This is a genomic window from Microbispora sp. H10949, assembly GCF_014161435.1.
Classification (GTDB): Bacteria; Actinomycetota; Actinomycetes; order Streptosporangiales; family Streptosporangiaceae; genus Microbispora; species Microbispora triticiradicis.
The window spans coordinates 225,493-283,163 of sequence record NZ_JABBWZ010000009.1; the positions used below are offsets into that span (position 1 = coordinate 225,493).

Below are 57,671 nucleotides of genomic sequence, written 5' to 3' on the forward strand. Positions count from 1 at the left end.
GACGGCGCGCACAGCAGCCACACCGTCCGCGGCGGCGGCTCCTCGATCGCCTTGAGCAGCGCGTTGGCCGCCTGCTCGGTGACCCGGTCGGCGTCCTCGAACAATACGACCCGCCAGCGGCCGAGCGTGGGCGCCCCCGCCGCCTTGAGCACGAGCTCACGCGTCTGCCGCACGCCGTACGACAGGCCCTCCGGCCGTACGAACGTGACGTCGGGGTGCGAGCCGACCTCGACCTGGTGACAGGCGTCGCAGTGGCCGCAGCCCTGCTCGGGGCAGAGCAGCGCGGCGGCGAACGCCTTGGCGGCGGTGGACCGCCCGGAGCCGGGCGGGCCGGTGAACAGCCACGCGTGGGTCATGCCCGCGCCACGGCCCCCGGCGACGGCCTCGGCGGCGGCGGAGGCCGCCCGCCGCAGCACGCCGATCGCCCGATCCTGCCCGATCAGATCCCCGTAGACGGTCATTCGCTATCCGAAGTCACGGATGGCGGGCATCGTGCCGGTGGCCTCCTCGGCCTCGTACGGCACCGGATCGGGCAGGATGTCCCGCACCCGGTCCTGGATCAGGAGCGTCACCTCCCGCTGCTCCAGCGTGCCGTCCACCAGGAGATACCGGTCGGGGTCGGCGGCGGCCAGCGCGCGGAACTCCCGGCGCACCCGCTCGTGGAACTCCAGCGGCTCGGCCTCGATGCGGTCGGCCGGCGAGGCCATCCGCCGCAGCCCGACCGACGGCGGCACGTCGATGAGCACGGTGAGATCGGGGACGAGCCCGCCCGTCGCCCACTTGTTGATCTTCGCGACGTCCTCGGGGTCGAGCGACCGCCCCGCGCCCTGGTAGGCCAGGGAGGAGTCCACGTACCTGTCGGTGATCACCGTCGAGCCCCGCCGGAGCGCGGGCACGATCACCTTCTCCACGTGCTCGGCCCGGTCGGCGGCGTACAGCATCGCCTCGGCACGGGCGGAGAGCCCCTGGTGGGCGGCGTCGAGCAGGATCGCCCGCAGCCGCATGCCGACCTTGGTCGAACCCGGCTCGCGGGTCTGCACGACGTCGAAACCCTGGTCGCGCAGCCAGATGGCGAGCAGCCGCGACTGGGTCGTCTTGCCCGAGCCCTCGCCGCCCTCGAACGCGATGAACAGCCCGCGTGCGGGCTCCGCCTCGTCGGGGACGAACCGCCGTCCCCGGAGGGCGGCCAGCAGGTCGGCCCCGATCGGCACGCCCGGCCGGTCGTCCATGTGGCGCAGCGCCAGCACGCCGACGGCCACGGCCAGCAGCGCGCCGAGGAGCAGCACGAGGTTGGCCCCGTCGAAGCGGTAGGTCAGCTCGGAGATCCGCAGGTAGTGCCGGCCGAAGAGCGCGGCCAGCGCCGAGGCCACCGCGACGACCAGCAGCAGCACGACCCGGCCCAGCGACTGCAGGAAGGCGAACGTACGGCCGCGCAGCCCGTCCTCGACCTCCAGGCCGATCGTGGTGTAACCGATGATCCAGGCGATGCCGGCGCAGGCGCCCAGCACCACCGTCAGCACCACGACGACGACCAGGTTCTGGATGAGCGCGACGGCGGCCAGCGTGACGCCCGCGCACAGGATCGACAGCCCGAACATCCGCCGCCGCGACAGGCCGCCCAGCAGGCGGGGGCCGAAGAACATGCCGAACGCCATGCCGAGGAAGACGGCGCAGAACACCGTGCCGTACCCCGCGTCGCCGCCACCCATCACCTGCACGTACGCCTTGGCGACGCCGATGACCGCGCCCCCGGCGGCGAACGCCCCGAGCATGCCGATGATCAGCCCCCGCACCACCCGGTTGCCGCCGACGTACCGCCAGCCCTCGGTGATCTGCCTGAGCACCGACGGCGCGGCCACGTGGCGGACGTGGTCCTTGGGGATGGCCCGCAATGTGAAGATCATCACGGCGGAGGCGAGGTAGGCGAGCGCGTTGAGATAGAGCGCCACGCTGGTCGCCGCGACCGTGAACGCCGGTACGGCCGCCGAGATCGTGGTGATGACCCCCGACAGGACCGCGAACAGGGCCGCGGCCACAGGAGCGGTGCCATACGTCACGAGGAGGTTGAGCTGGTTGGCCTCCTCCAGCCGCTCCTTGGGCACCAGGTTGGGCACGGTCGCGTCCTTGGCCGGCACCCAGAACAGGTTCACGCACTCGACCAGGAGCGTCGCGACGAGCAGCCACTGGTAGCCGCCGATCAGCGGGATCGACAGCACCACCGCGAACCTGAGGACGTCGGCGACGACCATCGTCAGCCTGCGGTCGAACCGGTCGGCCACCGCTCCCGCGAGCGGGCCGAGCAGGATGGCGGGCAGCATCTTGGCGACGAAGACGCCGCCGATGGCGAGGCTCTGCGTCTGGAAGCCGGACGGCGCGGTGAGGTTACCGGCGAGGGCGGTCAGCGCGATGATGTTGAGCCAGTCGCCGAGGCTGCACGTCGCCATGGCGGTCCAGAGCCTGCGGAACGGCGCGTTCGCCAGCACGTGCGGCTGCTTGCGTCGCGCGGCGGCCCGGGCAGGAGTGCTCATGATGTCAGCGTATCCAGGGTGTTCGCTGGGCTGGGAGACGGACGAGCGGGCCGCTCGGGCCTGCTCGTCGCCTGAGGGTATTACGTCCGCCTCGTCCTCGCTCTCATGATGACGGCAATGCTCTACGCCGATTCCCGCCGCCCGCCCGGCGAGACGGCTCAGGCGCGCAGCTCGATGAGAGTGATCTCGGGTGGGGCGCCCACCCGGACGGGCGGGCCCCAGAAGCCCGCGCCCCGGGTGACGTAGATCTGGGTGTCGCCGCCGCCCTGGCGCGGCACGCTCGCGAGCCCCGCCACCACGGGCTGCTGCAACGGCACGAGCAGGTTGAACGGCGCCATCTGGCCGCCGTGGGTGTGCCCCGAAAGCTGGAGGTCGACGCCGTGCGCGGCGGCCTGCGCCACCTGGACGGCCTGGTGGGCGAGGAGCACGACGGGCCGGTCCGCGTCGCGGCCCCCGAGCGCCCTGCCCATGTCCGGGCCGTCGCCCGAGAGCGCGCCGTTGAGGTCGTTGACGCCCGCGAGGTCGAGCACGGCTCCCCCGTGCGTGATCTCGACCCGCTCGTTGCGCAGCGGCCGGACGCCGAGGGAGCGCAGCTCCTCGATCCACTCCTGGGGGCCCTCGGCCGTGTAGTACTCGTGGTTGCCGGTCACGAAGTACGCGCCGTACCGGGATTCGAGGGACTTGAGCGGGGCGGCGAGGCGGCCGAGCTCGGCCACCGTGCCGTCGACCAGGTCGCCCACGATCGTCACCACGTCGGCCCCCAGGCCGTTGATCATGCGGACGATCCGCTCCGTGTGGCCCCGGCCGGTGAGCGGCCCGAGGTGGATGTCGCTGACGGCCGCGATGCGCAGCCCGCTCATCCGCGGATCGAGCCGCGGCAGGCGGACCGGCACCCGTTCGATCACCGGATCGCCGAGAGCCCGGGTCACGCCGTAGCCCACGGTCGCGAGCGCTCCCGCCGCCACGACGGCGGAGGCCGTACGCGAGATGAACAGCCGCCGGTCGATCGCCGGCGCGTCCGCTCCGGGTTCTCCCCCGGCCGGTCGGCCCCCGGAGGCGGAGCCGCCGGAAGCGGCCACCGGAGTCGTGGAGTCCGGCGCGGCCGGCCCCGGGACCGCGGCGGACTCCCCGGCCGCCGTACGGGCGAGGACCGACGCGTCCTCGGCGTCGTCCACCGCACCGTCCACCGCACCGTCCACCGGGGCCGTGCCCGGGGTGGTGCGGCGGCCTCTCGCCAGGGCGAACGCCGCGATCGCCCGGGGCACCTCCGCGACCAGGCCGAACACGAACAGGTAGAACATGAGGGCCAGCCACAGGTAGCCGGGCCAGGCGACGACGCGCACGACCTCCACGCCGGAGAGCCGGCTCCCCGCCATGGTCACCACCATCAGGGCGGCCAGGACCACGAGCGTCCACGTCAGCACCCGGCGGAGGCGCGAACCCGGCGTCGTCGACGCCCGGACCAGCCGCCGCCACAGATAGACGTGCACGACGGCCACCGCCGTCAGGATCATGACCAGGAACCCCACGAGATCTCTCCTCGACCGGCTGACGATCAGGGGCCGGCTGACGACGATGCTACGAGGAGCCACCGGCGGCCGCGTTCCCGGGAGCCGTGGCGAGAACGATCACCGGCAGGCCCGCCCGGTGAAAGTTTCACCTCCGAGTCGGCCCGATGCCGCGCCACCATCGGCGATCTTTGCCCCTGACCAGGAGCAAGCGGACGATCGCGGCAGAAACGTCCCTCAGACGTGGCCCCGGTGACTCCCCCGGGTGCCGACACCGACCGAACGACAACGAGGTGACACATGAGAAGTCCCCGCTACCTGGCCTGGCTGGCCGCAGGGGCGGCGGTCGCCGCGGCGATCGCGCTCTCCGGCGTGCCCGCCGGAGCGGTGGCCGCCACGCCCACCCCCAGCCCGAGGCCGTCCGCGGCCCCGTCGCCGAGCGCCGAACCCGGCGCGCCGACGACACCGTCCAACGTGCAGCTGTGCCCGCCGCCGGTGCCGACCGGCACCACCCAGGGGTACGTCGGCCTGTGCTGGAGCGCGTCCACCGACGACGTCGGCGTCACCGGCTACGAGGTCTACCGGCTCACGGCCGACGGCTTCGTCAAGGCGGCGTCGACCACCAGCACCCTCACCGTGTTGAGCGGGCTGGTCTACGGCAAGGTCTACACCTTCTACATCGTGGCCAAGGACGCCGACGGCCACACGAGCCCGCCGACGGCGCTGATCAACACGCGGGCCGTGTCCGGCATGGTGGTCAGCCCGAGCCCGATCCCCGGAGACAGCACCCCGCCCAGCAAGCCGACCGGGCTGCGCGACAACTGCGTGGCCGACTTCCCCGGCACGGCGTTCTGCTGGACGGCCTCGACCGACGACGTCGGCGTCACCGGCTACGCCGTCTACCGGCTCACCTCGACCGGCTGGCTGCTGGTCGGAACCCGGACCTCGCCCTACTTCATGGAGGGCAACCTCACGACGTACGCCAGGTACACCTACATCGTGGTCGCCAGGGACGCGGCCGGCAACGTCAGCGTGCCGTCCGACCCGATCACCACCACCGCCCTGCCGGGGTTCCCCACACCGAGCCCCTCCATAAGCCCCACGCCGACGCCGAAGTCCACACCCACTCCCAACTGCAAGGTCGCCTACACCCAGTCGACCTGGTGGACGGGCTTCTCCGCCAGCGTGTCGATCACGAACACGGGCAGCACGCCGATCTCGGGCTGGACGCTGCGGTTCGCCTTCCCGTCGGCGGGCGAGCGGATCACGCAGGGATGGTCGGCCGACTGGAACCAGGGACCGGATAACACCGTCACCGCTTCCAACATGGCCTGGAACGCCAACATCGCTCCCGGCGCGTCCGTGAGCATCGGTTTCAACGCCTCGCACACCGGCGTCTCCGACGCGCCGAGCACTTTCTCGCTCAACGGCGCGCCCTGCGCCGTGGCCTGACCGCTCCCCGGGCGCAATCCGCGCCCGGATCCGACGCTGCACCCCGGTGGCGGCCGTGCCGCCACCGGGGTCATGCGGTCAGGACTTGGCGGCGGGCTTCTTCGTGGTGGTCCTGGCCCGGGTGGTGGTCCGCTTGGGGGCGGGCGCCCGCTCCCGCCGGTCGGCCAGCAGCTCCGCCGCCCGCTCCAGCGTGATCTCCTCGACCGTGTCGCCCTTGCGCAGCGACGCGTTGGTCTCGCCGTCGGTGACATACGGGCCGAAGCGGCCCTCCTTCACCACCACCGGCTTCTTGGAGTTCGGGTCCTCGCCCAGCTCCCGCAGCGGCGGAGCGGCGGCGGCACGGCCGCGTCCCCGCGGCTTCGGCTGGGCGAACAACTCCTTGGCCTGCTCGATCGTGACCGTGAGCAGGTCCTCCTCCGACGCGAGCGACCGCGAGTCGGTGCCCTTCTTGATGTACGGCCCGAACTTGCCGTTCTGCGCCGTCACCTCCTCGCCGTCGATCGCGCCCACCACACGCGGCAACTGGAGCAGCTTCAGCGCCTGCTCCAGCGTGATCGTGTCCAGGTCCATCGTCTTGAACAGCGAGCTGGTGCGCGGCTTGGGGGCGTCCGCCTTCTTCGTCCGCTTCCTGCCGTCCGCCGGGGCCGGCTCCTCGGGCAGGATCTCCGTGACGTACGGGCCGAACCGGCCGTCCTTGGCGACGATCCTCCGGCCGGTGGCCGGGTCGACGCCGAGATCGCGGTCGCCGCTCGGGCGCGAGAACAGCTCCTCGGCCTTCTCCGCGGTGAGGTCGTCGGGCGCCATGTCCTCGGGGATGTTCACCCGGGCGCCGTCGCGGTCGAGGTACGGCCCGTAGCGGCCCACCCTGATCACGATGTCCGTCCCCTTGATCGGGAACGAGCTGATCTCCTTGGCGTCGATCTCCCCGAGGTCGGTGACCATCTCCTTCAGGCCCTCGTCGCCGTCCCCGGCGCCGAAGTAGAACCTGCGCAGTTCCGGCACCCGCTCGGCGCGGTCGTTGGCGATGTCGTCGAGGACCTTCTCCATCTCGGCCGTGAAGTCGTAGTCGACCAGGTTGCCGAAGTGCTGCTCCAGCAGGTTGACCACGGCGAACGCGAGGAACGACGGCACCAGGGCGGTGCCCTTCTTGAACACGTAGCCCCGGTCCAGGATCGTTCCGATGATCGACGCGTACGTCGACGGCCGGCCGATCTCGCGGTCCTCCAGCTCCTTGACCAGCGACGCCTCGGTGTACCGCGCGGGCGGCTTGGTCGAGTGCCCGAGCGCGGTCAGTTCGGCCGCGGTGAGCCGGTCGCCCTCGGTCAGCGTGGGCAGGCGCTTCTCCGAGTCGTCCCGGTCGGTCGCGGGGTCGTCGGCGCCCTCGACGTACGCCCGCAGGAAACCGTGGAACGTGATCGTCCGGCCGGTGGCGCTGAACTCGACCTCCACCGGGTCCGCGGCCGTCCCGGCGGAGCCGTCGCCGCCCGCGCCGGACGTGCCGGCGACCTTGACCGACACCGACTCGCCGACGGCGTCCTTCATCTGGGAGGCGACCGTACGCTGCCAGATCAGCTCGTAGAGCCGGAACATGTCTCCGGCGAGCCCGGTCTCGCCCGGCGTGCGGAACTCCTCCCCGGACGGCCGGATCGCCTCGTGCGCCTCCTGGGCGTTCTTGACCTTGCTGGTGTAGGCGCGCGGCTTGTCTGGCACGTACGCCGCGCCGTACAGCTTGATCGCCTGGCTGCGGGCCGCGGCGACGGCGGTCTCCGACAGCGTGATGCTGTCGGTACGCATGTAGGTGATGAAGCCGTTCTCGTACAGCCGCTGGGCCACCTGCATCGTGTACTTGGCGGAGAAGCCCAGCTTGCGGCTCGCCTCCTGCTGCAGGGTGGTCGTCCGGAACGGCGCGTACGGCTTCCGCGTGTACGGCTTGCGCTCCACCGAACGCACCGCGTACGAGGCGCCGGCGAGCCGTCCGGCGAGGGCGGTCGCGGCGGCCTCGTCGAGGTGCAGGATGTCCGGGCTCTTGAGCCGGCCGGTGGAGGCGAAGTCGCGGCCCTGGGCCACGCGCCTGCCGTTCACCCCGGTCAGGGTGGCGGAGAAGGTCCGGGGGTCGTCCCCGGCCCGGCCGGTGTCGAACAGCGCCTGGAGGTCCCAGTAGGCGGCCGCGGTGAACGCCATCCGCTCCCGCTCGCGCTCCACGACCAGGCGGGTGGCGACCGACTGCACGCGCCCGGCCGACAGCCGCGGCTTGACCTTCTTCCACAGGACGGGACTGACCTCGTAACCGTACAGGCGGTCGAGGATGCGCCGGGTCTCCTGGGCGTCGACCAGGCGGAGGTTGAGGTCGCGGGGGTTGGACACCGCATCCCTGATCGCGTGCGGGGTGATCTCGTGGAACACCATGCGATGCACCGGGATCTTGGGCTTCAGCACCTCGCGCAGGTGCCAGGCGATGGCCTCGCCCTCCCGGTCCTCGTCGGTGGCGAGGTAGAGCTCGTCGGCCTCCTTGAGAAGCTGCTTGAGCTTGGAGACCTGTGCCTTCTTGTCGGGGTTGACGACATAGAGCGGCTCGAACTCGTGGTCGACGTTCACCCCGAGGCGGGCCCAGGCCTCGCTCTTGTACTTCTCCGGGATGTCGTCGGCCTTCTCCGGGAGATCACGGATGTGGCCGATGCTCGACTCGACGATGTAGCCGCGCCCGAGGTACCCGGCGATCGTCTTCGCCTTCGCGGGCGATTCCACGATCACCAGGCGGGTTCCGCCGGCGTTGCCGTTGTTGGCTGGCACGCTGCTTCCTACCTCGCTGTCCGCTGTCGTTCCCCGTGTATCCGGGAGTTTCCGGGTGTTTCACGTGTTTCCGGGTTTCGTGCGCTCCGGCTCACTGACACCCTCGTCGCCCGGGGCGGGGGTGCCTACCCCCACCGGGCGCCGTGGAGGCACCGCTTTGAAGGTACCTGCCGCCGCACGTTCCTCCCCCTCGGGCTACCCGGTTCTGTCCGGGAATGTAACTCGCCTGGCGCTGTTATCCACGAGGACGCAGAATAGAGCCCATCGAGTTCCCTAGCACGCCCCGGAGACCAATGGCTGTGCTCGACTACTCCTACCTGGACCTGTATCTGCCGCGTGGCACCCCTCGGGAGGTGGCGCGACAGATGCTGACGGAGCATGCCGAGCACGGAGACTGGGAATTGGAGCGGCTGCGCCTGTATCCCGACGGCAGCAGGCGCGTCCGGCTGCGTCGGAAGATCATACGGGCCGCTCGGACGATGTGAGCCGCGGGAGCGGCGACGCCACGGTCAAAAAGAGCTTTGCCCGCCCCGGGCCGCGCCCCCGGAACGGGCAAAGCGTCGATGCCCTCCTCCACTGGCCGGGAGGCGGCGTCCTGGTGGCCCGCGCCGGGCCCGTACGACGAGCGGCTGGTTCGCCGCCGTCAAGCCCGGCGCGAGCGTGATATCCCTCGCGTCCTCAGCCGGGCGCGTGGTTCTTCACGCGCCCGGCCGTCCGGCTACCTGCGGCCGAAGCGGAAGCGGCGGGTGACGGCGAACAGGCTCGCCGAGACGGCGAACATGGCACCGAGGACCAGTGCGGCGAACGAGCCGGCGTTCATGCCGGTCAGCCCGACGGGCTGCTCGGCGCTCATGAGACCGAGCTTGCCCAGCGGGAGCACCTCGGTGGTCTTGCCGAGGTCGCCGGTCGGCAGGTTCCGCGTGGCGTCGGCCACGGGCAGCGAGGCGGTGGCGTCGTCCAGCGTCCGCTGGGCGGGCAGCGTGCGGGCCGTGTCGTCGAGCGAGCCCGCGGCCGGCAGCGCGCCGGTGGCCTTGGACACGACGGCGGCGGGGTTGCCGGCGGGGACCACGCCCTTCACGCCCTTGCCCGCCGGGACGGGCGGGGCGGCCGGCAGACCCGGCGCCTCCGGCAGGCCGAGCATGTTCGGCAGGTTGCCGATCACCGGCCCCGAGGGCGCTGCGGGGGCGCTCATCGGCTGCATGGTGTGGGCGCCCGACAGCACCGGCATGGCGGGCGTGGCGGGCACCATGGCGCCGCGCGCGGCCCTGTGCTGGGGGTGCGGCCGGTAGCCGTGGGGACCCCAGCCGCCCACCTTCGCCCCACCCAGGCAGCCCGCGGCAGCGTCGCCCAGCACGGCGACAGCGTTGCCGCAGACGTTGACCGGCGCCGTGATCGGCGCGACCACCTGGTTGCCCGCGACGATCCCGTGGCGACCGGAGGTCACGTTGCCGCCCGCACCGGCGCCGCCGCCGACCACCGCGGCCCCGCCCCGGCAGCCCGCGTGGGCCTTGCCGAGCGCGGCGACGGCGTTGCCGCAGACGTCGACCGGCGCCGTGATCGGCGCGACCACCTGGTTGCCGCCCAGGATCGAGGAACGGCCGGAGGTGACGTTGCCGCCGGCGCCCCCGCCGCCGTGCCCGCCTCCGATCACGCTCGCGCCGCCGCGGCAGCCCGCGAAGGCGTCGCCGACGACCGCGATGGCGTTGCCGCAGACGTTGACCGGCACGGTGATCGGCGCGACCACCTGGTTGCCGCCGCCGACGCTGTGCGTGCCGCTGGTGACGTTGCCGCCCGAACCGCCGGACCAGCCGCCGTGACCCCCGTGACCCCCGTGACCGCCGTGGCCCGGCCTGGACCCGCCGTGGCAGCTGCCCGAGCCGTTGCCGCACACCTCGACCGGTGCGGTGATCGGCGCGACCACCTGGGTGCCACCACCCACGGAGTAGCGCCCGTCGGTGTCGTGACCACCCGAACCGGGACGGGGCCGGTGGTGACCGCCGTGGCCGTACCCGCCGTGCCCGCCGTGCCCGCCGTGCCCACCGTGACCGCCGGGGCCGCCCACGGACGAGCCGCCGCGGCAGCCCGAGAACGCGTCACCCAGGACGGCGACGGAGTTGCCGCAGACGTTGACCGGGGCGGCGATCGGCGCGACCACCTGGTTGCCGCCGAGGACCGAGGAGCGGCCGCTGGTGCGGTTGCCGCCGGCGCGGGCGGCCGGACCGGCGCCACCGACGTAGGCGCCGCCGCGGCACCCCGCCGTGGCGTCGCCGAAGACGGCGATGGCGTTGCCGCACAGGTTGATCGGCGCGGTGATCGGCGCGACCACCTGGTTGCCGCCGCCGACGCTGTGCGTGCCGCTGGTGACGTTGCCGCCCGCGCCGCCGCGGCGACCTGGGCCCTTGGCGACCGCGCCACCGCGGCAGCCCGCTCCGGCCTTCCCGAGGACGGCGACCGCGTTGCCGCAGACGTCGATCGGGGCGCTGATCGGCGCGATCACCTGGTTGCCGCCCAGGACGCTCCCCGCACCGGAGGTGCGGTTTCGCCCGGCGCCCTGGCCCGCGCCCTGTACGGCCGCGCCGCCCAGGGACGAGCCATGGGACTCTCCCGCGACCGCCACCGCGTTGCCGCTGATGTCGATCGGCAGGGTCACCGGGATGTCGACCTGGTTGCCGCCGAGGACCGAGTTGCTGCCGTCGGTGTCGGCGAAAGCCGTACCGCTGCCAAGGGCCATGACGCCGACGGCGAGAAACGCCGCGGAGGCCGAGCCCTTCGCCCACGTTCGCATGATGAATGCTCCTAGTGGTTCTTCTTAGGGGGTTACCTGACAGCTCGCGACTTCTGTCCACGCCGAATGAGCACAGCGGAGCGGTGGACGGTCACGAGGATGGGAGATTCCGCGTCACCCGCGCGGGAGCCTGCCGCCTGGGCACCACAGGTCAGGGCAGACGGTGGCACCGGTCGCCGTACCGAGGCGGACCGGCGCGAAGGCGGGATCAGTCAGGAGAGAAAGACGGGTCGTCCGCCGCTGTGCGGACCACCGGGGGAACAACCGCCGCCAGTGGGGCGGGCAGGGTGGTGAGACGCGGCTCGAACACAGGCCGCGCGACATCCCCGAACAGGATGCTTCCACCGCTTGTCTGCGGGACCAGGCCCTGGTCTGCGGGCGCGTGGTCCGCGGTGGACGGCGGAGGGAGCATGGGCTTCGACTGGCTGGTCAGCCCGTCGACCGTGCGCCCCGCCATCGCCTCGGCGTTCACCGAGGTGTCGTCAGCCGCCGTGGGGAAACCGTCGGCACTCTTCCCGTGAGACCTCGCCATGCCTGCGGCGCCCGGCGAGGGCGGCAGGCCGAGGTCCGGACCGGAGACACGGTCGGGAAGTACCGACCCGGCGGCGTCAGGTGAGGGTGCGGCCCCGGCGGCGGAGGTCGCCGTGCCGAAGACGCCGAGAAGCACACCGAGCAGCCATGCGGCGGCGATCAGCCCGCCGACGACCAGCAGGCGGCCCGATCGGGAGCCGGCCGCGAACCGCGCCATCCGGCTCCGCTCGTGGCGGCCGGGAGACGTGACGGGCACGCCGGGAACGGCGACGGGCGAAGACGCCCCCCGCTGCTCCTGCGACGTGCTCGTCACGCGACCTCCCCATACCGCTGAGCCGACATCCGGCCGACTCGACCCGGAGCGGATCAACCCTCAACGGAGAGTTACTGTAGCGGCACGGCACGTGATCGCAACAGCTTTCTCAGCAGTATTCGAGGAAACGGTCAAGGACCCGGACGCCAAACTGGAGCGAATCCACCGGAACCCGCTCGTCGATGCCATGGAACATCCCGGAGAAGTCCAAGTCCTCGGGAAGCCGCAGCGGCGCGAAGCCGTACCCGCTGATGCCGAGGCGGCTGAACGCCTTGAGGTCGGTGCCGCCGCTCAGCGTGTACGGCACGACCCGCGAACCCGGGTCCTCCTCATGCAGCGCGTCGGCCATGGCCTTGACGAGCGGGCCCTTGAAGGGCGTCTCGACCGCGACGTCGTGGTAGACGAACTCCCGTGTCACGTTGGGCCCGAGCAGCTCGTCCAAGGTCTGGAAGAACTCGTCCTCGTACCCGGGCAGGAACCTGCCGTCCACGTGCGCGGTCGCGGCCTGGGGGATGACGTTCGCCTTGTAGCCGGCCTGGAGCATGGTCGGGTTGGTCGTGTTCTTGAGCGTCGCGCCGATCATGCGGGCGAGCGGGCCGAGCGTGGCCACCGCCGCCTCCGCGTCCTCGGCCTTGACCTCCGTGCCGAAGACCTCCTCGAAGAACGCCTGCACGGTCGGCGTGAGCCGCACCGGCCACTTGTGGCGGCCGATCCGGCCGACCGCCTCGGCGAGCTCGGTCACGGCGTTGTCGTCGTTGAGCATCGAGCCGTGGCCGGCCCTGCCCTTGGCGGTCAGGCGCATCCAGGCGATGCCCTTCTCCGCCGCCTCGATCAGGTACAGCCGCCCCTTTTCCGTGGTCACGCTGAAGCCGCCGACCTCGCCGACGGCCTCGGTGCAGCCCTCGAACAGCTCCGGGTGCCTGCCCGCCAGCCACTGGGCGCCGTAGTGGCCGCCGGCCTCCTCGTCCGCGGTGAAGACGAGGACGACGTCCCTCGGCGGCCTGCGTCCCTCGCTCAGCCGCCGCCGTACGACGGCCAGGATCATCGCGTCCATGTCCTTCATGTCCACGGCCCCGCGGCCCCAGACACAGCCGTCGGCGACCTCGCCGCTGAGCGGGTGGTGCGTCCAGTCGGCGGCGTCGAAGGGCACGACGTCCAGATGGCCGTGCAGGAGGAGGGCGTCCCGGCTCGGGTCGGCGCCCTCCACCCGGGCGACCACGTTCGCCCGGCCCTTGTCGGACTCCAGGATCCGCGGTTCCAGGCCGACCTCCGCCAGCTTTCCGGCCACGTACTCCGCGGCCTCGCGTTCCCCGGGGCCCGTGTTGTCCCCCGCGTTCACCGAGTCGATCCGGATCAGGTCGCGGCACAGCTCGACGACCTCGTCCTCCCCGAAGCGTGGGGTCATTGCGCCTCCTCCTACCGGACGGGTCGCCCAGGGGCCGACCCGCCCGTGTCTGTCACGTCGTACGGCTCGCGCCTCCATCCTGCCGCCGTACAGGCGTGTCCTTCACCCCCGGGCCGCCGCACGCCGTACGGAGGGGGCTGAATCCCGGTATGAAGCAGGGCGGAGACAGTGCTAACCTGTATCAGCCGACGCGGGATGACGATCCTGCGTGAGGCACCACGTCCGGGTGGCGGAATAGGCAGACGCGCTAGCTTGAGGTGCTAGTGCCCAGTGATGGGCATGGGGGTTCAAGTCCCCCCTCGGACACAAACCACATGTGGAGGCTGGGGACAACCCAGGCCTCCACAAGTCATTTGGCGGCCACTAGGTTCCCACGAGGTGGAAGGCCGCCCAGTAATAGGGGCTCTGGAAGGGCCGGCCCGTGGGACGGCCGGAACGGGACCGTCCGCGGGACTGACGGCGGGCCCCGGAGTCGAGGCCGGTGAGCTCGGCCACTGTGACGTCGCGCAGCCAGAGCTGGGCCTCGCGCATCGCTTGCACGGGAGATCTGCCCTGGCCGATCATGAGTGCGTAGAAACGCCGCATGAACAGCGCCGTCGACTCGTCCTCCACGCTCCACAAGGTGGCGACCACGCCCGGCGCGCCCGCGCTCAGCAGCCCGGCGGCCAGGCCGATGTGCTCGGCCGAGCGGCGGCCGATCGTCCCCGGCACCCCGGTCTGGCAGGCCGACAGCACGGCCAGGCGCGTGCCGCCGAGGTCCAGGCCGCGCAGGTGGGCGGCGGTCAGGAGGAAGCCGTCCCCCAGCGTGATGTGCGAGAAGTCCGGCTGAATCCAGTTGACCCCCGCGTGGCAGGCGAAGTGCAGATAGGTGGCGCCCGGGGAGAGAGCGGCGACCGCCTCCCAGGTGACCGCCGGGCCGCGTACGACCCGCGCCATGCCCGGGGAGAACTGCTCGACGATGCCATCGGCCTCCGAGGAGGCCCAGGGCAGGTCGCCGAGGGGGTCGCAGAAGACCGTGAGGCGTTGCTCTGCGGGGTCCATGCGGGCGGCCCGGCGGGTCGCTCCGCTCAGCACTCCGGCGCACGGTATGTAGGCGATCGGATGGTCGTCGAGCAAGGTGCGCCCACGGCCTTCGTCATGACACCTCGCGGCGTGGACCGGCAGGTGCCGGCTCAGCTCCGAACCGGCCAGCCACAGCGTCGTCCCTTCGGGGACGCCGAGGTCGCGCAGCGCCTGTGTCAGCGGGCCGGCGACGGCCTCCCACAACCACGCGGTGATCGCGCCGATCTCCGCCGCCCACATGGCGAAGGGAACGTTCCCGAGCTCCCACTGACTGCTCGTCTTGAGCCATCGCGACTCGGCATCCCTGAGCTTCGCCAGGTTGACGCCCGGGAGCCGGACGACGTTCGCTTCGGCCGGCTCGGGTGTCCCGGCTGGTATGACGAACATGGCCGCTTCCTCGTCACCGACGATCGGCATCACCAGCACGCCGCCCTGGGGAACGGCGGCGCAGACGGAGGCTCCGGTCGGCTCGGCGGCCGTGCGCGACGCCGCCGGCGTCGTACCGGCCTGGCACAGTGCCGCGGCCAGTTCGGCGCGCGCCACGGCGAGCCGGCGGGTGATCTGCGGACCTTCGCCGTTCTCGGCGGCCTCCGGCGTCCGGAGTGCCGCCTCCAGCCCGCGCACCTCCTTCCGAGCGCGGACCACACGTGATCGGACGGATTCGGGAAGCCCGGTGAGGTCCGGGTCAGGGTCCGGCGCGTCGGCGACGGTCCAGGATTTGCTGCGTTCGAGCAGGGCGAGCGCCCGCGACCAGGCGCCGTCCGCCAGCGCCCAGAGTGCCAGCATCTGATGGAGACCGCTCACAGAGTCGATCAAGTGGTGTTCGCCGTACCCGGACCCCGCGGAAGCCAGCAGCTCCTCCCCCAACCGGGCGCCGGTCAGACAGAGCCTCACGGCCTCGGCGCGCTCGCCACGGCGCCGGCGCAGCAGCGCCAGATGACGATAGACGTCCAGCAGGCCCGCGTCGGGCGGGCGCACGACCTCAAGGGCCTTGGTCAGGTGCTTCGCAGCCCGCGCGTGGGCTCCGGCGTCGAAGTCCAGCAGCCCGAGGGCACGGTGCACCCCGTATCGCTGTTCGGCGCTCGGGAACCCCCGGAGGATCCTGGCGCTGTGCCTGCGAATCTTGCCGGCGAGGTCGGGGGTGGCGACCCCCCGGATGAGCGCGACGGCGCCGATGCTCACGAGGTTGCGCCGCACCAGCGCGACCGCGTCCGGCCTGTGCTGACGCTGGAACGCGGCGAGCGCGCATTCCAGGTGATCGATGGCCTGCGGCAGGTGACCCGGTTCGTGGTCCACCATCGCGGGCGAGGCGTGCGTGAAGCCAATCCTCTCCTGCATGTCGGCCCAGGACCGCTCGTCTCCGGCCTCATGGTAGAAGCCGGCCAGCTCCGTGTAGTCCGCGAGCGCGTCCCGCGTGTTGATGAGAGGGTGGCCGCGCAGTGACCGGCGCAGCCCGTCCGCGCGCAGGCTGAGCGCGCGGGCCCACTCACGCGGGAAGTCCTCGCGGGTGAACACGCTCAGCGCCTTCTCCGCGTGCTCCACCACAAGTGCGAGATCGGCTTGTTCCTCCCCCGACCGTCGCCATCGATAGGCCTCCCCTAGGGCCGCGTGCACGGCCGCCCAGGCGGCCGGGCGGCGCACCGGATCCACGCGGGTCAGAGCCTCGTTCAGGATCGTGATGGCGGTGACGACGTCTTCCTGCGGGCGTGTGTGGTCCCGCTCGAGATGGAGACGGGCCAGGTCGACGCTGACCGCCACCCAGATGTCCGGCTCGTCGCTGGCGAGAGCCGTGCCGCGGGCGCGTTCCAGATGGCCGATGGCCCGGATGTTGCCGTAGTCGCGGCCGGTGGCCTCCGCGATCAGTCCCAGTGTCCGGTGTATCTCGGCCAGTGTGCTGCGGGCCGTTCCCGCGCCCGCGTGCCGCAGGGCGGCCTCGGCGTGCCGGCGAGCGCGGCGCAGGTCACCGGAGGCGGCGCGGCCCAAATAGGCCGTCGCGGCGGCGGCGTGCGCATCGACCCTGACGCGGGCGCCGGCTCGCGGGTCCGCGTGGCGCTCCCGGTCGAGGATGTCCACCGCGGTGTCCGCCTCCGCCACGGCTCGATCCAGGTTGTCCGTACGGCTCCCGCGGATCCGCTCGCAGAAGGCGGTGGCGAGCAGTGCCCGCATGGTGGCCTCCGTGAGGGTGTCACCGTTCTCCACGGCGTACCTCGCCACCTCGGCCGCGTGCCCGACGGCGTCCTCGATCGCGGCCGCGCGGTCGCGGGACTGGGAGAGGAGCAGAGTCCTGGCCAGCCTGCCCTTCAGCGCGGCCCACGCGAGGGTGCCCGGCTCGGCCTGGGCCAGCCCCTCCCCGCACAGCGCCACCGCGCGCTCCGGCGACACCGAGGACTCGGGTTGCAGGAGCTCGGCCAGCAGCACGCGAAGCTCCGCCGGAACCTGATCGGCATAGTGGTCCGGCGCCGGTCCGAACATGTGGGTCAGCGCCGCCTCCACGCCTTCGGTCCGGGCCCGGGCGAGGAAGTCGACGTGCTCCTCGGGGAGACCGCACATCCGCGCCCAGTATTCGGCGAGCGGGGTGAGCAACAGGGCCCGGTCACGCTCCAGGATCGCCTGTTTCCCCGCCCGGTCGGTCGCGTTGCGCAGCGCGGCGACGGCCCGGGTCGTCAAGTGCCGTACGCCGGGACGGAAGAGGAGGAACCTCAGCAGGTCCGCCTCCTGCGACAACGTCGCCATGCGGTCCAGCACCCCGGGAGTGAGCTCGGCCCGCTCGTCGGGGCGCATCCGTCTCGCGAAAGCCTCCGCCACGCCCACCGACCGGCAGTCCGTGAGCAGCGCCCGATGCCACTCCAATCCGGACGTGACGTCCGGGCCTGTATCCCCTCCGTCCTCCTCGGCCTCGGCCAGCGCGTTCCGCAGGACGATGTCCGCGTACTCCCCCAGGAGTTCGGCGGAGTGGCGCTCGACCATCAGCCGTTTCTCCTCGAGGTCCCACTCGTTGACCAGGTCCTCTACGATTCTCACCACGTCAGCCGGGACGAATGCCCCTTGCTCGTCAGGGGGTGCCATGAGCCGACGGCTCCTGATGCCGGTAGACGGTCGGGACGACGACCCCCTGCCGCCACTGCGCGGAGAGGTCGGCCGCCTGCCGCACCTCGGCGTCGAGGTCGGCGGGCAGCGGCAGGCGCAGGGCGGCGATGAGGTCCAGGCGGTGCAAGTCGAAGGCGACCTCCACCGACTCGCAGTACGCGAGGGCCGCCTCGATCACGGCCCGGTGAGCCAGCAGCCCGACGCCCGCCGGGACGAGCGTCAGCCAGAACCACCAGCCGGAGCCGGCCAGCAGCGCCCCGGCGGCGACGGCGCTGAGCAGGGACATCACCTCAAGGCGCACCGTGGCGTCCAGCGTGTTGCGGCGGTCGTCGACGATCTGCCGCATCCGGTCGCCGATCACCGGGTACAGCCGGGGCCAGGCCACCACGGCGTCCCAGCCGGACGCCGCCCCCGCCCGGGCCTCGCCCGCCGCCAGCACGTTCCCCAGCGCCGTCGGCCGCACCCGGTCCTCGGCGGGATAGCGCAGGAGGAGCTCCGTACCCGCCTCGCCGAGCCGGTTGAGCCGCTCCGCCGGGACGTCCTCCACATGCGCGGGGAGCTCGGCCGCCCGGGCGAGCGCACGGCGCCGGCGGCGATGCCGGCGGCGGAGCGGGGCCGCGAGCCGGTCTAGGCGCGCGGGCCAGTAACCCTCCAGCAGCCGGACCAGCCGCAGTTGAAGCGGCTGGGCGACCAGCGCGGCAAGGGTGATGGCCAGGATCAGCAGCAGCACCTGCCCGACGTCGAGATCCGCCGCGGTCTTCCAGGCCCGGCTGAAGCGGAGCTCTCCGGGGGCTCCGGACCACAGCAGCACCAGCAGGAACAGCGCGGCGGCGTAGAACGGGAGGTAGCCGACGAGGAAGAAGCGCCCGCCGAAGACGTCACCCACCGGCTTGGCCGCTTCGCCGATCCTCATCGCGGACGGTCCAGCGGTCCGTGACCGTTCACGCAGGTCGGGGGGTCCCGTGGGTCCACATGAATGCGGTAGGTGATCTGCGAGCACTCCCGGCAGACGTACCGCAACAACTCATAGGCGGCGGAACGGCCCGGGAGCGAAGCGCCGTCTCCGTCCCCCACGCCGCGGAGTCGCCCGGGAGGTTCGACGGCATCACGGCTTGCCACCCCTACGGCGAACGTACCGGCCACCACCGCGATCTGGTCGATGCCGTCATTCGCCGCGAACAGCGCCTCCAGCACCTCGGCCGCATCCACAAGGGGAAAACCGGGGGGCAGCTCCAGCCTCGGCGCGTCAGCCGACGGCGGTCCGGGTCCGAGCAGGACCGAGTAATCACCCGGCTTGAGCGTCACTGAACCTCCCGGCCCGACGCCGATTTCTTTCTGAGGCGGTCTCATCGTCGCCCAGCCCCGACGGCACCGCAACCAGATCGCGCCTCCCCGAAACGCTAGGCACGGTGCGGACTGGATCACAGCTTTTATCATTCGCTGGAAGACACCGGATACCGCCCAGTACCGGAACCGATCGTGACCGTGAACCACGACCAGTACTGGGCGGGCGCGTCCCACCACCGTCGACGGCGAGCGGGATGAGCACCGCCGCCAGATGGTCCTCACCGTGTCGCAGGCAGAGTTCGTGCATATGACGGAACGGAACGACCGCCGCGATCAGCGCCAGTAGCGCGACGCCGCAGCGTGGCCGGCGCGGTGAAGGCCGAGACTCCGGAGCCGACCACCACGGTGCGCCGGCCGGCGCAGCAGGCGCGTACGGCCGGGTCGCGCAGGTCGGGGACGCGGCAGGAGATGAGGCTGGTCATGCTGTGAGTCGGCCCGGTCTCGCCCCTGCTTCGCGGCTCATCTCGATGCAGTTCGCCGGCCAGTCCTGCCTTCGTGACCGGTGCTTCTTGTCGTCTTCTCAGCGCTCCCAACACATCCGCTGACGTACCGCGCGAACTGTCGCTTCATCGTGGACAACACGTGATCGGGGTCGGCGGCCCAGATGTCGGCGTTGAAGATTTCGACCTCGATGTCGCCGCGGTAGCCCGCGGCCTCGACAGCGGCGGTGAGTGGGTGGAAGTCGATCACACCGTCGCCCATCATGCCGCGACCGAGCAGCGTGTCGGCGGGGAGCGGCACGAGAAAGTCGCTCACCTGGTAGCTCGCGATCCGGTCACCGGCCCGCTCGATCTGCGTCAGCACCTCGGGATCCCACCAGAGGTGGAAGGTGTCGACCACCACGCCCACCTGTGCGGCCGGGTGGGGCTCCGCCAGGTCGAGCGCCTGCCCGAGGGTGGACAGCACCGCGCGGTCGGCACAGTACATGGGGTGCAGCGGCTCGAGCGCGAGCCGTACGCCACGCTCGGCGGCGTACGGGACCAGGGCGGTGAGTGCATCGGCCACGCGAGCCCGGGCCTCGGCGAGATCCCGGCTGAACCCGGGTCCGCGCGCGCCACCGGGTGCCATTCCGGGCAGGCCGCCGACCACGAGCACCAGGCAGGCGGCGCCGAGGGCGGCTGCCTCGTCGATCGCCGCGCGGTTGTCGTCGAGTCCGCGGTCGGGGCCGGTCAGGAAGCCGCCCCGGCACAGGGAGGAGACGCGCAGCCCCGCGTCTGTAACCAGCGTCGCGGTCTCCGCCAGGCCGTGCTCGGCCACGGCTTCCCGCCACAGCCCGATGGCAGGAATCTCATGACGTACGCAGCCGTCGACGGCCTCGCGCAGAGACCAGCGGCGGGTGGTCCACTGGTTGAGGGAAAGGCGGGCGGGGGTCATGCGGCGACTCCGGCGGTGTTGAGCAGGTGGCGCATGCGTGCGGCGGCCAGGTCGGGGTCGGGCAGGAGCCCGGCCTGGTCGGCGAGGCGGAACACCTCGGCCAGGTGGAGGATCGAACGGGCGCTGTGCGCGCCGTTCACCATCACGAAGGCGTCCTGGTGCCCGGCGAGCCAGGCCAGCAGGACGATACCGGTCTTGTAGTGATAGGTCGGGGTTTCGAAGATCTTGCGGGCGAGTGGCACGGTCGGGGCGAGAACGGTCTCGAACCGTTCGCGGTCTCCGGCGTCGAGCGCCTGGAGGGCGGCCGCCGCGGCGGGGGCGATCGGGTCGAAGATCCCGAGCAGTGCGTGGCTGCCGCCCGCGATCAGCTCCGGGTAGTTGAAGTCGTCGCCGGTGTAGAGCCGCACGCCGTCAGGGAGCCGTTCGCGCAGGCGCACCTCGTGTTCGGCGTCGAGCAGTGACACCTTCACCCCGTCCACGCGGGAGGCATGGTCGTGGACGAGCGCGAGGAACGCCTCGGTGGCGGCCGGAAGATCGCGCGACCCCCAGTATCCGGCCAGCGCGGGGTCGAACATCTCGCCGAGCCAGTGGAGGATCACCGGCCGGTCGGCCTGGCCGAGCAGCCTGCCGTAGATCTTGTGGTAGTCCTCGGGGCCGCGGGCGAGACGGGCGAGTTGCCTGCTGGCCATGACGATGACCCGGGCACCCGCGTCCTGGACCGTCTCCATCTGCTCCAGGTAGCCGGACACGACCTCCTCCAGAGTGGCCGCTTGGGGCAGGTGGTCGGTGCCGGCGCCGCAGGCGAGCAGGTCGGCCGGGTCGCCGAAACCCCGGGCCTCTGCGGCGCTGCGCCGGATCAGTTCGGTTGTGGCCGTCCAATCCAGGCCCATGTTGCGCTGGGCGGTGTCCATCGCGTCGGCCACCCGCAGCCCGTACGACCACAGGTGGCGGCGGAAGCCCAAGGTCGCGTCCCAGTCGAGGGCCGTGCGCGAGCCGGGGGCGTGATCGGCGAGCGGGTCGGCCACCACGTGCGCGGCGGCGTACACCACTCGACTGGTGGGCGGTGACGGCGGCGGGGCCCAGGCGACCGGCTCACGCATCCGGTAGGTGTCCAGCCGGCGATCCGGTCCGGGCAGGGTGACGGCGGTCATGCCCCCGCTCCGGGCACCTCGACGCGCACGCCCTCCGCCGAGGAGCGCAGGCCCAGCTCCGCGAGCTGCACCCCCCGGGCGCCGGAGGCGAGGTCATACGGGAACGGCGCGTCCTCCACGACATGGCGCACGAACATCTCCCACTGCGTCTTGAAACCGTTGCCGAACTCCGCGTTGTCCGGCACCTCCTGCCACTGCTCCCGGAACGGCTCGGTCACCGGCAGGTCGGGGTTCCACACCGGCATCGGAGTGGCCGACCGGTGCTGTACGCGGCACCGGCGCAGCCCGGCCACGGCGCTGCCGTGGGTGCCGTCCACCTGGAACTCCACCAGCTCGTCGCGGTTCACCCGCACCGCCCAGGAGGAGTTGATCTGGGCGACCACACCGCCGGCCAGCTCGAAGATCGCATAGGCGGCGTCATCGGCGGTCACCTTGTAGGGTCGGCCGTGTTCGTCCATCCGCTCCTCGACGTGCGTCACCGCCCGCGCGGTCACCGCCTCGACGCGGCCGAACAGGTTCTCCAGCACGTACGCCCAGTGCGGGAACATGTCGAGTACGATGCCGCCGCCGTCCTCGGCCCGGTAGTTCCAGGAGGGCCGCTGGGCCGGCTGCCAGTCGCCCTCGAACACCCAGTAACCGAACTCCCCGCGCACCGACAGGATCCGGCCGAAGAAGCCGCCGTCGATCAGCCGCCGCAGCTTCAACAGCCCCGGCAGGAACAGCTTGTCGGCGACCACGCCGTTCTTCACCCCCGCCTCGCGCGCCGCCCGCGCCAGGGCGACCGCGTCGGCGAGGTTCTCCGCGACCGGTTTCTCGACGTAGACGTGCTTGCCCGCCTCGATCGCCTGCGTGACGGCTCCGATCCTGGCGTTCGTGATCTGGGCGTCGAAGTACACCGCGTTGCGGTCGTCGGCGAGAGCCGCGCCCAGGTCGGTCGTCCGGTCAGGGATGCCGTGCCGGGCCGCGATGGCCTCCAGCTTGGCCGCGCTACGCCCCACGAGCACCGGCCTGAGCGCCACCCGTCGTCCGTCCGACAGCTCGACTCCGCCCTGATCGTTGATCGCGAGGACCGACCTGACCAGATGCTGGCGGTAGCCCATCCGCCCGGTCACCCCGTTCATGACCACGCCAAGGGTCTCCATCCGTCCTCCTCCACCTACGGACTCTGACGCGGAAAACGCTTTCCGCTGATACGGAAAGCGCTTTCCATTACTTTGGACCGTACGGCGAGGGCCGCGGGGACGTCAACCGGAGTTCGCCGTTCGGAACAGGACGGTAGGCAGGCGAAGATGAGGACATGGGTGCGAAGCGCGGCGCGGTGACACTGGAGGACGTGGCCAGGCGGGCCGGGGTGTCGCTCGCCACGGCGTCGCGGGCCATCAACGGCAGCACTCGGAAGGTCCGTCCGGAGATCCGTGAGCGTGTGGAGCAGGCGGCGCGGGACCTCGACTACGCGGCCAACGCGCAGGCCCAGGCAGTGGCCCGCGGACGCACCGACGTGGTCGGGCTCGTCGTGCAGGACATCGAGGACCCCTACTTCTCCTCGATAGCCGCCGGGGCGATGCGAGTGGCCGAGGCCAACGGCCTGATGGTCAGCATCGCCGGCACCGGGAGACGGCCGGACAAGGAGATCGAGTACGTCGCCGCGCTGCGGCGCATGCGGGCGGCCGCGATCGTCATCGCCGGGTCGCGTACGGACGACCGCGACGCGCTCGCCCGGCTCGGCGCCGAAGTCGACGCCTTCGAACGCTCGGGCGGCAGGACCGTTCTGATCGGCCAGCGACGCCTGCCCGTCGACACGCTGGTCGTCGCCAACCGCTCCGGCGCGCGCGACCTCGCGATCCGCCTCACGGGCCTCGGCTACCGCTCGTTCGGTGTGCTCGCCGGCCCCCGCGGCCTGCTCACCGCGGTGGACCGGCTCGCCGGCTTCACGGAGGGCCTGAGGAAGGCGAGGGTCGCCCTGCCGCGTGATGCCGTGGTGCACGGGGAGTTCACCAGGGACGGCGGGCACGCGGCCATGCTGGAACTGCTCGCACGAGGGCGCGACGTGGAGTGCGTGTTCGCGGTCAACGACGTGATGGCGGTGGGCGCCATCGCCGCCCTGCGGCCGCTCGGGCTCGAGCGGACCGTGGCCGTCGCCGGGTTCGACGACATCACCACGCTGCGGGACGTCATCCCGGCGCTGACAACCGTGCGCCTTCCCCTTATCGAGATCGGCGAGACGGCGCTGGAGATGGTTCTGCGGGAGCCTTCCGGGCGCCCGCGGTACCGGCGCATCGCGGGCGAGGTGGTCCTGCGGGAGAGCACACCGGGTGTCCGGCCCGCTCATCCGGCCCCTGAGGGGGGCCCGGAACCGCTCCCCACGGGACAGACCTCGTCCACGTAGCGGCGCAGGGTGGCCGCCTCGCCGGTCAGCATGCCCGGGTCGTCGCCGGGGACGAACTCGAGGGAAGCGTCGATCCTCCTGCCGGTCGACGCCAGCACGCCCATGACCGTCCGCCACAGAGCCGCGCGGTGGTCGAGTGGGAGGCGATCCTCGGAGGTGGGCCACCAGCTGAAGACGTGCACCGCGTCCACGTGGTCCAGTACGGCCCGCAGTCCCGCCAGCGCCTCGTCGTCGGGCATGCCGTTCGGCGGCTGCCAGTAGGTCCGCAACCCGGGAACCTCGTCCAGCATCGACAGCGCGGATTCGATCTCGTCGGTGAGCGTGCCGGCGTGGAACTCGGTGGCGACCACGATGTCTCCCGCGCTGTCCACGCACCGCTTCAGTCGGTCGAGCGTTCTGCGGCGATCCGCCGGGCCGGCGGACGCGGAGGCCAGGTCGCCCGCCCAGACCCGGACGCGGGGCGTGCCCAGCGCGCGGGCGGCGGCGAGCACCTGCCGCCACAGGTGCTCGGCCTCCTCCGGATCGGCGGGAACGCCCGCCTGGTAGTACGAGCCCAGGGCCGAGACCGACAGGCCCGCCGCTCTCGTCGCCTCGCCCAGGCGGCCGACCCCTGCTTCGTCGCCCAGCCGCACATGGGCGTCCTGACCCCATTCGATGTGCTCCAGCCCGGCCTGCCGGGCAAGCGCGATGATCCGCTCAGGGGGAAGCGGCCGATAGGTGACGCTGCACATCCCCGCGGTCAAAAGCCGTGGCGGCGTTTTCATCGTGTCCAACCGGATCCCCTGACGGGTGCGTCCGGATGTGCGGTGCAAGAGGGATCGAGGGCTCCGCCCGGGAGGATCGGGGCGATGACGAACCGCATGGTGGCCCAGGCGACGTACAGAAGAGGAGAGCACGCGAGGAAAAGGCCTGCCATCGGCTTCAGCAGGACGACGGCCACGGCCAGGCCAAGCACGGCGATGCTGAGAGCGGACAGATACCAGCGCCGCGCCACGAGGTAGAGGCAGGGCAGCACGAGAGGGCGCAGCCGGACCGCCCCCGGCTCGGCCAGCAGCACCACCAGCGTGAAGACCACCGTCATCACCAGTGCCGACATCGTGACGAAGAACGGGACCAGCGCCGGTCCCCACGTCGTGGGCGCGACGGCGGCCACGTCGACGATCAGCACGCTCACGGCGACGGCGCCGCCCGCCCAGACGAGGAGCGCCCGGGGCGCCGCCCGCCGGTACGAGCGCCAGAATGCGCGCAGCACGTCCGTCGATCCCTCTCCCAGCCCGGCGAAGCATCCGAACGCACCGGTCAGTGCCGGTCCGCACGGCACCGACAGCACGACGTAGAAGGGCCACGACGTGAGTGGATTCCGCGCGGTCGCGAGCGCGGCGAGGAGCGGCGCGCACGTCACGGCGAGCAGGACGTTGGTCATGAGCCCGACGTAGACGGTGGAGAACAATTTCTCGTAGGTCTCCTGCCGGGCGGGCCTGAGCAGGCGCGGCGCCCGCGCGTGGCCGTGGGCGCTCATCACTTGAGTCCGCTCGTCGCGATGCCGCGGATGAAGTACCGCTGCCCGAACAGGAAGAGGACCAGGATCGGCAGCACCGACAGCACGGCGCCCGTCATGATCATCGCGTACTCGGCGTCGTACTGGCCGACGAACGAGCGCAGGCCCAGCTGGACGGTCCACAGCTCGTTGCTCGTCAGGTAGATGAACGGCCCCATGTAGTCGTTCCACGTGTTCACGAACGTGAGCAGGGCGAGGCTCGCGAGCGCCGGTTTCGACAGCGGCAGCATCAGGCGCAGGTAGATGCCGTACTCGGTCAGGCCGTCGATCCGTGCGGCCTCGCACAGCTCGTCCGGGATCGACATGTAGTACTGCCGCATGAGAAAGACGCCGAACGCGCCGAAGGCCTGCAGCAGGATGATCGACCAGTAGGTGTTCGTCAGTTCCGCGCGCTGCATCATGATGTACTGCGGCACCATGTACGCCTGCCACGGCACCGCGATGGTGGCGATGTAGGCCAGGAACAGAGTGTCCCTGCCGGGAAAGCGCACCTTGGAGAACCCGTAGGCGGCGAAGCTGCCTGTCAGAAGCTGCAGGAGGGTGATGGCGACCGACAGGAAGACCGAGTTGCCCAGGTAGGTCGCCATCGGGATCCGGTCCCAGATCTCGACGAAGTTCGACCAGCGGAACTCCCGCGGGACCCACTCGACGGGAACGGTGAGAACCTCGTTGTTTCGCTTGAGCGAGGACGACACCATCCACGCGAACGGCACCAGCACGAGCAGGGCCACCGCGAGGAGGCACACGTACGCGAGCGCCGTCCGGACCAGACGCGGTCCCCGGGAACGGGGGCGCGCGGATGGGGCGGGTGGCCGGGGCGGGGCGATGGCCGGGGGAGCATCGGGCAGCGCGGTCATCGGGTGCTGCTCCGTTCGTTGAGGCGGAACTGGACAACGGTCACGGTGAGCACGATGACGAAGAGCACCAGGGCGATGGCCGAGGAGTAGCCGAACCGACCCTCGGTGATCCCCTCCCGGTAGATGAGCTGGGCCAGGACCAGCGTGCTGCGTCCGGGCCCGCCGTCGGTCATGACCACGATGAGGTCGAGCACCTTGAAGCTTTGGATCGTCAGCATGACGACGACGAAGAACGTCGTGGGGCGCAGGCACGGCAGGGTGATTCTCCAGAAGCGCTCCCATGCGTTGGCGCCGTCCACCCGGGCGGCCTCGTAGTACTCCTTGGGGATCGTCTGCAGACCGGCGAGGAAGAGCACCATGTAGTAGCCCATGTCCCGCCACACGCTCGTGACGATCACAGCGGGCATCGCCCAGTCGGTACTGGCCATCCACCGGGGCGGGTCGTCGATGCCGAGCGCGTGGAGGAGCTGGTTGACCGGTCCGGCCGTCGGGTTGAACAACATGCTCCACACGACGGCCACCGCGACCAGAGAGGTGATGTACGGGAAGAACGCCGCGGTGCGGAAGAACTGCACTCCGCGGAGCTTGCGGTCGAGCGCGACCGCCAGGCCGAGCGCCGCAGCCAGTGTGAGCGGGATGTGGCCGACGGCGTAGTAGAGGGTGTTGCGGAGCGCGACGTAGAAGTTCTCGTCACGCAGCAGCCGCCGGAAGTTCTCCAGCCCCACCCATTCGGGCGTGTTGTAGGAGTCCCATTTCAGGAACGCCAGTGCGAACGCCGCGAGCATCGGGATCAGGGTGAACAGCGCGAAGCCGAGGAAGTTCGGGAGGATGAAGCTCCATCCGATGAGGATGCGGTGCCAGGCGGGTCGCCTCCGCGGCGGACTGTGGGGCGCCGATTGGGTTATTGCATGAGCCATAGCCGTCCTTCATGACCTCCAGCTCTTTCACGGAGATGTGGCGGGCTCTCAGTGCCTCCGGAACCCGCCACCGGTCCCTAGTTGAGCACTTCGCGCTTCACGCGGTCACCCATCGAGCGGATGCCCTCGTCGATCGACTTGTCGCCGACCATGATGAGCTCGTGTTCCTCGTTGAGGATCGTGTCGACGTCGGAGGTGTGCTCACTGACGGGCATCTCCAGCACGACCTTGTCGGGCTGGAAGGCCTTCTTGGACAACTCGTCGGTGGGCATTCCCGCATTCGAGAAGTACGCCTGGGTGATTTCGGTGGTCTGCAACGCCGGCACCACGCCCACCTTGCTGATCGCCTCGGCGCCGGCCTGGCCCGCCGCGAACTGCACGAACTTCTTGGCCGCGTCCGCATGCGCAGCCCGCTTGTTCACCGCGAAGGCGGTGGGCGAGCCGAACGTTGTCATGCCGGTGGCACCCGGCCGCTGCGGCATCGGCGCCAGGGCCCAGTCGACGTCCGTGGCGCCCTTCTGCTTCTGCCCAAGGATGCCGGAGATGTACCAGGTGCCCATCGGCAACATCGCCGTGGCACCGGTCTCGAAGATCGTGCGGTAGTCGGACTTCTGCGCCTTCGCCGTGCCGAAGTCGAGGGTCGCGCCGTCCTTCTGCAGCCCGAGCGCCATCTCGTACTGGTCCTTGAAGAAGGAGTAGTCACCGCTGAGCTGGTCGCCGCCGGTCTGCGCGGCGGAGATGGCCTGCACCACCGACCGCCAGGTGTGATGGTAGGTGCCGTAGACCTTCTTGCCCCCCTCGTCGTGCGTGAGGCTCCGGGCGAGCTTGGCGTACTCGTCCCAGGTCAGCTGGGGGGGCATCGTGACGCCCGCCTTCTCGAAGTACTTCTTGTTGTAGTACAGCAGCCAGAAATCCTGCCGGAACGGCAGCGCGTAGTACTTGTCCTTCACGTTGAACGCAGGGAGACCGGCCAGCTTCGAGGTGCCGGTCGACCTGACCACGTCGGTGATGTCCAGGAGCTGCCCGCGGCTGGAGTAACGCGAGTAGTCCGTGACGTTTTTCATCGTGATGACGTCGGTCTGGTCGCCGCCCGCCAGCATGGTCGTGACCTTGTCTGCGTAGTCGTCGGCGAGGATGTCCACCGGTTTGATCTTGACGCCGGGGTTCGCCCGCTGGAAGGCGTCGAACAGCGCCGTGAACTCGGGGGTCTTGCCGAGGTTCCACACGGAGACGGTCAGAGTGACGTTTCCGTCGCTCGCCTTCTCGCCGGAAGCGCCTCCGCACGCGGTCACCGCCAGCGCGAGTACGACCGCGACTCCTGTGTATCCGATGAAGCGGGGTCGGCCTTGCGCCCTCGCCGCTGAGTTTGAAGCGATCATCTATCCGGTTTCCTTCCTGCGCCGGGTCAGGCACTGACCTTGAATTCGTCTGCGGTCACGATCGCGCGGGGCGGTTGACCGGACAGGTAGCGCTCGAGCTCGCTGAGGGCGCTCTCGCTCATGCGCCGGGTCTCTGATCCGAGGGATCCGGCGATGTGGGGGGTGATCATGACGTTGGGCAGGTCGTACAGAGGTGAGGTCGCCGGGAGCGGCTCCGGGTCGGTCACGTCGAGGATCGCGTCGAGGCGCCCCCGGGCGCACTCGCGCTCCAGAGCCGTGGTGTCCAGGACCGCTCCGCGCGCGGTGTTGATCACGGTGGCCCCGTCCGGCAGCTGAGCCAGCTCGGCGGCCCCGATGAGGTGGCGGGTGGACGGAAGCGCGGGCACGTGGAGCGTGAGCACGTCGGAGCGGGGCAGCAGCTCGGGCAGCCGCACCAGGCGGGCGCCGGCAGCGCTCACCCGCGCCGCATCCGCGTAGGGGTCCGCGACGAGCACGTCGACCTCCAGACTGCGCAGCCGCTCGACCACCCGGCGCCCCACTCGGGAGAAGCCGACAATGCCGATCGTCCGCCCACGGTTGGACAGCTCTCCGCGACGCTCGGCATACGACCAGTCCTGCCGATGTGTGCGCGCGTCCTGTGCGAGGAACGGCACCTTCTTGCCGGCGAAAATGATCGCCGCGAGGGTGAACTCGGCGACCGGGATGGCGTTCTCGTCGGCGGCATTGGTGACCAGGATCTCGCGGCGCCAGACCTCGTCGGTGACGAAGCTGCGCACCGTGCCCGCACAGTGGAAGATCGCCCGCAGCCGGGGCGCATCGGACAGCCGCTCGGTCGTCAGCGACGGACAACCCCACGAGGTCACGAGCACCTCGACCTCACGCAGCCGGCGCCGTACGCGCGTCGTGTCGAGGTCACCGGTCGCCACCGGATCACCGAGCTCGACCAGGGTGCGCAACCGGCGCAGCTGTGGCTCCTGGAACTGCACGGTGAAGTGCGCGGGGTCCATGACCAGCAGGGCCTGCGGCCGTCGTCCGTCCGTCACTCACGATCCTTCCGGAAAGCGCTTACCGGTAGGCCGATCATGTCCACTCGGTTCAATCACGTCAATGCCTTGCAATCACCATCGATCAGAATGTTCGATCGTTATTGATCAGATTGACCTCGCCAGAAGCAACACGGCCGGAGCGATCGGCAAGCGTCTTGACCCTGCCAGGCCCGGATGCCACCATCGCGTCGGGTTCGGGTTACGCGGACATCACACAGGTGTGGATGGCGTCGCATTCGACAGCCGGGGAAGGACATGCGGATGTTGCGCGAGCTCGATGACCTGAAGCTCTCCCCCTTCACCGGGTGGACCCGGGCGCACTGGGCGGCACTCGCCGACCGCGTCCTGCTGTCGGCCCGCCGCTACGCCTCGGCCTCTCATGCCCGGATCAACTTCCCCGGCGCACCTGGAGGGTACGGACCGGACGTCGACGCGCTGGAGGGCTTCGCCCGCACATTCCTGGCCGCCGGATTCAGGGTGGCCGGAGAAGGCGGGCGCGACCCGCTGAACCTCATGGAGTGGTACGCCGAGGGCCTGGCCGCGGGCACCGACCCTGATTCGCCCGACCGCTGGGTGCGCCTGGACGAACACGACCAGGCCAAGGTCGAGGCCGCCTCGATCGCCTTGGTCCTCCACCTGACGCGGCCGTGGTTGTGGGCCCGCCTGACACCGAGGGTGCAGGAGCGGGTGGTGGACTACCTCGCGCCGGCGATCGGCGCGCACTATCCGCCGATCAACTGGATCTGGTTCCAGATCGTCGTCGAGCAGTTCCTCGCCTCCATCGGCGGCCCCTTCGAACGCGGGGACATCGAGGCGGGCCTCGCGCTGACGGACGGCTTCGCGCGGGAGCATGGCTGGTACGCCGACGGCGCGGAGCGCGCCTACGACCACTACGTCGGATGGGCGTTGCACTTCTACCCGCTCGTCTGGACCGAGATGGCCGCCGGAGACCCCGAGGCGGACGCGCGACGGCCGGTCTACCTGAACCGGCTCGATCGCTACCTACAGGACGCCGTCCACCTCGTCGGCGCCGACGGCTCGCCCCTCATCCAGGGCCGCAGTCTCACCTACCGGTTCGCCGCGGCGGCCCAGTTCTGGCTGGGCGCGCGCGCGGGCGTCGCAACGCCCGCGCCGGGTGTCCTGCGCCGCGCCGCCTCTGGTATCGCCCGGCATTTCGCCGACCACGGGGCCCCCGACGAGGAGGGCCTGCTGACGTTGGGCTGGCACGGGCCGTGGCAGCCGATCGCCCAGTCCTATTCCGGACCGGGGTCACCGTACTGGGCGGCCAAGGGTTTCCTCGGGCTGTCCCTCCCCGCCGATCACCCGGTCTGGACGGCGGTCGAGGAGCCCCTGCCGGTCGAGTCCCACGACTACCACCTCATCGTCTCCTCGCCCGGATGGCTCGTCAGCGGAACGCGCGCGGACGGCGTCGTACGGGTGACCAACCACGGCACCGACCACTCCCACCCCGGATCCACCCTGACCGACTCCCCGCTGTACGCACGCCTCGGGTATTCGACGGCCACCTCGCCCGTACTCGCCGGTGAGCACGCCGGCCACCCGCTGGACCAGTCGGTGGTGATCCTCACAGGCAGCGGTGAACCCAGCCACCGTACGGGATTCGAGACCCTTGCCATCGATCGGCTGCCCACCGGGACGCTGGTCGGCGCGTCCCAGTGGCAGGCGCACTGGATCGAGCCCGATCGAACAAGCCCCGACCACGGATACGGACGGGCCGGACGGGTGCGCCTCGGCCCATGGATTCACACGATCTCAGTCGTGCGTGGTCCTTGGGAGATACGCCTGATCCAGGTGTCCGCAGCGGGGGGCGAGCAGGGCGCGCTCCGCGTCGGCGGATGGCCGCTGCCAGGGGCGGGAACGGCCCTGGCGGCCACGGCCACCGTGTCGAACGGCACCGCACATTCGCGGATCGTAGGTGGGGAAGGGCTGAACGCGTCCGGCGTGGTATCCGCCGAGGACGCCTCGCCACTCGCGGCCCGGATACTCATCCCGTGGAGCGCCACGACTGGACCGGCTCGACCTCACACCTGGTACGACGCGGCGATCTTCCTCGGCGGGCGGGAACCGGGGGAGCCGCCGGCCGTGTGCTGGGAAAGCTCTGCGGCGGTCGTCACCTGGCCGGATGGCATTGTCGACAGGCTGGAAGCCCACCTCACGATGAGGACGAGCGGACGACCAGGCGGGGTTCTATGACGACACGGTGCCTGGGACGGTGCGCATCGTCATCCGCCAAGCGCGCCGAGAGGAGCCCGAAAGCCGCATGCCCGACGGCCGACTTGGGCGGACGGACCGCGGTCAGCGGAGGTTCGCAGAGTTCAGCCACCTCGTCGTCGTACGCGACGACGGCAAGATCCTCCGGTATCCGTATGCCGCGTTCCTGACAGGCTTCCACCAGGGAGATGGCCTCCGGGTCGGAATGGACGAGCAGCGCGGTCGTCCTGGAAGCGCTGCACCGGTCGAGCAGGTCGTTCAGCGCATGCGGCCACTCGGGGTCTCTGCGGTCGACCGTGTTGGCATCCACTGCGTCGTCAGGCCCGAGGCCGAGCTCCTCGCAGGCCTGTCGCCAACCGCGCCGCACATGCGGACTCGTCGGGCTGTCCATTGTGGTGACCACGCCGATACGCCGGTGCCCCAGCCCGGCCAGGTGCCGTACGGCCATGGCGGCCCCGAACGCGTGGTCGCTGACGACGGACTCCATGGCCTCCCGGTAGGGCCCCACTGCGGCGGCGCGCTCGACGAGGACCACGGGCACGTCGGCGGACTGCAGCCAGCGCACCAGTTCCTCCCCGTCCTCCCCGGTGGTGGTCGGCGCCACCAGGAGGCCGTCCACTCCTACCGAGTCGACGAGCCAGGAGAGCTGGCGCCGCTCGTCGGCGGCCTGGTAGGTCGCGCCCCGCAGGACGACGCGCGTCCCGGAGGCGGCCGCGGCCTCGCGCACCCCGCGGATGACGTCGGGCCAGTAGTAGTCCAGCGACGGCACCACCATCCCGACCGTGGCCCGGATTCCGGCCTCGCCGACGGCCTCCGGCATCGACTCGGGAGAGGGTGAGACCTCGGGTATCTGACTGATCAGCGCGTCGGCTGCCATGGTCGCGCCTGGAAGGGCAGCCCCGCCACGGACGCGCCGGATCAGCCCCTGAGACGCAAGGCGGGCGATGTCACGGCGAACGGTGATGGCCGAGACATCGAGCTCCGACGCCAACTCCGTGACCCGCAGGACACCGCGTCTCCGAAGCAGCGCGATCACTTGTGCCCGCCGCTCATCCGGAAGCGGTGCGGCTGCGCCGGACACCGTCATTCGCCAACCTCCACCCGCACTTGGACAACTCCCTGTGCCGTCTTCGGCAGGATCGGCGCCGGCCGGGTCAGGCTTCCGCTCCACACAGCCGGGAGCATCGGATCATCGAGCAGCGGGCCACGCGTGTGGTCCGCCACCTGCTCGCGCGAGCTGTTCGCGGTGCCTGCCATCGTCCTCGTTGTCGTTTGGTGAGCAGTATATCGATCGAATGTGATCAAAGATGATGCGAGTGCCGTGAAACTTTCAGTGCCGTCCAACGGCGACGCGGCGGAGACACCCGGCAGACGCCCCCCACCCGTCAGTGTCCAATCCCGGGATTGACAGATCATCACGGCCTCATGTTTGCTCCCACCCACCACCACCCAGACCCGGGGGAGGAGCCGTCTGACCACTCTGTGTTAACGCTAACACCTTCCTCCACAGACCCTTGTGATCGACTCGCGGCGGTGGGTCTCGCCGCTGACCGAGAACTGCCGGCCGCCCGCTTCCGGGCCGATCACCGGCTGTCCAACCATCAGCCGCGTCACCAACCATCTCCGAGCAGTACATCTAGTGATGGGACATTTCATGGCGTCTGATCGTTACTTATCAGCACCATCGCGCAGCATCCGGTCGTCGCGCCGATTGCTGATCGCCCTTGTGGTGACCACGCTCACCGCAGCGGCGGCCCTCGTCTCCGCACCGTCGGCCGATGCCGCCACGAGCCAGTTCCGAGGCATGAACTGGGCCGTGCTGGGTGACAACTTCAGCACCGGCACGCTCGTCGTGCAGGGCCTGAGCCAGTCCGACAGCAATGCGACGGTACGGGCCAAGGCCAACTCGCTCTACGACAGCATGGAATACCTCATGGGGGTCAACACCGTCCGGCTGCCCATCAACACGCACACCGTGGCCAACACGACCTGGTGGAACGCCTACCGCGGCGCCATCGACGCCGCCGCCGAACGCGGATTCAAGGTCATCCTGGCCTATTGGGAGGACGGCGCCGCCTCCGGCGGCAGGATCACGAACCTCGCCGCATGGAACGCGATGTGGTCCAGCGTGATCAACACGTACGGCTCGAACGGCAACGTCTACTTCGAGCCGATGAACGAGCCGCACGGCTATTCGTCGTCGGAGTGGCGCAACGTCGCGGCGAACTGGCTCAGCGCTCACCCCTCGGCGGTGCCCGGCCGGGTACTCATCGGCGGCACCGGCTTCAGCCAGGACCTGCGGGACATCTGCAACGACAGCCGCTTCAACTCGACGCTGCTTTCCTTCCACTACTACGCCTTCTTCTACAGCGCGATGACCTACGACGGTTTCCGAAGCCACATGCAGTCGCTTCTGGGCAACTGCGCCTCCCGCGCGGTCGTGACGGAGTACGGCGCGCCGATGTCCACCGGCCTGAACTACGGCGACCCGAACAGCACCGACAACTTCGTGCGTTACCTCCGCGCCGTGACGCAGGTCATGCGGGACAACCAGATGGGCGGCACCTACTGGCCCGCGCTCGGCGGCAAACCGGGCACCATCGGCTACGACTGGTACTCGATGTTCGCTCTCGGCGGCAGCGGCACGACCCTCAACCTGTCCACCCGCAACGGCTACGGCGCCAACCGGGTCCGCTACGGCTGGGGCGACACCGTCGGCGACTCCAGCCCTTCGCCTTCGCCCTCGTCTTCGCCCTCGTCTTCACCGCAGCCGGACACGTTCTACCGGATCGACGCGCGCCACAGCGGCAAGGCCATGGACGTCCAGCAGGCGAGCACCAACAACAGCGCGCGCATCGACCAGTACACCTACAACGGCAACGCGTGGCAGCAGTGGCGCTTCCAGGACGCCGGCAGCGGCTACTGGCGCATCATCAGCCGCCACAGCGGAAAGTGCCTCGACGTGACCAGCGCCTCGACCGCCGACGGCGCCGAGCTGATCCAGTACACCTGCGGCACCGGCAACAACCAGCAGTTTCAGATGGTCGCCAACGGTGGCTACTTCCAGCTCCGGGCACGACACAGCGGCAAATGCGTGGACGTACCGTCCGCGTCCACCGCGGACGGCGTGATCCTCAAGCAGTACTCGTGCAACGGCGGCACCAACCAGCAGTGGTCGCGCACGGCCGTCTGACGAGCGTCTCGACGTGACCGCGGATCCGCGGTCCATCCCTCCCCGGTGCCGATCTCGTGCTGTGTGCTCGGTGCCGGGGATCCGATACATGTCGGGCCTGGCCTCGACTGCGACCTTCTCCAGGAGGTCGTAGGCGAGGTGCAGGCCCATCCGCATGTGGAGGTCGTTCCGGGCGGCGGGATCCGCCTCCTTCAGGGCCTTGGCCATCTCGGCCGCCGATGTCCCGGCGGTGGTCGCCGAGGCTGCCTGCCCACGATCCGAAGACGGCTCAGGTGACGCCGTCCGAGGTCGTTTCGGGTTTCGTGTGGAGGATCTCGCGGGCTTGGTCCGCAGCGCGGGCGATGCTCTCGGAGACGAAGTCGATGAAGCGGGCGATGTTCTCCAGGCGGGCGGCGGCCGGGGTGCCGGGGCCGAGGATGCCGACGCCCTGCCGGGCGACCTCGCCGAGGTGTGCGGTGGCGCGGGCGCTGGCCATCGTGGATTGGTACATGACGTCGTCGTCGACCACGTAGCGTTCGCGGCGGCGTTCGTCGCGTTCCCGGCGGATGAGCCCCTGGCTTTCGAGGAACGTGATCGCTTTGGAGACGGACGCCGGGCTGACCTGGAGGCGCCCGGCGAGTTCGGCTGCGGTGAGACTGCCGGTGTCGGCGGTGTAAAGGCCGGCCAGCACCCGGGCCGTCATCTTGGGCAGGCCCGACTGCATGAAGACGGTGGCGAACGTCTCCTCGTACTCGCGCACGGCCTCGGCATCGCGCCCGTGGGCCTGCGGGGGCGTGTTGGGGTCCCGGGGAGCGGCGCGCCTGCGGCGGTGGGCGCGGTGTTCGGTGGCGCGGTGGGCGAGGTCGGCGCGGTAGGCGGTGGGGCCGCCGTTGCGCGTCACCTCACGTGTGATCGTCGAGGTCGGACGGTCGAGGCCTCTGGCGATCTCCGCGTAGGCGAGGCCGTCGGCCAGTCCCAGCGCGATCTGCTGGCGTTCCTGCTGGGTGAGTCGGCCTCCCGGCATCGCGGTCTCCTTCGTTGTCTGCGGTGCCTCCAGAATAGCGTTCACTCTCGGTTCATTGCAACGAGCGGAGTGAGTGTTGTTGCATTAGATTCAAAACCATTGCAACAAAATACCACCTTTCACCTGCAGTGATGGCCGTTGAGCACAACGAGCTGATTGCCGTATCGCGAAATGCAACGTAGTGTTTCCGCTATCGGAAAGAACGAGCCGCAGGAGAGCACGATGCAGAAGTTCGACACCCCCATCCCGGTGACCGCCGTCCTCGACGTCCCCGCCGGCCGCATCCGGTTCATCGCCGCCGACCGGGCCGACACCGCGGTCGAGGTCCTTCCCGCGAACGCCTCCAAGAGCCGCGATGTGACGGCGGCGGAGCAGACCGAGGTCGTGTACGGCGACGGCGTCCTGCGGATCAAGGCCCCGGAGGCGAAGAACCGGATCCTCGGCCCTTCCGGATCCGTCGAGGTGACCGTCCAGCTGCCCGCAGGCTCCCGCATCGAAGCGAAGGCGGCCCTCGCCGACTTCCGGGGAGTCGGCAGGCTCGGCGACGTCGTCGTCGAGAGCGCGCAGGGCTCGGTCAAGCTCGATGAGGCCGCGAGCGCTCGCCTCACCCTTCAGTCCGGCGACGTCTCGGTCGGTCGCCTGGGCGGCCCCGCGGAGATCAGCACCCTGAAGGGCGACCTCCGCATCACCGAGGCCGTGAGCGGCACCGTCACGCTGCGCACCGAGGCCGGTGAGATCTCCGTCGGCGCCGCCCGCGGAGTCTCCGCCGCCCTGGACGCCGGCACCACCTACGGCCGGATCCACAACGCGCTCAGGAACACCGACGGCGCCGACGCCGCCCTGACCATCCACGCGACCACCGCCCACGGCGACATCACCGCCCGCAGCCTGTGAGAGGGGCACCTCTCAGGCGCGACGATCCTGTCCGTTCAGATGTCCGTTCAAATGAAATCCGTAACAGTTCTCAAGGAGCACGCCACCATGTCCCTCACCCTCACCGACCAGGACCGCCCGGAGCTGCAGAAGGTCATCGAGGAAATGATCGATGCCGGCTTCACCGGGGTGACGATGCGCGTGCACGATGAGCGTGGCGAGTGGGTCGGCAGCGCAGGGGTGGCCAAGCTGGGCGAGAACGCCAAGCCGCCGGTCGACGGACATGTCCGGATCGGCAGCAACACCAAGACGTTCACGGCGACCGTGGTGCTGCAACTGGTGGCCGAGGGCAAGGTCGAGCTGGACAGCCCGGTTGCCGACTACCTGCCGGAGTTCGGGCTGGACCGGCGGATCACGGTGCGGATGCTGCTGCAGCACACCAGTGGGGTGTTCAACTTCACCGGCGAATACTTCGAGGACGGCACGTTCGTGCCGGGGATCCCCGCCACCCCCTCCGGCAAGGAGTGGATCGACAACCGCTTCACCACCTACCGGCCCGAGGAGCTGGTCCGGCTGGCACTGTCCAAGCCGTCACGGTTCGAGCCCGGCACCGACTGGAGCTACTCCAACACCAACTACGTGCTGGCCCGGCTGCTGATCGAGAGGGTCACCGGCCGCCCGGTCGCCGAGGAGATGCAGCGCCTCATCCTGGGCCCGCTCGGCCTGACCGGCACCGTTCAGCCGAGCACCGAGACCGAGATCCCCGAGCCGCACGCCCACGCCTACTACCGCTACGAGGAGGACGGCCAGACCCATACGGTCGACGTCACCCGCCACAACCCCTCCTGGATCTCCAGCGGCGGTGACATGATCTCCACCACGCGGGACTTGCACACGTTCATCTCCGCGCTGGTGGGCGGCAAGCTCCTGCCGGCCCCTCTGCTGGCCGAGATGTGCACGCCGGAGCCCAAGGTCGGCTACGGCCTGGGGGTGTTCGTGCAGGACGCGGGCGAAAACAGCGGCACCGTCATCACCCACAACGGCGGAGCCGCGGGTCACGCCGCGCTGATGTACAGCACGCCTGACGGCAGCAAGACCCTGACCGCCGCGCTCAACTATGTCGACGACGCCGCACTTTCCCTCGGTGAGGCGTTCCAGAAGGCGACGCAAAGGCTCGTCAGAGAGGTTTTCGGCGGCGGACAGGCCGGGCCGGCTCAGTAAGGGAATGGCGAGCCGTGGGACGTCGATGACGGCTCTGGCCATGTCTCGCCGATCTCGTCGGCAAGGGTGGCGATCTCTTCCCGTGGATCACTCGCCGTACCAGAAGGCGCCCTGGACGAGAATGGCGCACTATGCGAATATACGTTCGATTGATGAAGATCGTCAGAGGAAGAGGGCCCTCCAGTCACGTCAGGGTGCTCGCTTCCCCCCCTTCTCATCAGAACGGAGTGCATGTGCGCCCATCGACCTCTGGCCGTGCTCCCCTATCCCGCCGATTAGTCGCCTTGGCCGGATCCCTGCTCGTGATGGCGGGCCTGCTCGCCGCTCAGTCGCCCGCCGCCGCGGCGGCGGACACCGGGGTCGTCGCCGACCTCGGCGTCGTCGCCGGGAGAGGCGGAGACGTGGTGGCCGGCGGCGGCAAGGTCTTCGTCGCAGCCGACGACCGGATCGTGGTCGCGTCCTACGACGGCCGTCCCATCGACACGATCAGCGGCCTGTCCGGCGCCGTCGCCCTGTCCGCACCGGACGGCGCCAGGAAGGTGTACGCGGCGCTGCGCGGTTCGAACGAAGTGATCGAGATCGACCCCGTAGCGGTCGTCATAACCCGGCGTATCGACCTCAGTGCGTACCCGTGCCCGTCGACTCTGACGCAGTCACACGACCGGCTGTGGATCGGATACGGGTGCGGCGAAGCGGGAGAGGGAGGTGTCGTCGGCCTCATCGTGTCGGCGGCGACGCCCACCCCCGTCCGGGTGGGGCCGGGCACGACCCAGCCTCCGCTGGTCGCCGTCGCCGGGGCCACGCTGGTGGCCGGGGAGCCGGGAGTCAGTCCCGCCGTAGTCAGGGTGTACGACGTCAACACCACCCCGGGCATCCCGCGCGGCGAGATCCGCGGCGACGCGGACGGGCTGCCGCCCCTGCGGGATCTCGCCCTCACCGAGGACGGGTCGGCGCTGTCGGCGTTGGACGACACCGGCCGGTTCGACGCCTGGGACACGACGACCCTGACTCACGCCCGTGCCTACGGCGGCAGCGGGTCGAGCGAGTACGGTCTCCCCGCTGCTGTCGCGGCCAGTCCGGACGGCGCGTACGTCGTGGGCGGCTGGAACTCCCCCGCGGGTGACTCGGCGAAGCTCGTGGTGTACGACCCGGCCACGGCGGAGGTGATCTACGAGGCCGACCACCAGGGGAAGGCGTTGGTGGCGGGCAGCATCGCCTTCCACGGCATATACACCTGGGCGGTGCTGAAGGACACCGGCACCGGGCGGATGCACCTCTGGCGGCTGCCGCCTTCGCCCTACCACTCCTCCGCGCTGACCTTGACGGCTCCCTCCGCGGCGACCGCGCTCACGCAGTCGACCTTCAGCGGACGGCTCACGCTGAGCACCGGGTCGCTGCCCGGCGTACAGACGCTCGAGCTGTACCGCCGGCTCCCCGACGGCACCTACAGGCCCTACCAGGAGATCACCACGGCGGCGGACGGAACCTATGAGTTCACCGACACTCCACCCTCCAGCGGGACGTTCCGCTATCAGGTGTACTGGCCCGGCAACTCATGGTTCGACGGTAGCGGCGCCTCGGCGACCGTCACGGTGGCCTTGTACCAGCCGGTGCTCACCGTGACCGGACCTGCGACGGGCGCCGTCGGCGAGCGCCTTGAATTCAACGGAACCTTCGGCGCCGACGGCGTCTCCTTCCCGCGAACGACGATCGTCGTCTCACGCAAGGTCGTCAGCCCGGATGGCACCGTCACCTCGAAAGCCCTGGCAAAGGTGGCTCCCGCCGCCGACGGGTCGTTCGGCTTCGCGGATACGCCGACCACGGCCGGCGAACACGAGTACACCGTCAGGCTGGTTGGGAACTCGGTCATCGAGCCGGCGAACACCAGCCATGTGGTCACCGTCCTCCAACCGGCCACGTAGCATCCCGGCGACCCGGTGACGGCGATCCGAATCGCCGTCACCGACGGTCAAAGCGGTGCCGGCTGCGACGGGGTTCCGGGGGTTCGCAGCGTCGGGGTGAACCAGGTTCTCGCCGGAGGAAACAGGAGCAGCGTCACGATGAGCGCGGTCCAGGGCGCGGTCAGAACCCACTCGAAAGTGCCTTCGACCAAGAAGTGGACGAAGTCGAGCAGGGGGATGGCGACCTGGACCGCGATGGTGGCGTGACGGATCCGTGGGCGACGGGTGCGCCACTGGTTCGCCAACCAGCCGGCGAGGATCGGCGGAAGGTAGAAGGGGGCGTAGAGCAGGTTCTCCAGGACGTCGTTGGAATCGAGAACCAGCTCCAGGATGAGCAGGACGATGCCGAGCAGGGCGAGTGTCGCCTGGAGCCAGATCAGGTTCCGGGCGACCCTTACAGACAGAGGCATGCGGGGGGATCCACTTTCAGCTCTCGGGAACGCGGCGAAGGCGTCCGCGCAGACGGCTCGCCGGACAAATAGTCCCATTTCTATGCGGCAGTTGATCTCGTCCATCTGGGGCCACCTGGTTGTCCACGTGAGCGGGACGGCCGGTCGGATGAGGCGGGTGAGGGCGTGCCACATAGCGGAAGCGGGGGATGAAAGTTTCACGACATCTCATCGCAACGGTGCGAACCTGTCGTGGTAAGAGCCCAGGCGGCGCGCCGATGGCACCCGGGCGCCCGAGCGAGGCGATCCACGTGCTTGACGCCGGGACCTTCATTGATTTGACTCCGCACTACCCAGTTAACCATCGAATCGATTCGGACGCTTATTGATGTTAGCGCTAACACGCGCCTGGCTAGGCCTGCCGCATCGGTGCCGTCCGGTCATGATTCCTGATTGAGAGAAGAAGGCATGATGCTTTTCGGGAGCCTGAGAAGGGTGCTCACGGCCGGGGCGAGCGCGTTGATCGCCACCGCCTGCCTGACCGGCGTCTCCACGCCGTCGCAGGCCGCGACGCAGGGTCCGTGTGACATCTACGCGGCCGGTGGCACGCCGTGTGTGGCGGCGCACAGCACCACGCGTGCCCTGTACGCGGCCTACAACGGCCCGCTCTACCAAGTCAGGCGCGCCTCGGACAACACCACTCGCGACATCGGCGTGCTGAGCGCGGGCGGAGTCGTCAACGCCGCCACGCAGGACTCGTTCTGCGCCGGCACGAACTGTGTGATCACCATCCTCTACGACCAGTCCGGGCGGAACAACCGCCTCACCCAGGCGCCGCCCGGCTACTGGAAGGGTCCGGCCGCGGGCGGATACGACAACCTCGCCGACGCGAAGGCTGCCCCGATCACCATCGGCGGCCAGAAGGCCTACGGCGTCCGCGTGGAGCCCGGCACCGGCTACCGCAACAACAACACCAACGGTGTGGCGACCGGCGACCAGCCCGAGGGCATCTATGCCGTCGTCGACGGCACGCACTACAACCAGTGGTGTTGCTTCGACTACGGCAACGCCCAGACGGACGGCCAGGCCGACTCCCCCGCCATCATGGAGACCGTCTACTTCGGCGCCAACAAGCAGTGGGGCTACGGGGCCGGGGCCGGTCCCTGGATCATGGCCGACCTGGAGTGGGGACTGTTCTCCGGGGTGAACGCGGGCTACAACAACCTCGCGTCGATCAACCACCGTTTCGTCACGGCCATGGTCAAGGGCGAGCCGAATCACTGGGCCATCCGGGGCGGGAACGCGCAGTCGGGCGGCCTGACGAACTACTTCGACGGACGGCGCCCCAACGGCTACAACCCGATGAAGAAGGAAGGCGCCATCCTGCTCGGCATCGGCGGTGACAACAGCGTCTCCGGCCGCGGCACCTTCTTCGAGGGCGTGTTGACCTCCGGTTATCCGAGCGCCGCCACCGAGGACGCCGTACAGGCGAACATCGCCGCCGCGGGCTACGCGCCGGCTGGCGGCGGAAACCCGCAGCAGGGCGTCCAGATCGTGGGCGGCCAGTCCGGCCGGTGCGTCGATGTGCCGAACTCCAGCACCACCAACGGCACCCAGGTGCAGCTGTGGGACTGCGGGAGCGGCACCAACCAGCGGTGGACGTACACCTCGGGCAAGCAGTTGCAGGTGTTCGGCAACAAGTGCCTGGACGCCTACGGCCAGGGCACCGCCAACGGCACCCAGGTGATCATCTGGGACTGCAACGGACAGACCAACCAGCAGTGGAACGTCAACTCCAACGGCACGATCACCGGCGTGCAGTCCGGGCTGTGCCTGGACGCCAACGCGGCCGGTACCGCCAACGGCACGAAGCTCATCCTCTGGGCCTGCAACGGCGGAAACAACCAGAAGTGGACCCTGCGCAGCTGATTCCGACCTTCGGCGCATGAGGGCGATCGGGTGAAGCCACGGGCAGAGGTCCGGACACCTGGGTGGGGCCACGGCTCCCCCGGAAACGGTCCTCTGCCCGCACAGGCGACGCTCGGCCGCGGTCATCACCCCAACTCGTCACCAGGAGCTTCGATGAACATGCCGCTGAACCGTCGACGCTTCATCGCCACCACGGCGGCGACCGTCGGCGCCGCCGCGCTTCCTTCGGCGATCTTCTCCAACCGAGCCGCTGCCGCCGTGCCGCCACAGGTGACGCTGCCGCAACGCGGCATCTACGACACGGCCGCGGCCGCGAGTTGGACCGATGCCTTCCTTACCGGCAACGGGGAGTACGGGGCCATGCTCTACGGCGCGCCCACTCTGGAGAAGGTGGTCTTCACGCATCATCGGTTCGTGCTGCCCAACGGCACCCGTAACCTGACTCCGCCGGTTCTGTCGGGCCGGTTGGCGGGGGTCAGGGACAAGGCGCTTGCCGGCGACTTCAACGGTGCCACCGGCGACTTCACGTCCGGATGGTCGCTGCGCTGGACCCAGACCTTCCATCCGGGCTACGAGCTGCGAATCAGCACCCCGGGGATGACGACGGTCGGCAACTACGCCCGGGTCACCGATTTCAGGACCGGTGAGGTCACCTCGACGTGGACCGACAGCTACGGTGCGTGGACGCGCCGGGCTTTCGCCTCCCGAGCCGACCGGGTGATCGTCCACGAACTCACTCCCGCGCCGGGCCGGACGATCGACACCACGCTGAGCGTCAACACGGCCCTGAGCGGCGTACCGGGGTCCGTCGGCTTCACCACGCTCGCCACGACCGGAAACGGTGAGGGCTACCTGAACCTGCGGGGCACATACCCGGCCGGGCAGGGGGCGTTCGGCTATGAGGGCGTCACCCGGGTGGTCGCGACCGGCGGCTCGGTACGGGTGAGCGGGTCGACCATCGTCGTGGCCGGGGCGGCCAAGCTCGTGCTGCTGACGAAACTCGACCGCTACGAGTTGTCCACCGCGTGGGACGCGAAACCCCTGCACACGGCGCTGGCCGCGCTGACCGCCGACTACACGGCGTTGCTCGCGCGGCACACCGCCCTGCACACCCCGCTGTACGACCGTTCACGCCTCGACCTGAACGTCAGCGCGGCCGATCGGCAACTGCCGACCACTGAGCTGATCGGCCGGCAGAACTCCAACCGCAACGTCATCGACCTCGCGTTGCTGGAGCGGATGTACGACTCCGGGCGTTATCTGTTCCTCAGTTCCAGCGGCGTCCTGCCACCACGGCTGACCGGCCTGTGGACGGGCGCCTGGGACGCGGCGTGGGCCGGGGACTTCACCACCGACGCCAACGTCAACTTCCAGGTCGCCGGGGGCAACATCCTGTCCCTCACCGAAGCCATGGACGGCTACTTCACCCTGATCCTCGGCCAGATCGACGACTGGCGCACCAACGCGAGAAACCTCTACGGCGCTCGCGGCCTGCTCGCTCCCTCCCGGACCGACGGCGAGTACGGCAAGATGCTGCACTTCGACAGCGGGTTCCCCGGCCACACCTGGATCGGCGGCGCCGACTGGCTGCTCTATCCGCTGCTCGAGTACTACCAGGTCAGCGGTGACGCCACCTTCTACCGCACCAAGCTCGCCCCGGTCCTGATCGAGCTCGCACTGTTCTACGAGGACTTCCTCACCCGCACCGACGCCAACGGCAGGGTCGTCTTCGTGCCGTGCTTCTCCATGGAGAACAGCCCGGGCAACACGGGCAGGCAACTGTCGATCAATGCGACCGGCGAGATCGCCGCGGGCAAGCACGCGCTGCAGGCCGCCATCGACGCCGCCAACTTCCTCGGCACCGAGCAGGGCCCGGGCCAGGGCGTGCAACGCTGGACCGCCCTGCTGGCCAAGATGCCCGATTACCGGATCAACGGAGACGGGGCGCTCGCGGAATGGTCGTGGCCCAGCCTGACCGACCGGTACAACCACCGTCACGTACAGCACATGTACCCGGTCTGGCCGCTGCACGAGATCAACCCCGAGGACAAGCCCGACCTGATCCGCTATGCGAGCCGCGCCCTGGATCTTCGGGGCGACGAGGGAGGGGAGGCCCACGGTGCCATCCACCGCAGCCTCGCCCGAGCCCGGCTCAAGGACGGCGCCGGCGTGTACGGCAACCTGCGGAAGATCCTGGGCAACAACATGGTCTTCCGATCGTTGATGACCTCGCACAACCCGAACCTGTCGATCTACAACGCCGACGCCGCCAATTCGCTGCCCGCGATTCTCGCCGAGGCGTTGATCTACAGCAGGCCCGGCGTCCTGGAGTTGCTGCCCGCGCTGCCCGACCAGTTCGCCAAGGGCACGATCACCGGCGTACGCGGCCGCAACCGCATCCGGATCGAGTCGCTCACCTGGGACATCAGCGCCCGGACCGTCACCGCCTCCGTCGTCTCCGACATCACCCAGACCATAACGCTCATCTGCCGGCGCGGGATCGCCTCCTTGACCACCGGTGCGAGCGTCACCGCTTCGCCGTTGGGCAGCCACGCCCGGCAGGTGTCGCTCACCGCGGGTACGACGACCCAGATCACCGTCGAGCTGAGCGCCGGCGGCCCGTCCACGAGCGTCGTCCGCCTGGTCAACCGCAACAGCGGCAAGGTGCTGGACGTCTACGGCGGCTCCACCGCCGACGGCGCCGCCATCGTCCAGTGGCCCTGGACCGGCGGGACCAACCAGCAGTGGCGGATGTCGCAGAACTCCGACGGCTCGTTCCGGCTGATCGGTCTCGGCAGCGGCAAGGCTCTCACCAGCCCGAACGCCAACCAGGGCACCGCGCTCGTCCAGATGACCGACACCAACGGCGCGAACCAGCGGTGGAAACTCGTCCCCGCTGCCACGAGCGGCTACTACCGGCTCGTCAACGCCGGCACCGGACTGTGCGCGGACGTCGAAGCCGGCTCCACAGCCGACGGCGCCCGAGTCATCCAATGGGCCGCCAACAGCGGTACCAACCAGGAATGGCAGCTCGTCACCGTGTGACGGCGTGACCGCGCCGGCGTGGGCCGGGAGCCCGGCGTCAGGTCAAGTGGCAGGCGGAACCGGTGGCCAGGCGTGCGGACTCGCCGCGATCGAGCTGTGGCGGGTGTCTGTTCTGTGGATCGGGCTGGTCACCGGCCGTTCATTAGCGGTTGCAGTGGCGATCGGGAGGTAACGTGGGTCTTATCGATGACTCGTCGCCGCCTGACTTGGGCGCGTCGACGATTTCTCTCGCATCGGGATCGGATACTGCTATGACTGCGCTGTCAGTCACCATCACGCACGAATCCGCCCGCACGATCCTCACCCTCGACGGCGAGCTCGACTTCCTCTCAAGCGTCCGCCTGACCGACGCGGTCGACGCCGCCCTGTACGGCGGTCGGCAGCACCTCCTGGTCGACGTCGCCAGTCTGACGTTCTGCGATTCGTCCGGGCTCTGGGCGTTGCTCAGTGCCAAGCGGACCGTCACCGCCATGGGCGGAAGTCTGGAACTCGTCAACGTTCACGGCATCCTGCGGCGCGTTCTCGACATCACCGGAGCCGCGAAAGCCTTCCCTACCGCCTCCGGCGGATGACCCAAGGCGTCCCCGCTCGCCGTGTCGGACCGTTTTCCCGTAGGGCGCTCGATCTCGGAACCGCTGAGACATCCCATGTACGAGGCGTCCGACGCGGTCTGAAAGTTGCACCACGTAGGGATTTGCCAGAGTGAATCGGCCGTGGTGGAACCGTACAGCCGAAGTGATCCCATCTCCACTCGAACCATGAGCCTTGACAGCAGGGATGCGGGGGCTTACGTGTGGTGTCCGGCCGTACCGTCGAATCGATACGACACTGCCCGTACCAGGAGACAGCGTGCCCCCGTCAAGACGTCGTCGTGGGCGGCGGCCGGATGAGACGCCCATCGCACCAGGGATCCACCCGAAAGGATCAGCCATGCAGCGGAGCGATCCCTCCTCCCGTCCTCGACGTCCGGTAAGCAGGTGGCCGGCTCTGATGGCGGTCTTCCTTGTCGCGATGATCGGGGCTCAGCCGGCTGTGGCGGCACAGCAGTCCGCGCCGACGGAGCCCACCGCGACGGTTGCCGCCGCTGGGGACATCGACGGCTTCACCGCGGGCAATGCCGCGATCGCCTCGGTCGATCTCGCCGGGACCTGGAGCTTCACCCCGGCGGGCCGGTCGACGACGTCGATCAAGGTGCCCGGAGGTGGCTGGTACAAGCAGGGTTTCACTGATGTGTCCCAGGCGGTGTACTCGCGTACGGTGACGGTGCCGGACTCGGGGCAGCCGCAGTCGACGTGGATCGAGTTCGGCGCCGTGAACCACCAGGCGACCTTGTCGGTGGACGGCCGGGTGGTCGCGACGCAGACCACGGCCTTCACCCCGTCGAAGTTCGACATCAGCGCCTATGCCGCCCCGGGCACCACTCATACCATCACCGTCGACGTGAAGGGCCGCGGCGCGCTGAAGAACCCGGCGAACGGCAAGTACATCGTGCCCGTGGCGGCCGACTGGTCCGAGGCGGTCCCGCAGGGCATCTTCCGCTCCGCGTTCCTGCGGGTGTATCCGGCCGTGTACGTCAGCGACACGTTCATCCGCACGTCGGTCGCGAACCAGACCCTCGGCTACGACGTGTGGGTGACCAACACCTCGAGCAGCGCTCGATCGGTGACGGTGACCGGCGAGCTGTCGTCGGACGGCGGCGGGACGTTCGATTACCCGGCGTTGCCGGCCCGCACCGTGACCGTGGGGGCGCGGTCGACGGCCAAGGTCACGGTCGATTCCGTCGCGTGGAACCTCGGCAGCACCTCGTACTGGTGGCCGAACGTCCCCTACCGGTCGGGGTATCGAGCCCAGCTTCACCGTCTCAAGGTCCGCGCGGCGACCGACGACGGCCGGACAAGTGACGCGACATACCGGTTCGGGTTCCGTGAGACCACCCAGAACGGCGAGTACTACTACATCAACGGCGTCCGGGTGAACTTCCGCGGCGACAACCTGCAGGGTGCGGACTACGACCGGGTCAACAACGCAGGCAAGGGCGACGCCTACGACACGCTGCCCGGTTTCCTCCCGCCCTCGGCGGGCAACGGCGGCTGGCCGCAGGCCGTGGACAACTATCAGCGGCTCAACTACAACGTGGTGCGCATCCACCAGGAGCCGGCCAGCCCGTACATGCTCGACGTGGCCGACGAGACGGGCCTGATGATCATCGACGAGACCGGCATCCGCGGCAGCGCGCAGGACTTCGTCTCAGGGCACGATCACATGGTCGCTCACGCCCGCGCACTCACGTTGCGGGACCGCAATCATCCCGCCGTCATCCGCTGGAGCCAGGCCAACGAACCGACCTTCGGCAACGACTCCGAGCAGTTCGAGCAGGATCTCTACGCGGCGATGAACGGCAACGACGGCACCCGCCCGGTCAGCCTCGACGCCGCACCAGGCGCCGACGCACCCAGCCGGTACCCCAACATGAGGTACGGCAACTTCGCGGTCTTCGCCCACTACCTCGACGGCGTCGGGCAGTACGGGGAGCGGGTGGCCACCGTGACCGGCCGTCCCGACGGCGAGGGCGAGTACGTCTGGAACAAGTGCAACACCAAGCAGGGCTTCATGTGGTTCGCCACGGCGACGGCCGCCAAACGCGGCAAGGACGCCGCCGACCTGCGCCCGTACACGCTGCTGTCCGCGTGGGCCGGTTTCGTGCCCGGGGTGCGTTCCACGGACTTCGTGCCGGAGGAGGGCGGTCATCCGCTCTACGGTGCGGACAACCTGTCCGATCCCTGGAGCAACCCCCAGATCCAGCGCGTCCAAGCGGCGTTCAACCCGGTCGCGGCGATCGACCTGCCCTACTGGTCGGCGTCCGGAGCCTCCGACGCCAACGGCACCTTCCCGCTGCCGCAGGCCGTGAACACCTACGCCTCCAACGCCTCCGTGACCCGCAACATCACCGTCTTCAACGACGACCTGCGCGACACCTCCGTCGGATTCTCCTGGTCGGCACGGCTCGACCGGCCCGACGGCACCGTGATCGCGTCGGGGCAGACCACACTGAACATCCCACTCGGCTCGCGGGTCACCCAGCCGGTCACCTTCACCACACCGGCGAGCGGCTCGCGGGTGTACCTGGTGCTGACGACCACCAAGTCGGGTGCCACGACGTTCACCGACGCGATCGAGTACTTCAATGTCGGATCCGGTTCGAGCGGCCCGGTCTCGGGCGCGGCCTACCGGATCGTCAACCGCAACAGCGGCAAGCCGCTCGCCGTGGCCGGCAACTCCACCGCGGACGGCGCCAAGGCCGTGCAGCAGACCGGCGCCTCCGCGTGGACCGTCACCAGCGGTCAGGGCGGCGCGTACACCCTGCGCTACGTCCCCACCGGCAAGGTCCTCGACGTCAACGGCAGCAGTACGACCCAAGGGCTGCAACTGCAGCAGTGGACCGCCAACGGCGGCACCAACCAGCTGTGGTACCTGCGATCCACCGGCGATGGCTATTACACGATCGTCAGCTACAGCAGCGGGCTGTTGGCGGACGTGTATGGCGCGTCCACCTCCGACGGTGCCCAGGTCGTGCAGTGGACCGCCAACGGCGGCACCAACCAGCAATGGCAGTTGATCCCGGCCTGAGACGACGTTCGCCGGGGAACATGCAGAACGTGGGCGCCGCGTCGCGGGAGGTGCGGCGGCTCGCGGAGCGGACGCCACCGTCGCGGGAGCGGTTCGTCGACCTGCTGCGAGCCGTGTCGATCGTCGCGGTGGTCCTCGGGCATTGGCTGGCGACGGTGGTCGGCTACGACGAGCACGGCGAGCTGACCGGCCGGTCGGCGCTGCCGGAGCTGCCGTGGGCGCAGCCGATCACCTGGGTGGTCCAGGTGATGCCCGTGTTCTTCCTCGTCGGCGGGTACGCCAACGCCGTCTCCCTGGCCGCGGAGCGACGCCGCGGAGGGAACGCCACCGAGTGGCTGATCAGGCGGAGCGGCCGGCTGATCCCGCCGACCACGGCCCTGGTGCTGGTGCTGGGAGGCGGCGCGCTGGCGGCGGGCCTGTTCTTCGACGCCGACCCTGCCCGGGTTCGTACGGTGGTCTGGCTGGCCTCGATCCCGTTGTGGTTCCTCGTGGCCTACCTGGTGGTGGTCGTGCTGACCCCGCCGATGCACGCCCTCCATCGCCGGTACGGACTCGCCGTCCCGCCGGTGCTGGTGGGGCTCGTCGCAGCCGGTGATGTGGCCCGTCTCCTCGGCCACGGCTTCTGGGGTAGCGGCAACTTCCTGTTCGGCTGGCTGGCCGTCCACCAGATGGGTTTCGCCTGGCGGGACGGGCTGCCGGCCCGCCCTCGCGTCGCGGTGTCGCTGCTGCTCGGCGGGACCGGCGCGCTGCTCCTGCTCACGCTGGCCGGTCCCTACCCGATCAGCATGATCAATGTGCCCGGCGAGCGGCTGCACAACATGTCCCCGCCCAGCCTGGCCCTGCTCGCGGTCGCCACCGCCCAGCTCGGGGTGGCGCTGCTGCTGCGGGATCGGGGCGAGCGATGGTTACGGCGCGGCGGCAGGTGGACGGCCGTGGTCGCGGTCAACTCGGTGATCATGACGATCTTCCTCTGGCACATCTCCGCCGCGATCCTGCTGGTCGCCGCGCTGCACGTCGCGGGCGTGCTGCCGACTCCGCAGGCCGGATCGGCCGCGTGGCTGGCCTGGCGGATCCCGTTGCTGGTCCTGTTCGGCGCCGCTCTCACGCCACTCGTCGCGATCTTCGGCCCGATCGAGGTGCGCGGCGCCCTGCGGCTCCGCCGGATCTCGCTCCCGACGCCGGCCGTCCTGGCCCGCATGGCGTCCTGCCGGGTCTTCCGGCCGTGGCTGGCCGTCGCGGGATTCGCAGGAGTCGCCTTCGCCCTGCTCGCCAACAGCCTGTGGCCCGGCACCGCTCCGACCGGGTCGGGAATGCCGGCGGTCGCGCTGGTCACCTACCTCGCCTGCGCGGCGGTCCTGCGCCTGCTGCGCTCGACTCCTCCTGCCACGGAGGCCGGACCGCGCCACGGGTGACGCCGAATCCGGCAGCCGGCACGACGGCGTGGCGTCTCATGCCGCCCTGGAAACCTGGTCGCCATGTGTCCCGTCCGCGCTCGGCACGGAGGGAGGCAGGGCCTGTTCGCACCAGATGGTCTTGCCACAAGCCGACTGTCTCGTGCCCCAGCTCTGCGTGAGCTGTGCGACCAGCAGCAGTCCACGGCCTCCCTCGTCGAAGACGCGGGCCCGCCGCAGATGCGGTGCGGTGTTGCTGCCGTCCGAGACCTCGCAGATCAGCGTGCGGTCGCGGATCAGCCGCAACTGGATCGGCCCGGTCCCGTGGCGCATGGCGTTGGTGACCAGTTCGCTCACCACGAGCCCGGTGACGAACTCCATCTCGGCCAGTCCCCATACGAGCAGCTGGTCGATGGCGAGCTTCCGGGTGTGCGTGACCACGGCCGGGTCGGCGGGGACGTCCCACGTCACGATCTGGTCCGGGGAGAGGGCCGCGGTGCGGGCCAGGAGAAGGGCCGCGTCGTCGGCCGCGCGGCCGCCGAGCAGGGCGCCGGTCACGGTGTCGCAGGTGTCCTCAAGCGATGTGGTCGGCAGCGCCAGGGCGCAGCGCAGTTCGGCGAGGCCCTGGTCGATGTCCCGGTCGCGGGACTCGATCAGGCCGTCGGTGAACAGGGCGATGACGGTGCCCGCGGTCAGGCGCAGCTCGGTGGTTTCGAAGGGCAGGCCGCCGACGCCGAGAGGAGGGCCGACCGGCCCGCTCACCAGTTCCGTGGCGCCGTCGGGAGCGACCAGGACGGGCAGTGGGTGACCGGCGGTGGCGATGGTGCAACAGCGCGAGACGGGGTCGTAGACGGCGTACAGGCACGTGGCTCCCAGCTCGGCGAACGCGGCTGGGTCGCCTTCCGCCGTGCCGGGCTGTTCCTCGCCGGTGAGGTGGATGACCAGATCGTCCAGGTGCGTGAGGAGCTCGTCGGGCGGCAGGTCGACGTCGGCCAGGGTGCGTACGGCGGTGCGCAGCCGGCCCATGGTCGCGGCGGCGTGGATGCCGTGGCCGACGACGTCTCCGACGACGAGGGCGACCCGGCAGCCGGACAGCGGGATCACGTCGAACCAGTCGCCGCCCACCCCGGTCTGCGCGCCCGCCGGCAGATAACGGGAGGCGATCTCCACCGCCGGCTGCACGGGCAGCCGCTGGGGCAGCAGACTGCGTTGCAGGGTGAGCGCGGTGTTGCGTTCGTGGGTGTAACGGCGGGCGTTGTCGATGACGACGCCGGCCTTGGCGGCCAGCTCCGCCGCGTAGGACAGGTCCTCCTCGTCGAAGCGCCCGGGCGGCCGCGAGCGCCAGAAGCTGACCACGCCCATCCGCATCCCCCGGCCACGCAGCGGAGTCGTGATCAGGGAATGGATGCCCTGGTCCAGGATCCGGGCGGCCTCTTCCGGCTTCTGGGACCGCCACGCGGTGGAGGCCCGCAGATCGGGCTCGATCACGGGGAGGTCACAGTCGAGACTGCGGGCCTGAGGCGTGGGCGGGGCCCACGTGATCGGCACGCCGGGCGGGTGGAACGACCCGGTGTTCCCGATGCCTCCGATCGCCACCCGGCACAGCGTCTCGCCCTCGTCCGGGTGGTGGTCATCGCCTTGTACGACGGCCAACACCAGGTCGACCGTGACGAAGTCGGCGAACTCGGGGACCGCCACCTCCACCAGTTCCTCCGCCGTCCGCCGCACATCGAGGGTGGTGCCCACCGCCGTGCTGGCGTCGTACAGCAGTTTGAGGCGTCTGTGCGCCATCTCTGTCAGCTTGCGGCTCTCCTCCAGCGAGTGCCCCATGCTGTTGAACGCGACTTCGAGCTCCCCGATCTCGCCCGCACCGGTTTCGGGCATGCGCGCCGTGAGGTCTCCGTCGGCGAGCCGGGAGGCGACGGCGGCCGCTTTTCGCACCGGCCGGACGATCGACCGGATCAGGTAGGTGTCGAAGGCGAGGATGAGCAGGATCGATCCCACCACACCGATCGACGCCACCGCGGTGGCCCGGACGGCGGCTTCGGCGGCGCGTGCCTGTCGCGACGCGAGAAGTTGATCCTCAAAATTCACGAACTGCTGGAACTGGCCCCTGATCGCGTCGACGCGGCGCTTTCCGTCCTGCGTCACCGCCACGGTGTGCACGGATGCCGGATCCCGCCGCGCGGCCTCCACGGTCGGAACCGAATAGTCATGGATATAGGCCTCGATGGATTGCCTGATCCGGCGCGCCCGCTCTCCCTGCGTGGGGGTGCCCGCGGTCGCGAGACGCTCCAGGGTGGCCGCCTGCTCGGGGATGGCGGCACGGGCCTGCCTCCATGGTTGCAGGAAGCTCTCCTCCCCGGCGATGACGAACCCCCGCTGGCCGGTCTCGAGGTCGATGACGAGCCTCTGGAGGTGGTTCGCGCTCGTCAGCACATGCCTGGAGTGGTTCGTCAGATCCACCGCCTCACGAAGACCCACGATCGCCGGCAGGAGGAACGCGAAGGCGCCGCTGATGAGGCCCAGGAGCAGCACGCTCACCATGATCGTGCGCCGGGTCAGTCCGCCTTCCCCCGCAACCCGTCGCGTGCGACGCGAACCGCTTACCCCCATGGCATGCCTTCTGACCAGCGGCAATCTCGTCTACTTCGTCATCTTACGACTGCGGCCCTTTCGCTCCCGGAAGGGAGCGGCGCCGTCCCCGGGCAGACGAACGAGCGGGTCCGGCCGGGCGAGGTGCTCCGGCCGGACCCGCTCGGTCCGGTTGTTCGGTTCTCAGGTCAGGCGGTCACGGGCTGGAGCAGGTGACGGAGGGGGTGGCCGCGCTGCCGTTGGCGGTGAAGCCCAGGGTGGTGGAGGCACCCGAGGCGATGGAGCCGTTGTAGGGCGCGTTGCGGACCGTCACGCTGGAGCCGGACACGCTCTGCTGGCCGTTCCACAGGCTGCTGATGCTCTGCCCGCCGGGCCAGGTCCACTTCACGGTCCAGCCGTTGACCGGCGCGCTGCCCGCCTGCACGGTCACCTCGGACTGGAACCCGCCGGGCCAGGAGTTCACCGTACGCATCGTCGCGCTGCATCCGCCCGGCTCCGTCGACGGCGACTGCGACGGCGACTGGGACGGCGACTGGGACGGCGACTGGGACGGCGACTGCGACGGCGACTGCGACGGCGACTGGCTGGGGCTCTCCGAAGGACTCGCGCTGGGGCTCACCGGCGGGGAGGGCGAGACGGGCGGGGCGGCGTTGAGGGCGTTGAGGACCGAGGTGTAGGCGGCCTTCTTGTTGCCGCTGGTGTCGAACAGCAGCGGGCTGGTGTTCGCGCCGAGCCAGGAGTCGCTGTCACGGACGCCCCACACGGTGATGCCGACGCACCGCGACACGGCCAGGCAGTCGTTGGTCACGTTGGCGTAGGTCTGCGCCGAGCCGCCCTGGATGTCCAGCTCGGTGATCGCCACGTCGACGCCGAGCGCGGCGAAGCTGGAGATCGTGGTGCGGTAGTTGCTGTTGTAGGCGCTCTGGCTGTTGAAGTGCGACTGCAGGCCCACGCAGTCGATCGGCACACCGCGCTGCTTGAAGTCCTTGACCATGTTGTAGACGCCCTGCGTCTTGGCCCAGGACCAGTTGTCGATGTTGTAGTCGTTGTAGCAGAGCTTGGCGGCCGGGTCGGCGTTCCGCGCGGTGCGGAAGGCCACCTCGATCCAGTCGTTTCCGGTCCGCTGCAGGTTGGAGTTGCGCCGCCCGCCGTTGCTGTCGTCGAAGGCCTCGTTGACGACGTCCCAGTAGGCGATCTTGCCCTTGTAGTGGGACATGACCCCGTTGATGTGGTCGATCATCGCCTGCCGCAGCGAGCTGCCCTCCAGCGACTGCATCCAGCCCGGCTGCTGCTGGTGCCAGGCCAGCGTGTGCCCGCGCACGCGCTTGCCGTTCTGCACGGCCCAGTTGTAGACCCGGTCACCGGCGGAGAAGTTGAACTGCCCGCGGTTCGGCTCGGTCGCGTCGATCTTCATCTCGTTCTCGGCGGTCACCATGTTGAACTCACGGTTCGCGATGGTCGTGTACTGCGAGTCGCCGAGCTTGCCCGAGGCGATCGCGGTGCCGAAGTAACGGCCGCTCTGCGCCGCCGCCGCGCCCAGCGTGCTGGCCGCCGCGTCGGCGGGGGCCGAAGCCGCCGCGAACGCCGTGACCGCGCCGAGCACACCGAGAGCACCGACGGCCAGAGCCCGCCGCATCCCCGTGAAGGGCTGCCGGGTTCCAGGCCGGGAATTGGCGCGTACGCCCATGCCTGAGCCTCCATAACTGAAACGGGAAGGGAGTACTGCGGCGACATGCCGCGCGGGATGGACGCGGGCCCCATCACTGGGAACGCACACCCGTCAGGCGTCGCGAAACGGCGGCCCCCTGCCTGCGCACCACCACCGGACAGGAGGGCCGCCTCGGGACCTCAGTGTGGAAACCACGCCGAAACATGTCAAGACTGGGGTGAAACTTTCGGAGGCGAGCCGTCGTCAGGCTGGCGTCCTACCCCCGTATATGGCCTGCCCAGGGCCCTGGAAATTTTCGAGCCGGCCAGCCCGCCAGAAGGGCGGTAATGGCTGAAATTTACATCATCGCCCAGCGCGAGCCGTGCGCTCCGGCGGCCTCGGCGAGGTCTTCCCGATCAGTCCGCCCACAACAAGCGAAGGCCTCCGGTACGGCGGCGTGCGCCGTGCCGGAGGCCTTCTTTCACCACCAGGAGAGGAGGAGAGTCAGCGGATGGACTCGCCTAGCTGTTCCAGGTCCACTTCTGGTTGTTGCCGCCGTGGCAGCTGTAGAGCTGGAGCTTGGTGCCGTTGCCGGTGCCGGCTCCGACGGCGTCGAGGCACAGGTTGGACTGGACGCCCTGGATGCTGCCGTCGGAGTTCACCCGCCACTTCTGGTTGTCCCCGCCCCAGCAGGAGTAGATCTGGATGGCGGCGCCGTTGCCCGTGCCGGCCGCGTCCAGGCACTTGTTGCCGTAGACCCGGATCTCACCGGAGGACGTGGACGACCAGGTCTGGTTGCTCTGACCGTTGCAGTCGTACAGCTGCACCTGCGTGCCGTCGTTCTGGCTGGCGTTGGGCACGTCGATGCAGCGACCGGAGGCCACGCCCCGGATCGCCCCGTTGCCGCCACTGGTCGGGCTCACCGTCGGAGTCGCGCTGGGGCTCCCCGAAGGACTCGCGCTGGGGCTCACCGGCGGCGTGGGCGAGACGGTGGGGGCGGAGTTGAGGGCGTTGAGGACCGAGGTGTAGGCGGCCTTCTTGTTGCCGTTGCCGTCGAACAGCAGCGGGCTGGTGTTCGCGCCGAGCCAGGAGTCGCTGTCACGGACGCCCCACACGGTGATGCCGACGCACCGCGACACCGCGAGACAGTCGTTGACCACGCTCTGGTAGGTCTGCGCCGAGCCGCCCTGGATGTCCAGCTCGGTGATCGCCACGTCGACGCCGAGGGCGGCGAAGCTGGAGATCGTCGTGCGGTAGTTGCTGTTGTACGGGCTGTTGCTGTTGAAGTGCGACTGGAGGCCGACGCAGTCGATCGGCACGCCGCGCTGCTTGAAGTCCTTGACCATGTTGTAGACGCCCTGCGTCTTGGCCCAGGACCAGTTGTCGATGTTGTAGTCGTTGTAGCAGAGCTTGGCGGCCGGGTCGGCGTTCCGCGCGGTGCGGAAGGCCACCTCGATCCAGTCGTTGCCCGTCCGCTGCAGGTTGGAGTCGCGCCGGCCACCGGAGTTGCCGTCGGCGAACGCCTCGTTGACGACGTCCCAGTAGGCGATCTTGCCCTTGTAGTGGGCCATGACCCCGTTGATGTGGTCGATCATCGCCTGCCGCAGGCTGCTGCCCGACAGCGACTGCATCCAGCCCGGCTGCTGGGAGTACCAGGCCAGCGTGTGACCACGGACCCGCTTGCCGTTCTGCACGGCCCAGTTGTAGACCCGGTCACCGGCGGAGAAGTTGAACTGCCCGCGGTTCGGCTCGGTCGCGTCGATCTTCATCTCGTTCTCGGCGGTCACCATGTTGAACTCACGGTTCGCGATGGTCGTGTACTGCGAGTCGCCGAGCTTGCCCGAGGCGATCGCGGTGCCGAAGTAACGGCCGCTCTGCGCCGCCGCCGCACCCAGCGTGCTGGCCGCCGCGTCGGCGGGGGCCGAAGCCGCCGCGAACGCCGTGACCGCGCCGAGCACACCGAGAGCACCGACGGCCAGAGCCCGGCGCAGTCCTGTGAAGGACTGCCGGGTTCCAGGCCGGGAATTGGGGCGTTCGCCCATGCCTGAGCCTCCATAACTGAAACGGGAAGGGAAAGAGGCGAGTAGAGTCGCGAATCGACGCCGCGCTCCATCGATCGGGAGCGCACACCACCGGGGGCGTCGCGGACGGCCTCCCGCCTGTGCACCACCATCAGGCAGGAGATCGCCTCGGGGACTCAGTGTGGAAACCCGGCCGAAACATGTCAAGACTTTAGTGAAACTTTCGGAACGACCGGCCCTCGCCCGGCGGTGTCGCACCCCGCCGGCATCCGCCCCGGTCTCCCGAAACGTCTCGGCGGGCCGTCGCCTCCGGCCCGGCCGGAATGCCTGAAAGTTTCATCACACATCCCCTGCGTACCGGTGAGACGTACGACATAAGACCTGCTGGGCCCGTGCCCGGTCGTCGCACGCCCGTACGCGAGACTGCGGGTCCTTGACTCCGTCTCGCCACCTCGGCTTTGCTCCGCCCCACCACCACTTAGCGCACCGAAGGGAGAAGGGAGCCTGGAGCCCCAGGTAGTTGTTAACGTTAACAGCATCTCGTCTTGAAAGCGCACCACGCGGCCCGAGCGACGCGAGACCCCGGATGGACACACCACCTCCCTCCGCGGCCTCCCCTCGCCGTCGCTTTCGATGGGAGGTCGCCCGTACAGAGCGGGAGGAGCCGGATCGGCCGGCCCGTGACTCCTCGCAGCGGTGCGGCCCGTACGACGGGCCGGCCCGGCCACCCCGATCATGTTCCGCCGCAGAGCCACCACTTCACGGCGTTCGCCCCCTGAGAAAGCTGGGTACAAAAATGTTAGCGATAACAGAAATAATCCATCGTCCGCGCTGGTCGCGTGCGCGGAAGTCGCTGGGCCGATGGCTGGCCGTACCGCTCCTGACCGTGGCCATGGCGGCGTCGGGCGCGGTGCTGGGGGCGGGCGCCGCGAGCGCGGAGTCCAACGGCGGGGTTCGGGTGATGCCGCTGGGTGACTCGATCACCGAGGGCACCCAGGTGCCGGGCGGGTACCGGATCGGGCTGTGGCAGCGCCTGGCCGCCGGCCGCTACACCGTGGACTTCGTCG

The 57,671-nt window shown here is 69.9% G+C and carries 40 protein-coding genes, 1 tRNA gene and 1 pseudogene (2 of these 42 only partly in view); 15 read left to right on the forward strand and 27 right to left on the reverse strand.

Features of this window, described 5'->3' with window-relative positions:
• From HHX40_RS24105 to HHX40_RS24115, 3 genes are all read right to left on the reverse strand, one after another.
• Window positions 1–461: the start of a DNA polymerase III subunit delta' gene (locus HHX40_RS24105; RefSeq protein WP_182882427.1), read on the reverse strand. The gene continues 733 nt to the left of window position 1, outside the view; the window shows 461 of its 1,194 coding nt (coding positions 1–461); it begins with the start codon at window positions 459–461; the stop codon falls past the left edge of the window.
• Between the two features lie 3 nt (window positions 462–464).
• Window positions 465–2,528 carry a dTMP kinase gene (tmk, locus tag HHX40_RS24110; protein WP_111697831.1) on the reverse strand — a complete coding sequence of 688 codons (2,064 nt, stop codon included), beginning with the start codon at window positions 2,526–2,528 and terminating at the stop codon, window positions 465–467.
• Between the two features lie 158 nt (window positions 2,529–2,686).
• Window positions 2,687–4,057, reverse strand: coding sequence for a metallophosphoesterase (locus HHX40_RS24115; RefSeq protein WP_310738251.1), 1,371 nt, complete (start codon window positions 4,055–4,057; stop codon window positions 2,687–2,689).
• A gap of 279 nt (window positions 4,058–4,336) precedes the next feature.
• Between HHX40_RS24115 and HHX40_RS24120 the strand changes: the two genes are divergently transcribed.
• Entirely contained in the window at window positions 4,337–5,488 is a 1,152-nt protein-coding gene (locus HHX40_RS24120; RefSeq protein ID WP_182882428.1) for a cellulose binding domain-containing protein, read from the forward strand.
• Window positions 5,489–5,566: 78 nt separating this feature from the next.
• On the opposite strand, the gene topA is transcribed toward HHX40_RS24120, so the two are convergent.
• Window positions 5,567–8,278, reverse strand: a complete 2,712-nt coding sequence (topA, locus tag HHX40_RS24125) for a type I DNA topoisomerase (protein WP_182877917.1) — start codon at window positions 8,276–8,278, stop codon at window positions 5,567–5,569.
• A 293-nt stretch (window positions 8,279–8,571) separates the two neighbouring features.
• Here topA and HHX40_RS24130 point away from each other — a divergent pair, with 293 nt between their 5' ends.
• The gene (locus HHX40_RS24130; protein WP_220499497.1) at window positions 8,572–8,763 is read left to right on the forward strand and encodes a DUF5703 family protein; all 192 of its coding nucleotides are present in this window, start codon (window positions 8,572–8,574) and stop codon (window positions 8,761–8,763) included.
• A 233-nt stretch (window positions 8,764–8,996) separates the two neighbouring features.
• On the opposite strand, the gene HHX40_RS24135 is transcribed toward HHX40_RS24130, so the two are convergent.
• The 3 genes from HHX40_RS24135 to HHX40_RS24145 form a co-directional block, all read right to left on the reverse strand.
• Window positions 8,997–11,063 carry a chaplin family protein gene (locus tag HHX40_RS24135; RefSeq protein WP_182882429.1) on the reverse strand — a complete coding sequence of 689 codons (2,067 nt, stop codon included), beginning with the start codon at window positions 11,061–11,063 and terminating at the stop codon, window positions 8,997–8,999.
• 208 nt (window positions 11,064–11,271) lie between these two features.
• Window positions 11,272–11,907, reverse strand: a complete 636-nt coding sequence (locus tag HHX40_RS24140; RefSeq protein WP_310738252.1) for a hypothetical protein — start codon at window positions 11,905–11,907, stop codon at window positions 11,272–11,274.
• 109 nt (window positions 11,908–12,016) lie between these two features.
• The gene (locus tag HHX40_RS24145) at window positions 12,017–13,312 is read right to left on the reverse strand and encodes a M20/M25/M40 family metallo-hydrolase (protein WP_182882430.1); all 1,296 of its coding nucleotides are present in this window, start codon (window positions 13,310–13,312) and stop codon (window positions 12,017–12,019) included.
• 220 nt (window positions 13,313–13,532) lie between these two features.
• Here HHX40_RS24145 and HHX40_RS24150 point away from each other — a divergent pair.
• Window positions 13,533–13,618: transfer RNA gene (locus HHX40_RS24150), tRNA-Leu, on the forward strand.
• 57 nt (window positions 13,619–13,675) lie between these two features.
• Here the strand turns inward: HHX40_RS24150 and HHX40_RS37870 are convergent.
• From HHX40_RS37870 to HHX40_RS24185, 7 genes are all read right to left on the reverse strand, one after another.
• Window positions 13,676–17,395, reverse strand: a complete 3,720-nt coding sequence (locus HHX40_RS37870) for a CHAT domain-containing protein (RefSeq protein ID WP_182882431.1) — start codon at window positions 17,393–17,395, stop codon at window positions 13,676–13,678.
• A 31-nt stretch (window positions 17,396–17,426) separates the two neighbouring features.
• Window positions 17,427–18,374 carry a hypothetical protein gene (locus tag HHX40_RS24160; RefSeq protein WP_182882432.1) on the reverse strand — a complete coding sequence of 316 codons (948 nt, stop codon included), beginning with the start codon at window positions 18,372–18,374 and terminating at the stop codon, window positions 17,427–17,429.
• Window positions 18,371–18,766 carry a hypothetical protein gene (locus HHX40_RS24165; protein ID WP_182882433.1) on the reverse strand — a complete coding sequence of 132 codons (396 nt, stop codon included), beginning with the start codon at window positions 18,764–18,766 and terminating at the stop codon, window positions 18,371–18,373. The genes HHX40_RS24160 and HHX40_RS24165 overlap by 4 nt, the downstream gene beginning before the upstream one ends.
• Window positions 18,747–19,091, reverse strand: a complete 345-nt coding sequence (locus tag HHX40_RS24170) for a DUF2637 domain-containing protein (protein ID WP_182882574.1) — start codon at window positions 19,089–19,091, stop codon at window positions 18,747–18,749. The genes HHX40_RS24165 and HHX40_RS24170 overlap by 20 nt, the downstream gene beginning before the upstream one ends.
• 176 nt (window positions 19,092–19,267) lie before the next feature.
• Complete coding sequence (locus HHX40_RS24175; protein ID WP_182882434.1) at window positions 19,268–20,182, reverse strand: sugar phosphate isomerase/epimerase family protein; 915 nt, start codon at window positions 20,180–20,182, stop codon at window positions 19,268–19,270.
• Window positions 20,179–21,333 carry a dihydrodipicolinate synthase family protein gene (locus tag HHX40_RS24180; protein WP_182882435.1) on the reverse strand — a complete coding sequence of 385 codons (1,155 nt, stop codon included), beginning with the start codon at window positions 21,331–21,333 and terminating at the stop codon, window positions 20,179–20,181. The genes HHX40_RS24175 and HHX40_RS24180 overlap by 4 nt, the downstream gene beginning before the upstream one ends.
• On the reverse strand, window positions 21,330–22,475 hold the full coding sequence (locus HHX40_RS24185) for a Gfo/Idh/MocA family protein (protein ID WP_259403885.1): 1,146 nt from the start codon (window positions 22,473–22,475) through the stop codon (window positions 21,330–21,332). Before HHX40_RS24185 ends, HHX40_RS24180 begins: the two co-directional genes overlap by 4 nt.
• 155 nt (window positions 22,476–22,630) lie before the next feature.
• Here HHX40_RS24185 and HHX40_RS24190 point away from each other — a divergent pair, with 155 nt between their 5' ends.
• Window positions 22,631–23,719: a LacI family DNA-binding transcriptional regulator gene (locus HHX40_RS24190; RefSeq protein ID WP_182882436.1), complete on the forward strand. Its 1,089-nt coding sequence runs from the start codon at window positions 22,631–22,633 to the stop codon at window positions 23,717–23,719.
• Here HHX40_RS24190 and HHX40_RS24195 read toward each other — a convergent pair.
• From HHX40_RS24195 to HHX40_RS24220, 6 genes are all read right to left on the reverse strand, one after another.
• A complete protein-coding gene (locus HHX40_RS24195; protein WP_220499498.1) occupies window positions 23,659–24,450 on the reverse strand; it encodes a sugar phosphate isomerase/epimerase family protein in 792 nt (263 codons plus the stop codon). The two genes, HHX40_RS24190 and HHX40_RS24195, sit on opposite strands and share 61 nt — an antisense overlap.
• Window positions 24,451–24,479: 29 nt before the next feature.
• The gene (locus HHX40_RS24200) at window positions 24,480–25,238 is read right to left on the reverse strand and encodes a ferredoxin-NADPH reductase (RefSeq protein ID WP_182882438.1); all 759 of its coding nucleotides are present in this window, start codon (window positions 25,236–25,238) and stop codon (window positions 24,480–24,482) included.
• Entirely contained in the window at window positions 25,238–26,134 is an 897-nt protein-coding gene (locus HHX40_RS24205; RefSeq protein WP_182882439.1) for a carbohydrate ABC transporter permease, read from the reverse strand. The genes HHX40_RS24200 and HHX40_RS24205 overlap by 1 nt, the downstream gene beginning before the upstream one ends.
• Window positions 26,131–27,051 (reverse strand): carbohydrate ABC transporter permease, encoded by a 921-nt coding sequence (locus tag HHX40_RS24210; RefSeq protein ID WP_182882440.1) that lies wholly within the window; start codon window positions 27,049–27,051, stop codon window positions 26,131–26,133. The genes HHX40_RS24205 and HHX40_RS24210 overlap by 4 nt, the downstream gene beginning before the upstream one ends.
• 77 nt (window positions 27,052–27,128) lie before the next feature.
• Window positions 27,129–28,343, reverse strand: coding sequence for an ABC transporter substrate-binding protein (locus tag HHX40_RS24215; RefSeq protein WP_220499499.1), 1,215 nt, complete (start codon window positions 28,341–28,343; stop codon window positions 27,129–27,131).
• A gap of 113 nt (window positions 28,344–28,456) precedes the next feature.
• Complete coding sequence (locus HHX40_RS24220; protein WP_310738253.1) at window positions 28,457–29,473, reverse strand: hydroxyacid dehydrogenase; 1,017 nt, start codon at window positions 29,471–29,473, stop codon at window positions 28,457–28,459.
• Window positions 29,474–29,737: 264 nt separating this feature from the next.
• Here HHX40_RS24220 and HHX40_RS24225 point away from each other — a divergent pair, with 264 nt between their 5' ends.
• Window positions 29,738–31,690: a DUF2264 domain-containing protein gene (locus HHX40_RS24225; protein ID WP_182882442.1), complete on the forward strand. Its 1,953-nt coding sequence runs from the start codon at window positions 29,738–29,740 to the stop codon at window positions 31,688–31,690.
• Here HHX40_RS24225 and HHX40_RS24230 read toward each other — a convergent pair.
• Both HHX40_RS24230 and HHX40_RS38305 read right to left on the reverse strand, forming a co-directional pair.
• On the reverse strand, window positions 31,650–32,585 hold the full coding sequence (locus HHX40_RS24230; protein ID WP_259403886.1) for a substrate-binding domain-containing protein: 936 nt from the start codon (window positions 32,583–32,585) through the stop codon (window positions 31,650–31,652). The genes HHX40_RS24225 and HHX40_RS24230 overlap by 41 nt on opposite strands.
• Before the next feature lie 24 nt (window positions 32,586–32,609).
• Window positions 32,610–32,795 (reverse strand): annotated as a pseudogene (locus HHX40_RS38305) (DeoR family transcriptional regulator); the annotation flags it as partial.
• 624 nt (window positions 32,796–33,419) lie between these two features.
• Here HHX40_RS38305 and HHX40_RS24235 point away from each other — a divergent pair.
• Complete coding sequence (locus tag HHX40_RS24235) at window positions 33,420–34,901, forward strand: RICIN domain-containing protein (protein WP_220499500.1); 1,482 nt, start codon at window positions 33,420–33,422, stop codon at window positions 34,899–34,901.
• A 268-nt stretch (window positions 34,902–35,169) separates the two neighbouring features.
• On the opposite strand, the gene HHX40_RS24240 is transcribed toward HHX40_RS24235, so the two are convergent.
• Entirely contained in the window at window positions 35,170–35,904 is a 735-nt protein-coding gene (locus HHX40_RS24240) for a GbsR/MarR family transcriptional regulator (protein ID WP_182882445.1), read from the reverse strand.
• 222 nt (window positions 35,905–36,126) lie between these two features.
• On the opposite strand from HHX40_RS24240, the gene HHX40_RS24245 reads away from it, so the two are divergent.
• The 3 genes from HHX40_RS24245 (at window position 36,127) to HHX40_RS24255 (ending at window position 39,920) form a co-directional block, all read left to right on the forward strand.
• Window positions 36,127–36,798: a DUF4097 family beta strand repeat-containing protein gene (locus tag HHX40_RS24245; RefSeq protein WP_182882446.1), complete on the forward strand. Its 672-nt coding sequence runs from the start codon at window positions 36,127–36,129 to the stop codon at window positions 36,796–36,798.
• Between the two features lie 87 nt (window positions 36,799–36,885).
• Window positions 36,886–37,998 (forward strand): serine hydrolase domain-containing protein, encoded by a 1,113-nt coding sequence (locus HHX40_RS24250; protein ID WP_182882447.1) that lies wholly within the window; start codon window positions 36,886–36,888, stop codon window positions 37,996–37,998.
• A gap of 284 nt (window positions 37,999–38,282) precedes the next feature.
• Complete coding sequence (locus tag HHX40_RS24255; RefSeq protein WP_182882448.1) at window positions 38,283–39,920, forward strand: hypothetical protein; 1,638 nt, start codon at window positions 38,283–38,285, stop codon at window positions 39,918–39,920.
• Window positions 39,921–39,967: 47 nt separating this feature from the next.
• Here HHX40_RS24255 and HHX40_RS24260 read toward each other — a convergent pair whose 3' ends face one another.
• Window positions 39,968–40,369: a hypothetical protein gene (locus HHX40_RS24260; protein WP_182882449.1), complete on the reverse strand. Its 402-nt coding sequence runs from the start codon at window positions 40,367–40,369 to the stop codon at window positions 39,968–39,970.
• A gap of 447 nt (window positions 40,370–40,816) precedes the next feature.
• Here HHX40_RS24260 and HHX40_RS37090 point away from each other — a divergent pair, with 447 nt between their 5' ends.
• The 5 genes from HHX40_RS37090 to HHX40_RS24285 all read left to right on the forward strand — a co-directional run bounded on the left by HHX40_RS37090 (window position 40,817) and on the right by HHX40_RS24285 (window position 50,361).
• Window positions 40,817–42,277 carry an arabinofuranosidase catalytic domain-containing protein gene (locus HHX40_RS37090; RefSeq protein ID WP_182882450.1) on the forward strand — a complete coding sequence of 487 codons (1,461 nt, stop codon included), beginning with the start codon at window positions 40,817–40,819 and terminating at the stop codon, window positions 42,275–42,277.
• A gap of 153 nt (window positions 42,278–42,430) precedes the next feature.
• Window positions 42,431–45,322 (forward strand): glycosyl hydrolase family 95 catalytic domain-containing protein, encoded by a 2,892-nt coding sequence (locus HHX40_RS24270; protein ID WP_182882451.1) that lies wholly within the window; start codon window positions 42,431–42,433, stop codon window positions 45,320–45,322.
• 173 nt (window positions 45,323–45,495) lie between these two features.
• Window positions 45,496–45,894, forward strand: a complete 399-nt coding sequence (locus tag HHX40_RS24275) for an STAS domain-containing protein (protein ID WP_182882452.1) — start codon at window positions 45,496–45,498, stop codon at window positions 45,892–45,894.
• 418 nt (window positions 45,895–46,312) lie between these two features.
• A complete protein-coding gene (locus tag HHX40_RS24280) occupies window positions 46,313–48,949 on the forward strand; it encodes an RICIN domain-containing protein (RefSeq protein WP_220499501.1) in 2,637 nt (878 codons plus the stop codon).
• Window positions 48,928–50,361 (forward strand): acyltransferase family protein, encoded by a 1,434-nt coding sequence (locus HHX40_RS24285; RefSeq protein ID WP_259403887.1) that lies wholly within the window; start codon window positions 48,928–48,930, stop codon window positions 50,359–50,361. Before HHX40_RS24280 ends, HHX40_RS24285 begins: the two co-directional genes overlap by 22 nt.
• A gap of 36 nt (window positions 50,362–50,397) precedes the next feature.
• Here the strand turns inward: HHX40_RS24285 and HHX40_RS24290 are convergent, their stop codons facing one another.
• From HHX40_RS24290 to HHX40_RS24300, 3 genes are all read right to left on the reverse strand, one after another.
• Window positions 50,398–52,878: a SpoIIE family protein phosphatase gene (locus HHX40_RS24290; RefSeq protein WP_182882454.1), complete on the reverse strand. Its 2,481-nt coding sequence runs from the start codon at window positions 52,876–52,878 to the stop codon at window positions 50,398–50,400.
• Between the two features lie 253 nt (window positions 52,879–53,131).
• Entirely contained in the window at window positions 53,132–54,622 is a 1,491-nt protein-coding gene (locus tag HHX40_RS24295) for an endo-1,4-beta-xylanase (protein WP_259403888.1), read from the reverse strand.
• A 482-nt stretch (window positions 54,623–55,104) separates the two neighbouring features.
• Window positions 55,105–56,625: an endo-1,4-beta-xylanase gene (locus tag HHX40_RS24300; protein ID WP_182882455.1), complete on the reverse strand. Its 1,521-nt coding sequence runs from the start codon at window positions 56,623–56,625 to the stop codon at window positions 55,105–55,107.
• Between the two features lie 871 nt (window positions 56,626–57,496).
• Between HHX40_RS24300 and HHX40_RS24305 the strand changes: the two genes are divergently transcribed.
• Window positions 57,497–57,671 carry the 5' end (the start) of a lectin gene (locus HHX40_RS24305; RefSeq protein WP_182882579.1) on the forward strand. It continues 935 nt past the right edge of the window, so 175 of the gene's 1,110 nt are visible here — the first part of the coding sequence; the start codon lies at window positions 57,497–57,499; the stop codon falls past the right edge of the window.

Excerpts from the sequence above, each read along its gene's own strand:
- HHX40_RS24230 (WP_259403886.1), bottom strand. The coding sequence starts at position 32,585 with ATGGCAGCCGACGCGCTGATCAGTCAGATACCCGAGGTCTCACCCTCT.
- HHX40_RS24245 (WP_182882446.1), top strand. The coding sequence starts at position 36,127 with ATGCAGAAGTTCGACACCCCCATCCCGGTGACCGCCGTCCTCGACGTC.
- HHX40_RS24160 (WP_182882432.1), bottom strand. The coding sequence starts at position 18,374 with ATGAGGATCGGCGAAGCGGCCAAGCCGGTGGGTGACGTCTTCGGCGGG.
- HHX40_RS24270 (WP_182882451.1), top strand. The coding sequence starts at position 42,431 with ATGAACATGCCGCTGAACCGTCGACGCTTCATCGCCACCACGGCGGCG.
- HHX40_RS24200 (WP_182882438.1), bottom strand. The coding sequence starts at position 25,238 with ATGAGCGCCCACGGCCACGCGCGGGCGCCGCGCCTGCTCAGGCCCGCC.
- HHX40_RS24300 (WP_182882455.1), bottom strand. The coding sequence starts at position 56,625 with ATGGGCGAACGCCCCAATTCCCGGCCTGGAACCCGGCAGTCCTTCACA.
- HHX40_RS24190 (WP_182882436.1), top strand. The coding sequence starts at position 22,631 with ATGGGTGCGAAGCGCGGCGCGGTGACACTGGAGGACGTGGCCAGGCGG.
- HHX40_RS24195 (WP_220499498.1), bottom strand. The coding sequence starts at position 24,450 with ATGTGCAGCGTCACCTATCGGCCGCTTCCCCCTGAGCGGATCATCGCG.
- tmk (WP_111697831.1), bottom strand. The coding sequence starts at position 2,528 with ATGAGCACTCCTGCCCGGGCCGCCGCGCGACGCAAGCAGCCGCACGTG.
- HHX40_RS24260 (WP_182882449.1), bottom strand. The coding sequence starts at position 40,369 with ATGCCTCTGTCTGTAAGGGTCGCCCGGAACCTGATCTGGCTCCAGGCG.
- HHX40_RS37090 (WP_182882450.1), top strand. The coding sequence starts at position 40,817 with ATGATGCTTTTCGGGAGCCTGAGAAGGGTGCTCACGGCCGGGGCGAGC.
- HHX40_RS24280 (WP_220499501.1), top strand. The coding sequence starts at position 46,313 with ATGGCGGTCTTCCTTGTCGCGATGATCGGGGCTCAGCCGGCTGTGGCG.
- HHX40_RS24250 (WP_182882447.1), top strand. The coding sequence starts at position 36,886 with ATGTCCCTCACCCTCACCGACCAGGACCGCCCGGAGCTGCAGAAGGTC.
- HHX40_RS24210 (WP_182882440.1), bottom strand. The coding sequence starts at position 27,051 with ATGGCTCATGCAATAACCCAATCGGCGCCCCACAGTCCGCCGCGGAGG.
- HHX40_RS24145 (WP_182882430.1), bottom strand. The coding sequence starts at position 13,312 with ATGACCCCACGCTTCGGGGAGGACGAGGTCGTCGAGCTGTGCCGCGAC.
- HHX40_RS24175 (WP_182882434.1), bottom strand. The coding sequence starts at position 20,182 with ATGACCCCCGCCCGCCTTTCCCTCAACCAGTGGACCACCCGCCGCTGG.
- HHX40_RS24240 (WP_182882445.1), bottom strand. The coding sequence starts at position 35,904 with ATGCCGGGAGGCCGACTCACCCAGCAGGAACGCCAGCAGATCGCGCTG.
- HHX40_RS24135 (WP_182882429.1), bottom strand. The coding sequence starts at position 11,063 with ATGCGAACGTGGGCGAAGGGCTCGGCCTCCGCGGCGTTTCTCGCCGTC.
- HHX40_RS24120 (WP_182882428.1), top strand. The coding sequence starts at position 4,337 with ATGAGAAGTCCCCGCTACCTGGCCTGGCTGGCCGCAGGGGCGGCGGTC.
- HHX40_RS24225 (WP_182882442.1), top strand. The coding sequence starts at position 29,738 with ATGTTGCGCGAGCTCGATGACCTGAAGCTCTCCCCCTTCACCGGGTGG.
- HHX40_RS24295 (WP_259403888.1), bottom strand. The coding sequence starts at position 54,622 with ATGGGCGTACGCGCCAATTCCCGGCCTGGAACCCGGCAGCCCTTCACG.
- HHX40_RS24130 (WP_220499497.1), top strand. The coding sequence starts at position 8,572 with ATGGCTGTGCTCGACTACTCCTACCTGGACCTGTATCTGCCGCGTGGC.
- HHX40_RS24185 (WP_259403885.1), bottom strand. The coding sequence starts at position 22,475 with ATGGAGACCCTTGGCGTGGTCATGAACGGGGTGACCGGGCGGATGGGC.
- HHX40_RS24285 (WP_259403887.1), top strand. The coding sequence starts at position 48,928 with ATGGCAGTTGATCCCGGCCTGAGACGACGTTCGCCGGGGAACATGCAG.
- HHX40_RS24180 (WP_182882435.1), bottom strand. The coding sequence starts at position 21,333 with ATGACCGCCGTCACCCTGCCCGGACCGGATCGCCGGCTGGACACCTAC.
- HHX40_RS24205 (WP_182882439.1), bottom strand. The coding sequence starts at position 26,134 with ATGACCGCGCTGCCCGATGCTCCCCCGGCCATCGCCCCGCCCCGGCCA.